A 57671-nucleotide genomic window follows, 5' to 3' on the forward strand; every position below is an offset into this window, starting at 1 on the left:
GCGTGCAAGATGGATGGACGGTCCGCAGGGGTGGAGCCCGCTTTGGCCACCGGGCGGGCGGAGATGCTCACCGGGGCGGAGGTCACGCGGCTGGTGATGGACGGTCCGCGCGTCGCTGCGGTGGAGGCCGTGGTGGATGGGCAAACCCGCCGCTTTACCGCACGACGCTACGTGTTGGCGGCGGGCGCACTCGGGTCGCCTCAGGTGCTGTTGCGCTCCGCCTGTGCGGGATGGGAGGTGGGCGTGGCGAACGGCTCGGGCCTTGTCGGGCGGAACCTGATGTTTCACGTGAACGAAATGTTCGCGCTCTGGCCGCGTGTCGAAGGCCCGGCGACCAAGGCCGTGTCCCTGCGGGACTTCTACCACCGCGACGGGCAGCGGCTGGGCACGGTGCAAGCCATGGGCATCCGCGCCTCCTACGGTGAAATCGTGTTTTATCTCAACCGGATGCTGGCGGCCAAAGGCTGGTCCCGGCTGTCCCCGTTCACGCGTTTGCCGGCCGCGCTGGCCGCCCGGATGTTGGGGTCTGCGCAGATCTTCGTCGGACTGATGGAGGATCTGCCCTACGCCGAAAACCGGGTGGAGGCCGATGGCCGCGTCGTCTACCGCCTGTCGGAGGAGTTGAAGACCCGGCGCCGCGCGTTTCGTCGCGCGATCCGTCGCGGCCTGGGCGGCCGCTTCCTGAGCGTCACGCCGGAGCTGAACTGGGGCCACCCCTGCGGCAGTCTGCGGTTTGGCGATGATCCGGCGCAATCGGTGCTGCGGCCTGACGGGCGCGCGCATGAGGTCGACAACCTGTGGGTTGCGGATGCGTCTTTCATGCCGACCTCCATGGGTGTTAACCCAAGCCTGACAATCGCTGCCTATGCGCTTTCGGTGGCGGCGGGACTGCTGGAGCATGACGGATGAAGATCACACCGAAGGACGGCATCGTTGTCGTGACCGGCGCAGGCTCTGGTCTGGGGCGCGCCATGGCCCGGCAATTCTGCGCGGCGGGCTTCACCGTGGTTGGCATGGGGCGGCAGGCGGAGACCCTGGCCAAAACCGGCGCGGGGCTGGATCGGTTTCATCCGGTTGTGCTGGATGTCTCTGACGGTGGCGCCGTCACGCGCGAATTTTCCCGGTTGCGCGACGGGGTTGGCCCAGTTGCCGTGCTGGTGAACAACGCCGCCGTCTACCCGAGGAAAGATTTTCTGAGCGAAACCGGCGACAGCTTCATGCAGACGGTGAACACGAACCTCGGCGGGACCGTGCATTGCACGCGTGCGGCGCTGGCGGGCATGGTTCAGACCGGGCGGGGCCGGATTCTCAACGTGGCGACCTTTGCCGACGTGGCGCCACTGCCGACCGCATCCGCCTACGCCGTATCCAAGGGCGCGGCGCGCATATTTACCCGCGCGGTGGTGGCCGATCTGGGGGACCGTTTTCCCGGCATCGTCATGTCTGACTGGATGCCGGGGATGCTGGCGACGAAAATGGGCATTGCCGACGGGCTAGACCCGGAGGTGACGGCGGCTTGGGGCGTGCAACTGGCGCTGTCATGCGATCGGTCCCTGACCGGCTCCGTGTTCGAGATGGACCATGAGGTTCTGGAACCGCGCGGCCTGAAATCCCGGCTGAAGGATGTGATCCTGTTGCGACGCAAGCGCGCCCGCAGGGTGTCCGAGATCTGACCCAGCGGGGGCGTCGGCGGCGCCTACAGTAGGTGCGGCTTCGGTGCGGGCTGGCCGCTACCGACCCAGCGGTAAACCTTTGCGATCTGTTCTGCCTTGCGTGACCATAGAAAGGCGTCCTGAACGCGCTGAAAAGCCGTCTCTGCCAGCGGCGCCAGCCGATCTGGCGCCTCGGTCAGCCGCGTCAACTCGCGGCGAAAGTCCGCGACGATCTGATCCCGCGATCCGATCGGCACCTTGATACCGGTGGTGTTGTCCACCAATTCTCCGGGGCCTGCGTAATCCACGATCAGGGGCGGCACGCCGAGGGCCATCGCCTCCAGCACAACACCACCGCCGAATTCACGGATCGACGGAAAGGCGAACAGATGGCTTTGGCACAGCACATCCTGCACCCGGTCATGCGCCTGCCAGCCGTGAAATGTCACAGCCGCGCCAATGCCAAGCCGCTCCGCCTGTGCGCGCAGCTCTGGCATCATCGGCCCGTCGCCCACCAGATCGAGCCTCATCCGGCCTTCGCGCAGCAGATCGGCTGCCGCATCCAGCAGCATGTCCGGTCCTTTGTAGGGCACGAGCCTTCCGATGAAACACACACGCAAGGGGCCATCGGCTGGCGTGGCACGGCGATTGAACCGCTTGGGATCAATGCCATTTTCTGGAAGCCACAGCGTCTTGTGCTGATGGCGTTCCGGGATTTCCGACGCCGTGTACCGGCTGCCCGCCAGAATGGCGCTGGCGTGATCCAATGTGGCGCTTGCCCCCGGCAACAGCTTGTAGACGCGGCGCAGCGGCGCGAGGAACTCCTTCTCCGCGCGGCGAATGTGATCGAACGCCTCGGGCCAGGGCACGCCACCATTCAACGGCCCCAGCACAAAAGGCACGCCCACCGCCGCACATTTCCGGGCGAGGGAGGATGGCGACGTCGGCGACAGCGGCGTCACACGATGCACGATGTCGTAGTCGCCGCGCGTGATTGCCGGGCCAAACCTTCGCCAGACAAGTCGTTCAAAATACGGATAGGACAGGGCATTCACCGCCTGTACGATGGTCCAGCCCTTGCCGTCTCCCATGCGCAGCTTTTCGGCCAGGGCCCACATCGGCTTGGCAAAGCGTTCTGAATCGATGGCGGTGAAGTCTTGGCCTTCGATCAGTCCGGCACGCAGGATGGCGTCGCGGTTGCGGACCTGCGTCACGAGGTGCACATCCGCGACCTCGCGCAGCGCAGAGGCCAGCGACCACCCCACCAAAGGCACGGACACCCATTCGGGATTGGCCGCTTCGGCAATGATCAGAACGCGTGGACGAGGGTGGGTCATCGGATCACGGGCTCCCATTTCAGCGGCTTGGAAACCGGCTTTTGCGTATCATCCACCGGTTGGGGAGGAGAGGTAAGGCGTGCCGTGCGCAGCTGCTCGGCATAGCCCAAAAGCGCCCCGCACAGCAGCCACGTCAAAGGTGTAAGCGTGGCATTGGGCACCATATCGGCAAGGTTCAAAGCCAGCAGCAGCGCCAGTGGACCGACCAGAGGCGACACTTGCGCCACGTCCAGCCTGCGCGCCAGCCTGACTTCCTGTGCGATCATCACCAGCGGCAGCAGAATCAGCCCGAACTCGGCGGCGAAACCGACCCAGCCGTAGACGCCGATGGTGATGATCCAGCGGCCATCGGTGACCGTCAGGATGAAACCGGTGATCGGGTCCAGAATGTGATTGCGGCCCCAACTGCCCCACCCGAACAGCGGCTTCAGGTAGGCGCGGTCCAGCAGCGTGTTCTCGTTCATGAAGCGGAACCGCAGAGATGCCGCCCGGTCCGGATCAATGGCAGCGGCGCGGGCGAGGAGCGTTTCCTCCGGCACCAGCGCAAAGCCCTTCAGGATGGGATAGATCAGCGCGATCACGCCGATAACGATGGCGAGGCGGATCTGCCAACGGACAGGCAGACAGATCACCGCCGGCGCGGCGACGGCAAACAGGATCACCGCACCCATGGATTTTGCCATGACCAGGATCATCGACAACCAAAGCGCTGCGAGCAAAAACTTTACCTTCTGCTCGCCGGGGGACAGCCGCCACAGACCCCAGGCGGCCGTCGCTGCCATGAAGGTGTAGAAGGCGACCCAAAGCCCGTGATATAGGAAAACGACCGGTCGGTAGCCGCCAAAGCGGACGCTCTGTCCGAAGTAATGCTGATAATAGCCGTAAATCCACATGTTCAGCTGCGGAGACATGCGGATTTCGATCAGCATGAGCGCCGAATACACCAGCCCCCCAATCATCAGCGCCTTGAGCAGCTCGCGTTGTGCCCCCCCCGAAGACAGGAACTGCCGCGCCATCAAGAAGGGCAGCAGCACCAGAAATTGCTGCACGGACAGCGCGATCATGTCCTTTACCCCCAGCGGCGGCAGGCCGACCTCCCCCCATATCACAGGCTCGCCGTTGGTGAGCACTGTCAGGATGGGCGACAGCACAAACGTCAGCACAAAGGCTTTGCCGATCATCGACTGCGGCAGCAGCGAGGCCGACAGCTTTCGCCGCCACAGGACGGTGGCAAAGGCGAACAGCGCGGGAATGTTGTGCTTGGTCAGAGGCGGCGCAGCGGGCAGGTCAAAGACGGCGGGCGGTTCCGGCAAGAACAGGTATCCCAGCAGGATCGACCAGATCAACGCGCGGTCGGCGGGCAGCTTCCCGAACAGTGCCATCACCACCAGCGGAAAGCAGGCGAGGGCAAGAAAGGCGAGAGGATTGGGCATCTGTGCGCGAACAGCCTTGGATCGGTTTGCCAAGGATTACCATCCGCATCGGGCGAAGTCGCGTCAGCTTTGCGTCCGATCTGTGGAAATGGAAACGTTACCTGTGGTGTTCCAGCCACTGTTTAGGCCATGGAGGCGGTATCGTCAGCGTCGTCACACTCTTGCCCAAAAGGCGGGGCAGGCGCTGGACTGTCTATTGGTTCGATATTCTGGAGCTTGTCATGCCTTCTCTGCGCATTGCCTATCTCTGCGATATGCCCCCGAGCGACCGGAACATCTATTCCGGCGGCAATGCCCGTATTTTCGATGCGCTCAAGGATCATGCAGACAGCGTGACGGTGTTGCCGCAGGACTGGGGCGCCGCCGAACCTCTTCGACAAGCGATTCTCAAGACGTCCACCGGGATGAACATGCGTCTGCGCTGGCGTGCGCATTATGCCCTGCGCGGGATCATCGCGCGGCGGGTGCAGCGGGCCTTGCAGGCAGGGACGTATGACGTGCTGTTCGGCACCTATGCGCTGCACGCCATGGCAGGGGTGACAGCGCCCAAAGGCATGGTGACCGCCTTTACCGCCGACGCGCTGCAATCGGTGTTTCGCGAGTCCGTTCTGGGCACGCATCACGAACAGCGCTTGATTGGACGGGTCACGAATGGCTGGGTGGAACGGCGCGAGCGTGAGGCGCTTCAAGGTCTGGACCTCGGGCTCTGGCCCTCCGAGTGGCTGCGTGACGCGGTGGAGGCACGCTACAACCTGCCCGCCGACGTCAGCCATGTGGTGGAATGGGGTGCCAACATACCGCCGCCGCCCGCGCCGGCGCCGCGCAGCCTGTCGTCCTCGGTGCGTCTGCTGGTCATCGGCCGCGATTGGTTCGCCAAGGGAGGCCCGACGGCTTTTGACACCATGCAGATCCTGCGCGCGCGCGGCATGGATGCACGGTTGACCGTGATCGGTTGCATCCCGCCAGAGCGCTATCGTTCAGACCATGTGACCGTGCACCCTCAGTTGAACAAAGCCGTGCCAGCCGAACTGGCGACCTTTCAAAACGCACTGTCAGAGGCGCATTTCCTCGTCATGCCGTCGTTTGAAAGTTACGGCTTCGCCTTTTGCGAGGCATCTGCCTACGGTCTGCCCGCGCTGTGCTTGCGGGTCGGCGGCGTGCCTGTGCGCGAGGGCGAGAACGGCCATGCCCTGCCGCCGGGCTCAGGGCCAGAGGATTTTGCCGACATCATCGCGACCTACCATGCCGCGCCGGAGAGGTACGCGGACCTCAGCCGCTCCGCGCGCAAGGTTTACGAACAGCGCCTGAACTGGGACGCCTGGGCACGCCGTTCCACAGCGCTGATGCGGCAGGCGGTGGCTGAAAAGCGCAGCTAACTCTCGCGCAAGGGATGTGGTAGCCAAGGGAGAGACGGTACAACGCGACTCGGTTGGTGGAAAAAATGGCAGATCTGACGGAACACGGCGTGACAACGCGCGACGACTTGGCGGCACGGCACGCGGTCTCGGGCACAACGGTCGAGGCGATGATGGTGTCGGTCGTCAACGGCGGCGGCACGCAGGCGCAATTCTCCATCCCCGAACTGGGCGGCATGGGGCAATGGTCTCGCGGCGGCATGACCATGGTGGGCGACATGTTCAACACCGGGCTCAAGGCGCGGGTGTCGAACCTCTGCGAGGATATCGCGCAGGCCGCCGGACAAGGCCCGCTGTTCAAACGGGGGGAGCCGCAGGGCAATTGGCAGGGTCAGTCGCAATCGCAGGGGTCTGGCAATGGATTTGGCTCCATGTCGATGCACAGCGGTGGCTGGTGGCCAGAAACGCTGGGCCAGCCCTCGGCCCAGGGCTCTCAGAACGATATGTCCTACGCGATCTTCCCGGACCGGCAGCGTCTGGCAGTCAATCTGGCGGGCAGGGTCACGGTGCATGACACCGGTGACCACCTGATCACAGGCATTTCGCAGCAGCAGGGACATGGGCGCAACTGGACCTTCACCAGCCAATACGGCGCGGTGGATCTGGCGGCGATGCCCGTGGTCTTTGGCGAGGACGCGACCAAAGAGACCACGCCGGATACAGTCAGGACATCGACGCCCACCACGCCCACCGTCGCGGATCAGTCCACTGAAACCTGGGCCCCAACCACGGCGGACGCCGACGCACCGGAAAACTTCTTTGACCCGATGCAGCCAGAGGCGGACATGCCCGACCTGGAAGCCGCGCCGCAGGCCTCGAAGGGATCTGCACCGTCCGCCTCCGGGGCGCAATTGCTGACCGATGCCGACCAGATCTTTGCCGCACTGCAAAAGCTGGGCGACCTGCACGACCTCAACATCCTGTCGGACGAGGAATTTGCCATCAAGAAAGCAGAGCTGCTGGCGCGGCTCTGATCAGCATCAGGGAACACTGGCATGTACGGTCTGACGTTCGACGCGCTGCGCCGCTCCTGGCCGGTCATGGCGGTGATCGTGGCGCTTTTGGTGGTCGGGGACCGCTTCATCGACGGCATCGCGCCGCAGATTGCGCTGCTGGTCGTCTACGGTGTGGCGGCCTTTTCCACCTACCGCTGTGTGCTGTTGCATGATCGTGTGACATGGGGTGGCGTTCAGTCATCCACGGGAGGGGGCGTTACGGACCTGCCGCTCTTTGCCTTCCTCTGGCGGTTTGTCCTGATCAGCGCCGCTGGTCTGGCGCTGGCGTTTTTCCCGATCTTTTGGTTGACGTATTTCGGCAGGTTCTACCTGAGCAGCAATCCAGAGGTGAATGTTATCGGCATGACGCTGCTTGGCACCGCCATTGGCCTGCCTTTCAGCCTCCTTTTGTTGATATTCGTCGGCACGCTGTTGCCCGCTGCGGCCATCGGTGGCGACACCCGTATCGGCAGTGCGCTGCGGCGCGGGCGAGTGCGCTTCTGGAAAACCATCGGCCGCTTCTTTGCAGGGCCGGGCGTTGTCTTCCTTCTGGTCACGCTTGTCATGGGCAAGTCGGCGATGAACCCGACGATTACGATGGCCGGGGACATCACCCTGCACCTGATCGGCGCGGCGCTGGGCGTCTTTTGCACCATGATGGTCGCCGCGATCCTCAGCATGGCCTACCGCGAGGCCGAGGCGACCGCCCCCTCTTGAAGACTGGTCATTTCCCGGCGTGACATCTGGCCCTATTCGGCGTCCCGCGGGCTGGATAGATCCTGTGAAACGCACGGTGGGACTCCCCTCCGCATCGGTTTTCGCGGAGATGCCAGCATGAAAATGACCACCGAAGACGCCTTCGTCAAAGTTCTTCAACGCCACGGGTTCGAACATGCCTTTGGGATCATCGGCTCGGCCTTCATGGCGATTTCCGATTTGTTTCCGCAGGCTGGCATCCAGTTTCGGGACTGCGCGCACGAAGGGTCCGGTGGCATGATGGCGGACGGCTACACCCGCGCGTCCGGCAAGATGTCGATGATGATCGCGCAGAATGGCCCCGGCATCCCCAATTTCGTCACCGCCGCGAAAACCGCCTACTGGAACCACAGCCCGCTGCAGCTGGTCACGTCGCAGGCCGCGCACAAGACCATCGGGCAGGGCGGCTTTTTCCTTGCGCGTTGCGCCCTGCTGGTTTCAGGTGAAACCGATGTCAGGAGCGAACACCCGAATGCCGCTGCACAACTGCCCAACCCGCGCAAAACCCCGACGCGCGATAGCGGCTGTTTTGCCGGTGCTCGGTCACAAGATACCGCGCATCCGGACCTTCGCCGGACTGCGACGCGCGATCCGCGTCCTTAGCCTCCTGCACTTGCCTTTTTTCCGGCGGGCGTCGATGCCAACGGGGTATTCGTTTGAACGCAGCCCGTTGACACACCGGCCGTTACTGCCGTCTGGGCGTTTCTCGTCGGTGTCGCCCAAAGAACCCTGCTTGGTCCCATAGATATGGGCTGGAGGCCCGGTATGCCTGACCCTCACCTGGATCTTAATCCTGCCGTGTCCGACGAGGTCCGCAAGACCACCTGCTACATGTGCGCCTGCCGCTGTGGCATCAACGTGCACATGAAAGGCGGCAAGGTCGCCTATATCGAGGGCAACCGCGACCATCCGATCAACAAGGGCGTGCTCTGTGCCAAAGGGTCCGCCGGGATCATGCAGCACAATTCCCCCGCCCGCCTGCGCGCACCGCTGCGCCGCGTCGGGCCGCGTGGCTCCGGCAAGTTCGAGGAGATCAGTTGGGACGAGGCCCTGCAGACGGCGGTCGACTGGCTGAAACCTCTGCGGGAAAAGGCCCCGGAAAAGCTCGCCTTCTTCACCGGCCGCGACCAATCGCAAAGCTTCACCGGCTGGTGGGCGCAGCAATTCGGTACGCCTAATTTCGCGGCGCATGGCGGCTTTTGCTCGGTCAACATGGCGGCGGCGGGCATCTACACCATGGGCGGCGCTTTTTGGGAGTTCGGCACCCCGGATTGGGACCACGCCAAGCTGTTCATCCTGTTCGGCGTCGCCGAGGATCACGACAGCAACCCGATTAAGATGGGCATTGGCCGGCTGAAGGCACGCGGTGCAAAGGTGATCGGCGTGAACCCCGTGCGCTCTGGCTACAACGCGGTGGCGGATGAATGGGTCGGGATCACCCCCGGCACCGACGGCCTGCTGATCCTGTCGCTGATCCATTGCCTGATGAAGGCCGGGCAGATCGACCTCGATTACCTGACCCGCTACACCGACGCGCCGCTGCTGCTGGATGGTGATCCAAAGTCAGACACCTACGGTCTGTTGTTGCGCGATGCCGAGGGGCGCGCGCAGGTGATCGACCGGGCCACCGGCAAACCCGCCGCAGCGGATAGCCCCGGCGTCGCACCCGATCCCGGCGCGCATTGGCGGCACGCAGGCGTCACCCATGTCACCGTGCTGCACCGCATGGCAGAGACCTACCTGATCCCCGACTACGCCCCGGAGGCCGTGTCAGAGCGCTGCGGCGTCTCGTCCGCGCAGATCCGGGCGTTGGCGGCTCAGATCTCCCGCGCTGCCTATGACGAACCTGTGGTGATTGACCAGCCGTGGACAGATTGGCGCGGCGAACGGCATGAACGCATGGTCGGGCGCGGCGTTGCCTTTCACGCCATGCGCGGGATCTCGGCTCATTCCAACGGGTTCCAGACCTGCCGCGCGCTGCACATGCTGCAAATCCTGATCGGCGCTGTGGAAACCCCCGGCGGGATGCGCTTCAAACCGCCCTATCCGAAACCCGCCACCGCGCATCCGCGCCCGCACGCAAAGGCCACGCCCGGCCAACCGTTGCCCGGCCCGCACCTCGGCTATCCCCAGGGGCCGGAGGATCTGGCGCTGTCCGATGACGGCACACCGCTGCGCATCGACAAGGCGTTCACATGGGAAAACCCGCTTTCGGCGCATGGTCTGATGCATATGGTGATCTCCAACGCCGCCGCAGCAGACCCCTACAAGATCGACACGCTGTTCCTGTACATGGCCAACATGGCGTGGAATTCTTCCATGAACACGCGCGGCGTGATGGAGATGCTGACCCGCACCGACGACAGCGGCGATTACGTGATCCCGCGCATCATCTATTCTGACGCCTACAGCTCCGAGATGGTGGCCTATGCCGACCTGATCCTGCCCGACACCACCTACTTGGAACGGCACGACTGTATTTCGCTGCTCGATCGCCCGGTGTCCGAAGCCGATGCCGCCGCCGATGCCATCCGCTGGCCCGTCGTCGCCCCGGATCGGAATGTGCGCGGCTTTCAGTCGGTGCTGCTGGACCTTGGTGCGCGCCTCGGCCTGCCGGGTATGACAGAGCCGGACGGCACGCCCACCTACAGCGACTACGCCGACTACATGACGCGCCACGAACGCCGCCCCGGTGTCGGACCGCTGGCAGGCTGGCGCGGCGCGCACGGCGATCAGCACGGGCGCGGCGACCCGAACCCCGACCAGATCGACCGCTACATCGCCAACGGCGGATTTTGCGCCCAGCACGTCCCGCCCGATGCGCGGTATTTCAAGCCGTGGAATGCCGCCTATCAGGACTGGGCCGTGCAGATCGGCCTCATGGACAAGGCCACGCCGTATCGTTTTACGCTTTATGCAGAGCCGCTCCGCCGGTTTCAGCGCGCCGCCGAAGGGCACGGCCCGCATCAGCCCCCCGACCACCTGCGCGATCAGATGAAAACCCGCCTCACGCCGCTGCCAACCTGGTATGACACCGCTGACCAGACCAACTGCGCCGACTATCCAGTCCACGCGCTGACCCAGCGGCCGATGGCAATGTACCACAGCTGGGGCGGGCAAAACGCGTGGCTGCGGCAAATCCACGGGCGCAACCCGATGTATCTGCCCACGGCCCTCATGCGCGCTCACGATCTGAAAGACGGCGACTGGGTGTGCGTCACCTCTCCCCATGGGGCGATCACGGTGCCGGTGGCGGAGATGGCGGCGCTCAACCCGCACACCATCTGGACGTGGAACGCCATCGGCAAACGCGGCGGCGCCTGGGCGCTCGACAAGAACGCACCAGAGGCGACGAAGGGCTTTCTGCTCAATCATGTCATTCACGAACTCCTCCCGCCAAGGGGCGACGGCCTGCGCTGGTCCAACTCCGACCCGGTCACCGGGCAGGCGGCGTGGTTCGACCTGCGCGTCCGGATCGAAAAGACCACGGCCCTTGCAGATCATATCCCGCCGCAGGCCAGCCCCGTGCCACCCGCGCCCAAAGTGCTGCGCTGGCAGGTAAAGGACTGACGACATGCGCCTTTTTCATAAACTCATCTCTCGCGGCGGCGCGTCCCAGCCCCCTTACTCAGGGTACCAGCCATGACCACGCTTCCCACCCACACCGAGACGCGGCTCGGTCTCGTCATCGACCTCGACACCTGCGTTGGCTGTCATGCCTGCGTGGTGTCCTGCAAAGGCTGGAACACGCAGAATTACGGCGCGCCGCTGTCGGATCAGAACCCCTATGGCGCGGACCCCTCCGGCACCTTTCTCAACCGTGTGCACAGCTACGAGGTCACGCCCGACGATGGCCCGGCACAGCTGGTGCATTTCCCCAAAAGCTGCCTGCATTGCGAGGACGCCCCCTGCGTCACCGTCTGCCCCACCGGGGCCAGCTACAAACGCAGCGAAGACGGCATCGTTCTGGTCAACGAATCCGACTGCATCGGTTGCGGCCTGTGCGCATGGGCCTGCCCCTACGGCGCGCGCGAGCTGGACGCCGCCGAAGGCGTGATGAAGAAATGCACCCTCTGCGTCGACCGCATCTACAACGAAAACCTGCCGGAGGAGGACCGCGTGCCCGCCTGCGTGCGCACCTGCCCTGCGGGCGCGCGGCACTTTGGCGACCTGTCCGACCCGAATTCCGCGATCTCGGCGTTGGTCGAGCAGCGCGGCGGCTTTGATCTGATGCCGGAACAGGGCACAAAGCCGGTGAACAAATACCTGCCGCCGCGTCCCAAGGACACCTGGGAGGCGGAAACCGATGTGCTCGCGCCTTTCCTCGCCCCGGTGGCCGAAGACGCGCGCGGCTTTCTCGGCTGGATCGACCGGACGCTCTCGAAACTCTGACCCCGCCACACCGCAGCGCGAATCCCGCCTGCGCTCAAAGGACCAAGGATGCACCCAGCCCCGTCACTTATCGCTTTCACCACGCTCTCCGGTCTGGGGTTCGGCATGCTGTTCTGGCTTGGCGTCGATGCGACGCCGCCAACGGGCTGGGTCGCTTTCGTGTTCTACGTCATCGCCTATGCCCTGAGCCTCGCGGGCCTTGGCGCCTCGGCCCTGCATCTTGGCCGACCCAGCCGCGCACTGAAGGCCTTCACCCAATGGCGCAGCAGCTGGCTGTCGCGCGAAGCCTGGGCCTCCCTCGTGGCGCTGACGGTGAACGCGCTCTATGCCGCGCCGCTGGTGTTCCTCGACCAACGGGTCGCCCCGTTGGGCTGGTCGGGCGCGGCACTTGCGCTGATCACCGTGGGCTCCACCGCGATGATCTACACGCAGTTAAAGACCGTCCCGCGCTGGCACCACTGGTCCACGCCCGTGCTGTTTGTGTCCTACGCGCTGAGCGGCGGCGCGCTGATGGCGGGCAAGGTCGATCTGGCGGTGTGGCTGATCCCCCTCACCGGCCTGGTCCAGGGGGGCTGCTGGCTGGCCGGGGACAGACGCGGCACCACAAGCACGCTCAGCACCGCCACCGGCCTGCACGCCCCGCGCGCCTTCGAGGCACCGCACACCGGCGACACGTACCTGACGCGGGAAATGGCCTTTGCCGTGGCGCGCAAACACGCTGAAAAATTACGCCTCATTGCGCTGCTGCTTGGGGCGATCGTGCCAACGGCGATCCTGCTGCTGCCGGTCAACCACCTCTTTGCCCTTGTTGCAGTGGTGTCGCATGTGGCAGGGGCTATGACAGCCCGTTGGTTGTTCTTTGCTGAGGCAAAACACGTCATGGGCCTGTATTACGGCAAGATCTGAGGAGCTGCGTTATGTCCTTCCTGCCGGGATTTGAAGAAGGCTGGCGCGATGCGCCACATTTCATGAGTGCTGTGACGCAAGACATCTGGGGGGACCGGCGTCTTGACCGCATCCGCCGCCTCTATGCCGAGGACGCGGTGCTGCGCACACCCGAAGGGCTGCTGCGGGGGCGTGATGCCATTCTGGCAGAGGCACAGGCGCGGCTCGCGGCCTTCCCTGATATGGACGTGCTCCCCGAGGATATGATCTGGGCACAGTCGGGCTACAAATCCTTCACCGCAGCAGAACGTCACTACGTCAGCGCCACCCATGACGGGCCGGGTCTCTATGGCGCGCCCACGGGCACGCCCTTGGGCTACCGGATGCTGACCGACAGCTGGTGCCGCGGGGATGAGGTGGCCGAGGTCTGGCGCGTGACCGACCGCGCCGCGATCCTCAAGGCGCTGGGCCATACGCCGGAGGGCTGGGCCCGCGCCAGCATCAAGGCCGAGGGCGGGCCAGAGGACTGCGTCCTGCCCCTGACGTCGGAAACCGACCTGCCGCCACGCCATAGCGCGACCGGCAACGAGGACAGCTGGGGGCAGGTTCTCAGCGATACGCTGCGCCGCATCATGGCCGGAGAGGTTGCGGTCATTGGCCGGCAATATGATCGCGCGGCAGAGCTGGCCTATCCCGGCGGTGAAACCGCGATCGGCCACACGGAGGCAGAGCGCTTCTGGACCGCGCTGCGCGCCTCGCTGCCCACGGCGCAGTTCACCGTGCAGCATGTGATCGGCGTCGAGGAAAAGCCCGAAAGCCCGCGCGCCAGCGTGCGTTGGGTGCTGGAGGGGCGCCACGATGGCTTTGGCCTGTTCGGCGCCCCCACCGGCGCGCCGCTGTTGGTGATGGGGATCACGCAGGTGGCCTTTGGTCCGCGCGGCATCTACCGCGACTGGACGTTGTTCGACCCGGCAGCGGTGTGGAAACAGATCCTGCTGGCCACCGGGTCGGTCTGATCGCTCAGCGGGCGCGGGGTCAGGCCCCCGCCCGCCCTCATTTGCGGAACTTGTCGCGCAGCCGGCTGGACCCGATGGCCACGCGGTCGCCCGCCTCGGTCAGGGCCGGATCGACGCGGCGCGCCCAGAATCGCTTCCACCGCGCCCAGATTGCCCAGAACAGCGCCGCCAGCAGCACCAGCACGATGATCGAGACCCACGGCACGATGAATTCGTTCGGGTCCTCGACCTCGCGCAGGCTCACCGCGTTGGGGAACACCGTCAGGAATTCGTTGCGCCAGCCGTAATGCCGGATCGCCACCCAGCGCGGATTGTCGGCCGTGGAGCGCATGTCAGAGGCTTCGGCCTGCAGGTTCGAGGTGTCGAACTTGAAGTACGGCGGCCAGCCCCAGCCGGTGTCCTCGTTGCGGTAGACCATGATATCGCCGTTTTCGCGGCGGGTCTGGATAAAGAACACGTCCCGCGTCGGCACGGTGCCATCCGTGCCCACATCCGCCTGCGCCCAGAACCAGCTGTTTTCGCCGGGGTCGACACGCTTTTCATAGGTGTCCGTGATCCGCGCGATATCGGTCTGGGGCAGCGTGTAATGCAGGAACGCGGCCACCAGCAGCCAGAAGATCGCGATGATGAACCATTTTACATATCTCATGGCAGCGGCGGAGCCTTTCAGTGGAAATTCGTCAGGTAGATGATGACGGTCACCGTGACGAAGGGCAACACGTAGAGAACGGCAATCAGGCTAAGGTGGCGGATGCGGTCATATCGGGCGGTTTCCTCGGCGAGAAAGGTCTTCAGTTTGCGGTCGGAATGGTCGGTTTTCCAGTCCATCAGGATCAACCGCCGACGTCGCATGCGAAAGCTGAACCACAAAGCGATATAGAGCACTGTGGCAAACAGGAAAGCGATGAAGAAAAACCGCACAAAGGCCAGCATGTCCGTCCCCCTGTCCCCTGCCTGATACGCCCGCGCCGGAAAATCAACGACAAAGCGCCGCAGGGCGCGCATATGGCGCGGCAATGGGGCGTTGCGAGAACGCGCAAGACGTTACCAGACGGCGGTTGTCCAACGACGCGGCGCGGTGCTCACCACCAGCGCCAGCACCGGCCCCCAGACCAGGGCCGCCTGCGCGCCCAGCATCATGAAATGTCGCCAGCCGCCGGACTGGATCAGCCACACGGCGCCCGGCGCCTCCAGCGTGTAGAGGATGGCGAACAGCAGGCTCGACAGCGCCCACAACAGCAGCGCCGAAATCACGGCCTGCAAGGCGAGGCCGGGCAGGGTCTCTGGCGTGAACCGCTCCACCATCCGGGCGACGGCAAAGGTCAGCGCGACAAGGATAAGCGTGGGGAGCAGCAAGCCTGTGATCATGGCAACGACTGTGCCGCCCCAAAGGTCAGGTTTCAATCACCTTGCGCGGTGGACCGTTCCGCTTCACGCTGTCGTCATTTCACAGGAGGAGAATTTCATGACCCGTACACTTATGATGAGCGCCGCTTTGGCGATGTCCCTGACAACCGCCGCCGCCGCAGACGAGGTGTCCGACCTGCTCACATCCGCGCAGGAGGCCTACGCCGCCGGTGACATTCAGTTCGCGCTAGACGATCTGGACATGGCCCGCGCCAAATTGCTGGAGCAGAAGACAGCCTCTCTGGGGGCCTATCTGCCGGAGGCCCCTGACGGCTGGACGCGCGAGGTCAACACCGAGATGGGGCAGGGGCTTGCGATGATGGGCGGCGGCGTCGGGGCGGAGGCGACCTACACAGGCGATGACAGCTCGGTCAAGATCACGCTGATGGCGGACAATCCGATGGTGGCCAGCATGTCCGCCATGATCGCCAACGCCGGTGCCATGGGCATGAAGACGGAGCGCATCGGCCGCCAGCGCTTTGCCACGCAGGACGGGCAGATGATGGCGCTGGTGGGCAATCGCATCCTCGTTCAGGCCGAGGGCGATACAGAGGCCGCGCGCAGCCTGTTGGACAAGGTGGATTTCGGCGCCATGGCGTCCTTTGGTCAGTGATCTAAAGGCAAACGTAGGCCGGGGCGATCCCCGACCTACACCGCGTCGCCTTAGCCGACGACGTTGCCCTCTGGTCCATAGGGGTAGCCGGTGATGTTCTCGTTGCCATTCTCGGTGATGACCAGAATATCGTGCTCGCGATAGCCGCCTGCGCCGGGCTGCCCTTCGGGGATCGTCAGCATCGGCTCCATCGAGATCACCATGCCCGGTTCCAGCACCGTGTCGATATCCTCTCGCAATTCCAGACCCGCTTCGCGCCCGTAGTAATGCGACAGCACGCCAAAGCTGTGGCCATAGCCAAAGGTGCGATATTGCAGCAGGTCCCGCTCGGCAAAGAAGGCGTTGATCTGCTCGGTCACACCGGAACAGCTTGCGCCTGTTTTCAGCAGGGAAATCCCCAGCTCATGCGCGGCGACATTGGCCTCCCAGATCTTCAGGCTGGCGTCATCCATCTCGCCCATGAACAAAGTGCGCTCCAATGCCGTGTAATAGCCTGAAATCATCGGGAAGCAGTTCAGCGACAGGATGTCGCCGCGCTCCAGCTTGCGCGATGTCACCGGGTTGTGGGCGCCGTCGGTGTTGATGCCGGACTGGAACCAGACCCATGTGTCACGGTATTCGGCGTCCGGATAGCGCTTGGCAATCTCCAGCTCCATCGCGTCACGGCCCGCCATGGCCACGTCGATTTCACGCACGCCTTCGCGGATCGCGTCGCGGATGGCATAGCCGCCCACATCCGCCACAGCGGCCCCGGCGCGGATCAGGTCGATCTCGGCGGGGGATTTCATCATCCGCTGACGCATGGTGCCGGGGGCGATGTCCTTCGCCTCGGAGGGCTCGAGGAAGCTGTCCATCAGCGCCTTTTGCACCAGCGTGAGGTGGTCGCCTTCATAGCCGATCACGCGGCCCGCGCCGGTCACCGACAGGATCGCGCGCCAGTAATTGTTCCGTTCCCAATCGGTGTAGGTGATGCTGTCGCCATGGCTGCGCCGCCACGGCTGGGCCGCGTCGATGCCGGCGCTGATGGTGACGCTTTGGGTCGGCGTCACAACCAGCCCATAGGGCCGCCCGAACGCGCAATACAAAAAGCCGGAATAGTAGGCGATGTTGTGCATGGAGGTGAAAACGCAGGCCTCCACCCCGTGCTCTGCCATGATGGTGCGCAGCCCGGTCAGCCGCGCCTCATACTCGTCGGCGGCAAACGGAAGGGTGCGGTCGCCTTGGTGGAAACGGTAGAATTGGGGACGATCTGTCATGAGGTCTCTCCTGTCGGCGGCGCGGGGGTGCCTCCCCCTGCCGCACTGGCAAACGAAGGTCCGGGCGTACAGGACTGGATTGAGACAGGGCCGGTGACGCCATCACCGACGCCACAGTGTTGCGTGATTCCGCCCCCCGCTGGCAAGCCTTTTCTGTTCGCAGAAGGCGAGGCTACGCCTCCACGGGCCAGCCCCCGGCGCAAAGGGCCTGCGCAATGCGCGCGTCCGCATCGGGGCGGCTGTCGTCGATGGCGTGATCGCGCAGCCGCCACCACAGGTAGGCCGCGAAATCCGGCGTCATGTCCTGCACCTGCCGCAAGGCCTCCGCCGCGCCAAGGTCATGCACCCGCGCGGCGATATGGGCCACGTCGCTTTTTGCGAACATCACGGCAGGTTTGCCCAGCATGTAGCCTTTGACCGCCACGGCGGAGTTCTGCGTCGCCACATAGTCGCAACCTGGCAGCAGCGCCTCTGACCCGCCAAGGCTGACCGTCAGGCGCGGAAACCGCCGGGTCAGCGCGTCCAGTGCGGTCATTTCAGCCTCGGAATACACTTCGCGGGGATGCAATGTCGCGCGGATCGGTCTTGGATCATGTTCCAGAACGGTGTCGATCATCTGCATGGGCGACATGGTCTGAAAGCTGCGCTGCTCCAGCAGGCGCCCTTGCAGCGGCATCAGCACATACCCCCCAAGCTCTGTCACCACGTCGGGAAAGTGCCTGTGCCGCAGGTTGCCCATGAGCCGTGCGGCTTTGCGCGGATTGACCTGCGCCGGGTCGAAGGACGCCTGCGCCACCGGCCAGTCCCAGCGTTCCGCGCAGCGTTCGATGTTCCAGAAGGGCGCGAGGTAGGTCCGGCGAAACGTCAGCCCCCGCGCGGTCGGCGGGGCGATCATGCGCACAAGGCTATATCCGGGGCGCGTGACGGCCTCGGCCAGTTCATCGAGCGTATCGGGCCGCAGCTCCACCTGCCAGCCTCTGGCGCGCAGCACCTCGATCAGGATGCAAAGGAACCGGGCCTTGCCCGTCTGCACCCGCGCAATCAGGTCGGGGTACAGGTACAGCCACGCGAGCCTGTCAGGCACCGGTCTCGAACCAGAGTTTGTACAGCAATTGCACCCTGTCCAGCCGCGCCTTCTTCAGCTTGGCCAGAAAAACACGGTAGGCCAGCATGGGGTCGCGGTGATCCACCCAGTTGAAGCCTTGCGGATCATCTCCCAGGATTTCCCAGCCCACATCGCCGGGCGGCTCCTTGAGGGTGCGGACCGCAGCCTCCATCAGGCAGATCCCCTCGCCGCGTCTCAACGCATAGCGCGCCAGTTCATCCGCCTGTGCCGCCATGAGCCAGGGCGCGCCGTCGCCGGTGTGCGCGGCGGCAAAGGCTGCGGGCAGGTCGAGGGAAAGCGCTTCGTCCTCCGCCAGAAGGTCGAAGCGCTCGGAGCTTATACGCTGAGGCACACGTATTTCATCTCCAGGTAATCCTCGATCCCGTGGTGCGACCCTTCGCGGCCAAGGCCCGATTGCTTCACGCCGCCAAAGGGCGCCAGCTCGGTCGAGATGATGCCGGTGTTCACGCCGACGATGCCATATTCCAGCGCCTCGGCGACCTTGTACACGCGGCTCAGATCCTTGGCGTAGAAGTAGCTCGCCAGACCAAAGATCGTGTCGTTGGCCATCTCGATCACGTCATCCACGTCGTCGAACTTGAACAGCGGGGCCAGCGGGCCAAAGGTCTCCTCGGTGGCGAACTTCATGTCCTGCGTCGCGCCGGTCACGATGGTCGGGCCAAAGAACGCGCCGTTCAACTCGTGATCCTCGGAGCCAAGGATCACGGTGCCGCCCTTCGCCTTGGCGTCGGCAATGTGTTCCTGCACCTTGTCGAGGGCCCCCTTGTTGATGAGCGGTCCCAGATCGGTGCCGTCCTCAAGGCCATCGCCCACCTTCATCTTGGACACCGCCTCGCGCAGCTTTTCGGCAAAGGCATCGTAAACGCCGCTTTGTACGTAAAGGCGGTTGGCGCAGACGCAGGTCTGACCGTTGTTGCGGAACTTGCACTGGATCGCGCCTTCGACGGCGGCGTCGATGTCGGCGTCGTCAAACACGATGAACGGCGCGTTGCCGCCCAGCTCCATCGAGCATTTCATCACCTGATCGGCCGCCTGTTTCAGCAGGATGCGCCCCACTTCGGTAGAGCCGGTAAAGGTCAGCTTGCGCACCTTGGGGTTCTCGCAGAACTCCTTGCCGACCTCGGACGACGAAGACGAGGTCACGATGTTGAACACGCCTGCTGGAATGCCTGCGCGCTCTGCCAGAACGGCCAGCGCCGTGGCGCTGAGCGGTGTTTCCGCCGCGGGACGGCCGACAAATGCACAGCCCGCCGCCAGCGCAGGGCCAGCCTTGCGGGTGATCATCGCGGTGGGGAAGTTCCATGGCGTGATGGACGCCGCCACGCCGATGGGCTGCTTCATCACCATGATGCGCTTGTCGCGCTGGTGGCCGGGGATGGTCTCGCCGTAGACGCGCTTGGCCTCTTCTCCGAAAAACTCGATGAAGCCCGCGCCATAGGCGATCTCGCCGCGCGACTCGGCCAGTGGCTTGCCCTGCTCGGCGGTCATGATGATGGCGAGGTCTTCCTGGTTTTCCATCATCAGGTCGAACCACTTGCGCATCACCTGCGCGCGCTCCTTGCCGGTCCACTTGGCCCAGTCCTTCTGCGCGGTATAGGCGGCGTCGACAGCGCGCGCCACGTCATCCCGGTCGAGGTCGGTCATCTGCGCGATCACGTCGCCCCGCGCCGGGTTGGTCACGTCGAATGTCTTGTCGCTCTCGACGAATGCGCCGTTCACATAGGCGCGCGGCTCCACGAGCGACGGGTCGCTCAGCAGGCTCTTGAGATCGGTGGCTTGGTCCAGCATGGTGTTACTCCGCGATTATGCCTTAGCCTGACCATCTAGGGCGGTAAAAGTACAGGACCAAGTCATGACAGACGACCTCTCCGACGCCTATGAAAACGGGGCCTATATCGCGAACGCGGCAGCCTATCCTGAGGAATGGGCACGCGCAGCCAGGCTGTACCGCGCCCAACTGACCGAGCAAGGGCTGGCGCGGCTGGACCTGCCCTATGGCGATGGCGCGCGCGCGCAGCTTGACCTGTTCCTGCCATCGGGTACGCCCAAGGGCCTGGTCGTCTTTGTCCATGGCGGCTACTGGAAGGCGTTTGATCGCAAGACATGGTCCGACCTCGCCGAAGGTGCGCGGGCGCGGGGGTGGGCCGTGGCGATGCCATCATATGATCTGTGTCCCGATGTGCGGATCGCCGAGATCACCCGGCAGGTGGCCCGCGCCATGGAGGCCGCCAGCGCCGAGGTCGCAGGACCGATCCGTCTGGTGGGCCATTCGGCAGGCGGGCATCTGGTGGCGCGCGTCGCGGTGCCGGGAGTGCTGCCCGATGAGGTGGCCGCGCGGGTGGTGGGGGTCTTGCCGATCTCGCCGCTCTCCGACCTGCGCCCCTTGATGCAGACCGCCATGAACGAGGTGCTGCGCATCGACCCGGCGGAGGCCACGTCCGAAAGCCCCGTACTGTTGCCGCGCCCATCGGCCAAGGTCACTGTCTGGGTCGGCGCAGAGGAACGCCCCGCCTTTCTCGATCAGGCGAAATGGATGTCGACAGCATGGAATTGTCAGCTGACAATTTCACCTGAGCATCACCATTTCAACGTGATTGAACCCCTCTCGGAGCCTTGCAGCGCCGTGGTGGAGACGTTGCTGGGGCTGGCCTAGGTCGGGCTGGGGATACTGCAGAACCTTCATCCAATTGACATGCGGCTGTTACATCCCTCGCGCAGAGCGTCGCGGATAGATGATAACAGGGGGACACCCAGTGATCCGCACGCTTTACATGACCAGCGCCCTCGCGCTGGTGGCCGGCTCCGTCGCAGCCCAAGACCCAGCCGAGATGAACTTCAACCGCATCGCGGCCTTTCCCACGTGGAAGAACATGGCCGAGGGCGAAGACACGCAGCGCGAAACCTCGTCCGAGATCATCGCCGCCACTGCCGATGGGATGACACTGGTCTACACCGACAGCCCGCTGGGCGTTCTGGGCCGTATCGACATTACAGAGCCCGCCAACCCGCAGCCGCTGGGCAACATCGACCTTGGCGGCGAGCCGACCTCGGTTGCCGTGGCCGGTGACTTTGCCATCGTCGGGGTGAACACCTCGGAAAGCTACACCGATCCGTCGGGCTACCTGGGTGCCGTGAACATCGAGACCGGCGAGATGGTCGGCCAGTGTGATCTTGGCGGCCAGCCTGACAGCGTGGCCGTGGCCAAGGACGGCACCTTCGCCGCCGTGGCAATCGAGAACGAGCGCGACGAGGATCTGGGTGACGGTCGCACAGGCCAGTTGCCCGCAGGGTTCCTCGTGACCGTTGGCCTGTCCGACGGCGGGCTGGACTGCGACACGCTGAACACCATCGAGATGACCGGTCTGGCAGAGATCTCCCCCGAAGATCCCGAGCCGGAATTCGTCGACATCAACAGCCTGGGCGAGATCGTCGTCACGCTGCAGGAGAACAACCACATGGTTGTCGTCTCTGCCGAGGGCGAGGTGCTGAACCACTTCCCCGCCGGGGCCGTGGACCTGACGGAGATCGACACCATCGACGAGCGCGGCTCGCTCGACTTTGACAAGACGCAGGAGGGCCGCAAGCGCGAACCCGACGCGGTGAAGTGGCTGGACGACGATCACTTTGCCATCGCGAACGAAGGCGACATGGACGGCGGCTCGCGCTCCTGGTCGGTGTTCAACAAGGATGGCAGCCTCGTCTACGAGGCGGGCAACACGTTTGAACATGCATTGATCCAGATCGGCCACTACCCGGACAAACGCTCTGACGCGAAGGGCGTGGAGCCGGAGTCGGTCGAGGTCGGCACCTTCAACGGCACGCCCATGGCGTTCATCGGGTCGGAGCGCGGTTCGGTGGTGGGTGTCTATGACGTCACCGATCTGGCGAACCCCGTTCTGACACAGCTGCTGCCGTCGGGCATCGCGCCCGAAGGCTTCGTGGCCCTGCCGGATCGCAACCTGCTGGTCTCCGCCAACGAAGGCGACCTGATCGAAGACGGCGGCGTGCGCAGCCACGTCATGATCTACGAATACCAGCAGGCGCCTGCGGCCTATCCGCAGCTGACCTCCGAGGGCGCGGACGAGCTGATCGGCTGGGGCGCGATCTCTGGCATGGTGGCGGATGCGGACGGCGTGGTCTGGGCGGTGAACGACAGCTTCTACGGCTACCAGCCCTCGATCTTCAAGATCGACACGACGCAGACACCGGCCCGCATCACCGACGTGATCCGTGTCACCCGCGCCAATGGCGACGCAGCGCAGAAGCTCGACCTCGAAGGCATCACGCTGGACGGCGAGGGTGGCTTTTGGCTGGCCTCTGAGGGGCGCACCGACCGGGTGATCCCGCATGCGCTGTACCACGTGAACGCCGACGGCGTGATCGAGGATGAAGTGGGCCTGCCGGCTGAACTGATGGCAGTCGAAAAACGCTTTGGGTTTGAAGGCGTTACCCTGATGGATGGCACGCTTTGGATGGCTGTGCAGCGTGAGTGGGCGGACGACCCCAAGGACCATGTGAAGCTGGTCTCCTACAACATCGAGAGCGAGGAGTGGGGCGCGGTTCTGTACCCCAAGGCAACGCCGGACACCGGCTGGGTCGGCTTGTCCGAGATCACCGCGCATGGCGATCATGTCTATGTGATCGAGCGTGACAACCAGATCGGCGAAGCGGCAGTGACCAAGAAGATCTACCGCATCCCCGCCGCCGAAATGGTCCCCGCCGCGCTGGGCAGCGACCTGCCGGTGGTGACCAAGGAAGAGGTCGCAGACCTGATCCCCGCGTTGCAGGCCCAAGGCGGCTACGTGGTCGACAAGGTCGAAGGTCTGGCGATCTTCGAGGACGGATCCATCTGGGCGTCGACCGACAACGACGGTGTGGACGACAGCTCTGGCGAGACGTTTTTCTGGAAGGTCGAGACCGAGACGCAGGCTTACTGATCCGGGTCATCATCTGAACCATGGGGCGCCTCGCAGGGAACTGCGGGGCGCTTCGTCGTTTGGCGGAGATGAGCGGGCAGGCGTTGTTTTCGTCAAGAACAGGCCTGACAGGGGCTATCTTGTGGTGTGAGGGGTTGATTCACCGAATCTTAGTGTGAGATTGTCGACATAAGAGCAGTTTTCTGAAATTCGACAGGCGAACCCATGCCCCGAGATACCGCCGCACCCCTGGCGTTGCTGAAGGATATCTTTGGCTACGATGCCTTTCGTCCCGGACAGGGCGAGATCGTCGATGCCGTGACGGATGGTCAGAACGTGCTGGCCATCATGCCAACGGGTGGCGGGAAATCGCTTTGTTTTCAGCTTCCTGCGCTGCTGCGGCACGGTGTGACGGTTGTCATCTCGCCACTGATTGCGTTGATGCGCGATCAGGTGCGCGGGCTGCGGGAGGCGGGCGTGGCGGCCGGGGCGCTGACCTCTGGCAACACGCCGGAGGAAACCGACGCGGTCTGGGACATGCTGCACGCGGGGGAACTGAAACTGCTCTACCTCGCGCCGGAGCGTCTGGCCAACGCCGGCACGCAGCGCATGTTGTCGCAGGCCGGTGTGTCCATGATCGCCGTGGACGAGGCGCATTGCGTCAGCCAATGGGGCCATGATTTCCGCCCCGATTACCTGCGGATCGGTGAACTGCGCCGCGCGCTGGACGTGCCGCTGGCTGCGTTCACCGCGACGGCGGACGAGGAAACGCAGGTCGAAATGGTCACGCGCCTGTTCGATGGCGTGCAGCCGACGACCTTCCTGCGCGGCTTTGACCGGCCCAACATCCATCTGGCGTTCCAGCCAAAGGACGGCCCGCGTGCGCAGATCCTCGGCTTTGCCGCGGCACGGCGGGGACAATCGGGTATCGTGTATTGCGGCACCCGGAACAAGACCGAGGGCATCGCGCGCGCGCTGCGCGACGACGGCCACGCCGCCTGCCACTATCACGGCGGGATGGAGGCCGGGGATCGTCGCGACGTCGAGGAACGCTTTGCCACCGAGGACGGGCTGATCGTTTGCGCCACGGTGGCCTTTGGCATGGGGGTGGACAAGCCGGACATTCGCTGGGTCGCCCATGCGGACCTGCCCAAATCCATCGAAGGCTATTATCAGGAGATCGGTCGCGCCGGGCGCGATGGTGCCCCGGCAGAGACCATGACCCTGTATGGGGCAGAGGACGTGCGCCTGCGGCGCTCGCAGATCGACGAGGGGCTGGCCCCGCCGGAGCGGCGGCAGGCGGATCACGGGCGTCTGAACGCGCTGCTTGGACTGGCCGAAGCACTTGGGTGCAGACGTCAGGCCTTGCTGGCGTATTTCGGGGAAGAGGCCGCGCCGTGCGGCAATTGTGACCTGTGCGACCGCCCGCCAGAGCTGTTCGATGGCACCGAAGCAGTCCGCAAGGCGCTGTCCGCTGCGCTGCGCACGGGCGAAAGCTTTGGCGCGGGGCATCTGATCGACATCCTCCTGGGCAAGGACACCGACAAGGTCCAGCAGCGCAATCATGACCAACTGCCGACCTTTGGCGTGGGCAAGGATCTGTCGCGCGGGCAATGGCAGGCGGTCTTTCGCCAGATGATGGGGCGCGACCTGATGCGCCCGGATGCGGAACGCCACGGCGCTTTGGTGATGACAGACCGCGCCCTGCCGATCCTGCGCGGCGAGGAATCGATTCAGCTGCGCCGTGACGCGGTGGTGAAGGCCGCGGAGCGTCGTCCGGCGGTGAAGGCATTGGTGAGCGAGGAGCATGGCCCCATGTTCTCGGCCCTGAAGGCGAAGCGCACGGCGCTGGCGCAAGAGGCCCGCGTGCCGCCCTACATGATCTTCAACGACAAGACATTGATCGAGATGGCGGAAACCCGCCCCGCCGATCTGGACCAGATGGCACGCATCGGCGGCGTCGGTGCCAAGAAGCTGGAAAGCTACGGGCGCGCGTTCCTGGAGGTCATCAATGGCGCGGCCCAAGAGGTGCACCCGGTGCGGCGCAAGCTGGCGGCGCGCGGGACAGGGACGCTTTATGATGCCTTGCTCGAAGCGCAGGCAGAGCTGCTGCGCGGCGCGGATGGCACGGAAAAGCCGATGTCGTGCAGTGCGTCCTCGCTGGCAAAGCTGGCCGAGATCAAACCCGACAGCCTCGAGAAGATCGAGCGATTGATCGGGGACCGCAGGGTGGAACGTTTTGGGAACGCATTTCTGGACGTTCTGCGCGACGCGGGCTAGATCAGGCCTCGGAACAAATGGGGTGATGCGATGCTCGTGGTGATTTCTCCGGCGAAGAAGCTGGATTGGGATGAAAAGCCCGTCGACATGACGGAACCGATGTTCGAGACGCATGCGCAGAGTCTTGCGGAAACGGCGCGGGAACTCAGTGTCGGCGATCTCAAGAAGCTGATGCATCTGTCCGATGATCTTGCCAAGCTGAACCACGATCGGTTCAAGGCGTTCAGCAACACGCCGGGACCAGAGGATCTGCGCCCCGCCGCGCTTGCCTTTGCCGGGGACACCTACCAGGGGCTTGAGGCCGGGTCGCTGGACGACGACGAGATGCGGTTTGCCCAGGACCACCTGCGGATTTTGTCCGGTCTTTACGGGGCGTTGAAGCCGCGCGACGGCATTCAGGCCTACCGGCTGGAGATGGGCTCTCGTCTGAAGACGGCGCAGGGCAAGAACCTGTACGAATACTGGGGCGACCGCATCGCGGAGGCCTTGAAGGCAGAGGCCGACGCGCTGGGCACGGACACGCTGGTGAACTGCGCATCACAGGAATATTTCGGTGCGGTCCCGCCAAAGGCGCTGGGCCTGCGGATCATCACGCCGCAATTCATGGAGGACAAGCCCGGCGGGCCGAAGATCGTGTCCTTTTATGCCAAGCGCGCCCGTGGCAGCATGGCGCGCTACATCATTCAGAGGCGACTGACCGATCCCGAGGGGATCACCGATTTCGACCTTGGCGGCTACAGCTATCAGCCGGATCTGTCGGAGCCGGACAAACCGGTTTTCCTGCGCGCACTGGACACCTGATCAGGCGTCATCTTGCCCCTTGTTCAGGAGGTGCCCGGCAAATTGCTGGATCTTGGCAGTGAGTTCTGCCTTGCGCAGGGGTTTGGTCAGATAGTCGGACAACCCGGCCTCCATTATGCTCTCGCGGTCGCCGGCCATCGCATGGGCCGTGACCGCGATGATCGGCACGTGAGGCCCGTCGGCCTCCAGCCTGCGAATTTCGCGCGTGGCCTGTTTGCCGTCCATGCGCGGCATGGAAATGTCCATGAGGATCAAATCCGGTCGACGTTCGCGGAAGGCCTCCACCGCCTCTACCCCGTTGTTGGCAAAGCGCAATTCCAACGGCAGGTTCTTTGCCATCTTGGACAGGACAAGCTGGTTGGTCTTGTTGTCCTCGGCCACCAGAACGTCCAGTTTGACAGAGCTCGCGGCGGAAGGCGCGGGCGACTGCGGGGCATCGGGCGGCGCACTGCCGGACCTTGGCAACACCTGATGCACCTGCTCCAGCGCGTTGAACAGAACCCGGCGGGGAACCGGCTTTTGCAGGACCGCGAGCAGGGGGGTGTCGGACGGTCGTCTCACCTGGCCGGGGTTGTCGGCAAAGAGGATGACGGGCACGTCAAAGTTCGCCTGACGCAGCTGCTGTGCCAGTTCGAGACCCGTCATGTCGGGCAGCTCATGCTCCACCACCAGCAGATCGGTGCCGGTCTGAACGTGGTCGATCGCCTCTGACCCGGTGGCGCAGTATGAGATTTCCAGACCCAAAAGCGACAACTGCTTGGTCAGGATGGCGCGATGTGGGCTGTGGTCGTCAACCACCAGCACGCGCTGCAGCCGTCGGGGCAATTGCGCGGTGTCAAAGGTTTGCGCGTCCTCGGCATCCAGCAAGATGCGCAGGCCGAAACAGCTTCCTTTGCCAACCTCGGAATCGACCCAGACCTCTCCCTCCATCAGCTCCACCAGCCGACGTGTGATGGCGAGGCCAAGCCCGGTGCCTTCGAAATTGCGGTTGCGGTCGTCTTCGACCTGATTGAATTCGCCGAAAACGTGATTGACCTTGTCGGGCGGGATGCCGATTCCGGTGTCTTCGATGGTGATGTGAACGGAAGATCGGCCGTCAATGTCCGGCGCGCCCACAACACGGATCAGCACATGGCCCTGCACCGTGAATTTGACCGCGTTGCCCAGCAAGTTCGTCAGGATCTGGCGAATGCGTCCGGGGTCGCCGATGAACCGCGTCGGCAGGAACATGTCGTAGTCCACCAGCAAGGCGATATCCTTGTCGCGCGCAGTGGGTTGCAAAAGCATCACCACTTCGAGGATGGCCGCCTCCAGATCAAAGGGTTCCGGGTGCAGCGCCAGCTTTTCCGCCTCGATCTTGGAATAATCGAGGATGTCGTTGATGATGACCAGCAATGCCTCACCCGAGGAGCGGATCGTATCGGCATATAGCTTCTGCTCTGCCGACAGCTCTGTGTCCAACATGAGGTCGGCCATGCCCACCACGCCATTCATCGGCGTGCGGATTTCGTGGGACATATTGGCGAGAAAGGCGGATTTGGCGCGGTTTGCGGCCTCCGCCCGGATTGTCGCCTCCTTCAGGCGCTGCTGGTCCCTCTTGATCTGGGTGATGTCCACCCGCAGCCCGACACGCCCGCCGTCTGTTGTTTCGCGCTCGTAGATCCGCAGCCAGCGCCCGTCCTCGAGTTGTTGCTCATGCTCGATTTCATTGGCGCGGTGCTTGATCAGGCGCTCTTCGAGCCACTCTTCCTCGCGCCCGACCGCATCTGCGTATTGCCCCTGCTTCAGGCCGTATCGCAGGATCTCCTCGAAGGTTGCGCCGCGTTTCATCGCGGGGGCAGATGGCTTGTAATAGTCCTTGTAGGGGCGGTTGCACATAAGCAGCCTGTCTTCGGCATCGTAGATCACGAAGCCGTCTGGCAGTTCCTCTACCGCGGACCACATGCGCATCAGGTCGGTGATGTCCACGGACAGGGACACGACGCCGCCGTCGGGCAAATGCCTGTCGCGGACCTTGATGAATCGTCCGTTCCACATCCGCAGGGTCTCATTGGGGATCGGGTCCTGTTCCCACCGGCCCAACATGCGCAATTGCCAGCCTTGCGCGTCCTCCCCCTGCAAGTCGACGATGCCCTCATCGACCATTGCTGCGAGGACGTTGGCATAGGAGGCCCCCGGTGCGACGCATTCCAACCCCTCGAAGGCCGACAGATAGGCGGGGTTCGCCAGTTCAAGCCGTCCGTTCCGATTGAACATGGCAAAGCCGTCGCGGATCGTTTCCAGCGCAGACCAAAGCTGTTCGGTCACCACCTCGATCTTTTCGGTGGCCTGTCCGAGCTCCTGCACAACGCGCTGGTGCTGGGTGCGGACCTGCGCGACCTCGGTCCGGGTTTCGCGGATCTCGTGCGACAGCTTGAGCGCATGGTCGCCGAGGCGCCTGTTCGCCTCGAACAGTTCCTTTTGCTTGAGCTCCAGCAGACGTTCGGCCGCCAGACGCGCGCGCCGTTCCTCGGCCAGACGATCTGCGAGATCCATGCAGGTGCCTCCTGGTTCCGGGGCACTTTTGACCATCTGTGGTGAAAATCCGCTTAAGGTTTGAAGAGAGGCGCCTGTTTGAGGTGGGTCCGAGGTCAGGTTTCCCACACCCGGCGAATCCTTGCCCAGGGGCGCGGCGCATGCGACGGTGAGGGCATTGAGATGAAGGGGAATTTGATGCGTCGTTTTGCCGTGGCCCTGCTGATGGGCGTGCTGACTGTGACCGGAGCCGTGGCCCAGGAGCTTGTACCCGATCGTCGATTGGTGGTGACCCGTGATGTGGATTTCGCGGGTTCCGACCTTCAGCCACTGTTCGACACGTCACTCGATGCATGTGAGCGGTCTTGCCTGGCTCAGACGGAATGCCGTGCATTTACATTTAATTCTCGCAATAACAGCTGTTTTCCAAAGTCGGGCGTGACGGACCGCACGTCTTATGACGGGGCAATTTCGGCGCAAGTGTTTGAGGCTTCCCGCGCAGATCTGGATCTTGCGCAGAGGCGGTTTGGCGACCTGACGTTTCTGACCGAGCGCGACGTGGAAAACGCGCGGGCCGAAGCGGAGGCGATGGGCCGGCGCCATGCCAATGGTCAATGGACCGTTGACGCGCTGGAAACCGCCGCGACGGAGGCCTACCAGGCGGGCAACCTGCGCGACGCGATCCACTGGACGGGGGGCGCGCTGGCGCAAAGCGACAGTGCCCCGCTTTGGCTGCAATATGGCGCGTGGTCCGCCGAATATGCGACCGAGCTGGAGGGCGATGACCGCCGCCGTTACGCCGACCGCGCGGTGTTTGCGCCGATCAACGCCTACCTCCGCGCCCAGGCCGTGCCGGAGCAGGCGCAGGCGATGGTGCAGCTGGCCGAAGCTTTTGACCGAACTGAGCGGGGACGCGACATGATCCCGGCCTTGCGGCTGGCGGAGCGGCTTGCGCCCTCGTCGCAGATCTCCGCGAAACTGGACGACGCCATCGGGAAATACGGCTTTCGCATCGTCGATACGGAGGTCGAGGCCGACAGCGCCGATCCACGCATCTGTGCGGAGTTCAACGAACCGCTGGTGCGCGTCGGACAGGACTACGCTCCATACGTGCGCCTCGCGGATCCACGGCTGGCCGTGACGCAGGACGACACGCGGCTGTGCATCTCTGGTGTGACGCACGGTTCGCGCCACACGATCACATTCCGCGCGGGCCTGCCGTCCGCCGACGGCGAAGAACTGGTCAAGGACGTGGAGATCACGGCCTATGTGCGCGACCGCTCTCCTGCCGTCAGCTTTCCGGGGCGCGCCTACGTGTTGCCGCGCGCGGCGGATGCGGGGCTGCCCATTCAGACGGTCAACACGTCCGAGGTCCTGCTGACCCTGCGCCGCGTCTCTGACCGCAATATGATCCGTGCCATTCAAAACGATTATTTCGGACGGCCTTTGGGCCAATATGAAGAAGACTATTTCGCCAGCGAACTGGCCGAAGAGATCTGGACCGGCACGGGCGAGGTTCAAAACGAGCTGAACACCGACATGGTGACGCGCCTGCCCATGGGAGAGGCCGTGGGCGATCTGCCCGCCGGGGTCTACGCGCTGACCGCGCAAACGCCTGACGATCTGGAGGGCGAGGCGCGCGCGACGCAGTGGTTCGTGCTTTCGGACATTGGGCTGACCACGATGGAAGGCACCGACGGGCTGACCGTTTTCGCCCGTGATCTGGGCACGGCAGAGCCGCTCGCCGGGCTGGAGGTTACGCTGCTGGCCCGCGCCAACCGACCGCTGGACGTCACGACCACGGATGCAGAGGGCATCGCGCGCTTTGCCCCCGGTCTGCTGCGCGGCACCGATGGTTCTGCGGCCGCGCTGCTGATGGCGCAGATGGGGGAGGAAGACCTTGCGTTTCTGTCGCTCACCGATCCGGCGTTTGATCTGTCCGACCGGGGCGTCACCGGGCGTGCGCCCGCTGGGCCGATCGATACGTTCCTTGCCACCGACCGTGGGGCCTATCGGGCCGGAGAGGTCATTCACCTGACCGCTTTGCTGCGGGATCCGCAGGCCGAGGCGTTGCCCGATGTGCCGCTGACCGCCGTGCTGACGCGCCCCGATGGTGTGGAATATTCGCGCCATATCTCTGACGGTGCGGGTGCGGGCGGCCACGTGTTTGACCTGCCGCTGGCCCCATCGGTGCCGCGTGGCACGTGGCAGGTTGCGGTTTTTGCCGATCCCAAGGGGGAGGCGCTGACCTCCACCCGCGTGCTGGTCGAGGATTTTGTGCCGGAGCGCATCGACTTTACGCTCGATCTGCCCGACGGCGCGATCAATCCGCTCGCGCCGCCGGACCTGACGGTTGCGGCGCGCTATCTTTTTGGCGCGCCGGGGGCGGACCTGTCCATCGAGGGGGAGCTGCGGCTGTCCACGCGGAGCACGCTCGACGCCTTTCCCGGCTATCGCTTCGGTCGCCATGACGACGAGGCCGACTATCGCACCGAGAGCTTTGCCGCCGACCTGACCACCGACGCCGCAGGCCAGGCCACGCTCGACCTGCCATTGCCGGATATCGACCCGCAGGGCCGTCCCATGCAGGCGCGCATCACGCTGCGCATGGCGGAGATGTCGGGCCGTCCGGTGGAGCGCAGCATCACCCGTGACGTGGCCCCGCCGACCGCGATGATCGGCATCAAGCCCGCCGCCGAGACCTTTGCCGAGGGTGAAACCGCGCGCTTTGACCTGCTGGCCGTGGGCCCCGATCTGGCCGCCACGGATATGGATGTGACATGGACGGTGAACCGCGTGCGCACCCGCTATCAATGGTATCAAAACTATGGCTCCTGGTATTGGGAGCCGGTTACGACCCGCAGCTCTGTCGCGCGGGGCGAGGTGTCTTTGGGCGCTGAGCCTGTCACCGTCGAGGCGCCGCTGGATTGGGGCAACTACGAGATCGTGGTGGAACGCAAGGGCGGCGCATACCTGTCCGCCTCGACCACCGTGTCCGCAGGTTGGTACGCCCCGGCCACTGCCGAAGAGACGCCCGACATGCTGGAGCTGTCGCTTGACAAGGACGCCTACCGCGAGGGCGAAACCGCAAGCCTGCGCATGGTCCCGCGCTACGCCGGCAAGGCCTTGGTGACGGTGCTGGCCGACCGCGTCGTGTCCATGCAGGCGATAGATGTCGTCGAGGGCGAAAACGTGATCTCGCTTCCGGTTACGGAAGAGTGGGGGGCAGGTGTTTACGTGACAGCGCAGGTGATCCGACCCATGGACGTTGCGGCGGGTCAGAACCCGGCCCGCGCGCTGGGCCTGACACATGCGGCGGTCGATCCCGGCAATGGCAAGCTGAACGTCAGCTTTGACGCGCCGGAGGACAGCGCGCCGCGCAGCGCCCTTGAGGCGACCGTCACCATCGACAATGTGGCAGATGGCGAGACCGCCTATGTCACCGTCGCGGCCGTGGATCTGGGCATCCTGAACCTGACCGGATTCGAGACGCCGGACCCGGCTGGCTACTACTTTGGCCAGCGCCGTCTGGGGGTGGAGATCCGCGATATTTATGGGCGTGTCATCAACGGGTTGGACGGTGCCATGGGGGCGGTACGCTCTGGTGGTGATGCTGCGGCTGGTATGGACACCCAAGGGCCGCCGCCAACGGAACAGCTGGTTGCCTTCTTCTCCGGCCCTGTGACGGTGCGGGACGGGCAGGCGCAGGTGAGCTTTGATATCCCTGACTTCAACGGAACGGTGCGGTTGATGGCCGTGGCGTGGTCCGACAGCGGTGTCGGCAGCGCAAAGACCGATGTGATCGTGCGCGATCCGGTGGTGATCTCTGCCGCGATGCCGCGCTTTCTGGCGCCCGGTGACGAGACGCGTCTGGCGCTGGAGTTCACCCACGCGAAAGGTGCGGCTGGCGACATGCCGTTGGAGGTGAGCGTGGACGGTGGCCTTCAGCTTGGCCCCGTGGCGCAGAGCGTGACATTGGACGAGGGCGGCAAAGCCACTGTGAGCCTGTCGCTTGGTGCTGTGACGGTGGGCGATCACGGCATAGAGGTCGCGCTGACAACGCCGGACGGCACGCGCCTGACCAAGAGCCTGACGTTGGGCGTGCGCGCCAATGATCCGGCGGTGGGACAGACCCGGCGGCTGTCTCTTGCACCGGGGCAGAGCCTGACACTGGACGACGAGATTTTTGCCGGGCTGCGCCCTGAAACGGCTTCGGCCCTTGTCTCTGCCGGGGCCTTGGCGCGGTTCGATGCGCCGGGGCTGTTGGCCTCCCTCGATCAGTACCCCTATGGCTGCACCGAGCAGGTCACGTCCAAGGCGTTGCCGCTGCTCTACATGTCTTCCATCGCGGAGCCGCTGGGGCTGGGCAACAAGGACCGCATCGACGAGCGCCTGCAACAGTCCATCACGCGCATTCTGACGCGGCAGGCGGCGAACGGCGGCTTTGGGCTGTGGGGGGCGTATTCCGGTGATGACTGGCTGGATGCCTATGTCACGGACTTCCTCTCCCGGGCGCGGGCGCAAGGCTATGACGTGCCCGAGCGCGCGTTTCAAAGCGCGCTGGACAACCTGCGCAACCAGGTGGCCTATGCCGCTGATTTCGACGATGGTGGCGAAGATATTGCTTATGCGCTGATGGTGCTCGCCCGCGAGGGTCAGGCTGCCATGGGCGATTTGCGCTACTACGCCGATGAACGGGCGGAGGCCTTTGCGACGCCGCTGGCACAAGCCCAGATCGGGGCCGCGCTGGCCAGCTACGGCGACCAACCGCGCGCCGACGCCATGTTCTTTCGCGCGGCATCGCGGCTGGCGCAAACGCCGCGCGACACGGACAGGTTGTATCGGGCCGATTATGGCACGCAGTTGCGTGACGCTGCGGGGGTCTTGTCGTTGGCGGTCGAGGCGCGCTCTGAACGGGTGGACCGGGAGGCACTGGTGGCGCGCGTGACCTCGGCTGACCGGCCGCTGAGCACGCAGGAACAGGCGTGGTCCCTGATGGCGGCAAAGGCGCTGGTCACCGATCCGACCGTGTCCGGGCTGTCGTTGGATGGCGCGGCGCTGAGCGGTCCCTTTGTGCGGCGTATCCCTGCGCGGGATCTGGAGCCGATGGTGCTGCGCAACACATCCGATACAGCGACGGACATCACGCTCACCACCTTGGGTGTGCCTGAGGGCGCAACAGAGGCGAGCGGCTACGGCTATGCGCTGGAGCGGAGCTACTACAGCCTCGACGGTGCGCCAGTGACCCAGATCAGCACCGGCGACCGTATGGTGGCCGTTCTGACAGTGAAACCGGCGGACGAGACCCGCGCGCGTTTGATGATTGACGATCCGCTGCCCGCGGGGCTGGAGATCGACAATCCGTCGCTGATCCGGTCCGGCGACCTCTCCGGCCTTGATTGGCTGAAGACATCGGAGACCGAGTTCACGGAGTTCCGCACCGACCGTTTCCTTGCAGCCGTGAACCAGACCGACGCAACGCCGATCCGCTTGGCGTATGTGGTGCGCGCGGTGTCGCCGGGAACGTTCCATCATCCTGCCGCATTGGTCGAGGATATGTACCGTCCCGACTACCGGGCCACCACGGCCTCCGGCGCTGTGACGGTCCAAGAATAAGGAACAACAGGATGCCAGAGACCATCGCAACCGCCCGTTGGCGCGCTCTCGACCGCGAGGGGGAGGACAAATGTCGCCTCGCCCGCGTGGAGAACGGATTTATGCTGGTGGGTCATGCCCGTTTTCGTGACGGTGCAGGCTGGGCCGCGCTGGATTACGTGGTGCGGCTGGGAGAGGACTGGCGCACTCTGTCCGCAGACATCACCGGCGAGTGCGCGGGGGAGCCTGTGGCGTGGCAGTTTACCCGGACGGGTGGCGACTGGACGTTCAACGACGCGCCTGTGCCCGACCTGCAGGACGCTGACGACATCGACCTGGCCTTTACCCCGGCCACCAACCTGATGCCGCTGCGCCGCTTGCCGCAGGTGGGACGGCTGGACACGACCTCTGCCTGGGTGCGCCTGCCGGGGCCAACGATGTCTGTCTTGTCTCAAAGCTACACGCGGGAACGCGGCAACTACGTGCATTACGCCGCCGCTGAATCCGACTTTGAGACGCACCTGTCGGTGGATGAGCATGGGTTCGTCCGGGATTATCCGGGCCTTTGGGAAAGGCTGGATGAGTAGCGTCCGGCTTCTTCTTGCGCTGGCGGTGACGCTTTGGACCGTGGCGTTTGGCAATGATCGGCTGTCCCAGTGGGTCGCCACCACGGAACTGCCCGTTCTGGTGCACGCCACATCGTCGGAGGTGCGGGATCGCCATGGGGAATTGCTGCGCGCCTACACCATTGAGGATGGCCTGTGGCGCATGGCGGTGACGCGCGATCAGGTGGATCCGCTGTTCTACGAGATGCTCATCGCCTACGAGGACAAGCGGTTTTATCGGCACGGGGGTGTAGATCTGCTGGCCACACTCCGCGCTGTCGCTCAAGGGCTGCGTGAAGGGCGGATCGTGTCAGGCGCGTCGACCCTGACGATGCAGGTCGCCCGTCTGCTTGAGGACGGCACCACCGGGCAATGGCAGGGCAAGCTGCGGCAGGTGCGGGTGGCGCTGGCGCTGGAACGACGGATGTCCAAGGATGAGATCCTCGCGCTGTATTCCCTGCTCGCGCCCTATGGCGGCAACGTCGAAGGGGTGCGCGCGGCCTCGCTGATCTGGCTGGGCAAGGAGCCGCGTCGCCTGACCCCGGCCGAGGCTGCGCTGCTGGTCGCCTTGCCGCAAGCCCCCGAAAGCCGTCGCCCGGATCGCCATCCGGAGGCCGCGCGCGACGCGCGCAACCGTGTGATGTTGCGCATGGCGGATGCCGGAGTGATCCCCCTGACGGCAGCGCATTCGGATGCGCTGGACCCTTCGCCAAAGGGACGACATCCGATGCCGCAACTGGCCCCGCATATGGCGGACCGCGCCGTGGCGCGACGCGACGGGCGGCATGACCTGACCCTGGACGCCGGTCTGCAACGCAGTCTTGAGGCGCTGGCCCGCAGTCATGCCGCGCGGCTGGACCCGCGTCTGTCGCTGGCCATTGTGCTGGCAGACCACCAGACGGGCGAGATCCTCGCCTCTGTCGGCTCGCCCGATTATGCCAGTGCGCAAAATGACGGTTTCGTGGACATGACGCAGGCGCAGCGGTCGCCCGGTTCGACGCTGAAGCCCTTGGTCTACGGCTTGGCCTTTGATCGCGGGTTGGCGCATCCCGAAACGCTGATCCTCGACACGCCGGTCCAGTTTGGCAGCTACGCGCCGCAGAACTTCGATGGCCAATATCGTGGGGAATTGTCGGTGCGCCGCGCGTTGCAGCTGTCCTTGAACATTCCAGTGGTGCGGCTGACGGAGGCTTTGGGCCCGGCGCATCTGCTGGCCGCGTTGAAAGGGGCCGGGTTGAAGCCCGCGCTGCAAGGCGGCGCACCGGGGCTGGCCTTGTCGCTGGGCGGTGTGGGTCTGACGTTGGAGGAAATGACGCAGCTTTATGCCGGGTTGGCGCATGGGGGCATTGCGCGCCCGCTGCGATGGCGGGTCGAGGACAGCGGCGAGGGCGCCCAAGGCCAAGTGTTGTCTGCGGCGTCAGCCTGGCAGGTGCAGCGCATTCTGTCGGATATTCCGCCGCCGCCCACCGCCGGAACAGCGGGGCAGGTCGCGTGGAAAAGCGGGACGTCATATGGCCATCGCGACGCCTGGGCGCTGGGTTGGGACGGGCGGCACGTGGCCGGGGTCTGGATCGGACGGCCCGATGGCACGCCGGTGCCCGGGGCCTTTGGCGCAGGTCTTGCGGCGCCGGTTCTGTTCGAGGCGCTGCATCGCGCCAGCCCGCGGCCCGCGCCGCTTGGCCCCCCGCCGCCGGAGACGCTGATCACCACAAATGCGAAGCTTCCCGCGAACTTGCAGCGTTTTGGTCCCCGTGCGGATGCGGTTGCGTTGCAAGTGACCTTCCCCCCCAACGGCGCGACACTGCAGGCGAACGAGATGGGGGTGCCGGTCAAGCTGCGCGGTGGCACGCCGCCCTTCACGATCCTGGCCAACGGGGCTGTGCTGGCGACGGGGCTGCGCCGCCCGCAAATCCTTGCCCCGCTGTCCGGGCCGGGGTTCACCACGATTTCCGTCATCGACTCGCTTGGGCAATCGGGACGCACGACCATCGAGTTGCGCTGACGGCGCGTAGGCCGGGGGGAACCCGACCTACCAGAGGCTCAGAGCCGTTCGATGGCCAAGGCGATGCCCTGCCCGCCGCCGATGCACATGGTGATCAGCGCACGCTTGCCGCCGATGCGCTCCAGCTCGTACAGGGCCTTGACCGTGACGATGGACCCGGTGGCCCCGACAGGGTGCCCAAGCGCGATGGCGCCGCCGTTCGGGTTGACCTTGGCAGGGTCGAGGCCGAGCGCCTTGTTTACCGCCAGTGCCTGCGCGGCGAAGGCTTCGTTGCTTTCGATCACGTCGAAGTCACTCACGGACAGGCCGGTGCGCTTGCACAGTGCTTCGACGGCGGGGATGGGGCCGATGCCCATGACCTCGGGCCGCACGCCGGCGACGGCATAGCCCAGAACCCGTGCCTTGGGCGTCAGGCCTGCGCGCTGGGCTGCGTCGGCCCGTGCCAGAACCAGAGCGGCGGCGCCGTCATTGATGCCGGAGGCATTGCCCGCCGTCACGCTGCCGTCCTTTTTGAACGCGGGGCGCAGACCGGCAAGGGCTTCAAGCGTCGTGGCTTTGGGGTGTTCGTCGGTCTTGAACGCCACCGTGTCACGCCGCTGCTTCACCTCCACGGGGACGATCTGGCTGTCGAAATACCCGGCCTCGATGGCGGCGGCGGCGCGTTTTTGGCTTTCCAGAGCAAAGGCGTCCTGCGCTTCGCGGCTGATGTCATGCTCGGCGGAGACATTTTCAGCGGTGACGCCCATGTGGCCGGTGCCGAAGGGGCAGTTCAGCGCCCCCAGCATCATGTCCAGCGTGCGGATGTCCCCCATCTTCTGGCCCCAGCGCTGGTCGGGGTTGATGTAAGGGGCGCGCGACATGGCCTCCGCCCCGCCGACCAGGGCAAATTCCGCATCGCCCAGTGCCAGAGATTGCACGCCCGAGACGATGGCCTGCGCGCCGGAGCCGCAAAGGCGGTTCACGTTCATCGCGGGAACCGTGTCGGGAATGCCCGCCTGCATGGCCGCGACACGCGAAAGGTACATGTCGCGGGGTTCCGTGTTGATGACGTGGCCAAAGACCACCGTGCCGATTTGCGCGCCATCCACATTTGCGCGCTCCAGCGCGGCCTTGGAGGCGACGGTGGCGGTGTCGATGGGCGCCACACCTGCAAGGCTGCCGCCAAAGGTGCCGATGGCGGTGCGTGCGCCGCTCAGGATGACGATCTCGTCGGTTCGGTTTTTCATGTCTCTCACTCCCACTGTTTGATCGGGACTATGCGTGGCCCCTAACAGATTGTCAGCCGCAACGTCCCGTCAGATGCGGGGCTGTTCCGCAGCGTGGAATGCTGCGGGCGCGAACGTGGGTGAAGACAGGCATGGGATGTGACTGTCTGGCTGCGAGGCTCAGTGGCGGCAGTAAGAGACATTGGCCCCGATGATGGACGGAAATGGTGTCGCGGCTTTTTGAACGAAACGCACCTGACGAGCGCCTTCCGAAGTGCCTGTTTTCACCTGCTGAGGGCGGGCTGCTGTCCCCTATGGACGAATAGAGAGGCATTTGGGGCCGGGTAGAGTCTGATCGAGGCGTAGCGAGCACATGCACTCAGGGGGGCGAAAGGGGCCTTAACTCTCCGCTGTATTCGCAGCATTGTCGGCATCTTGTGATGTGCCAAGCATGCGCACTTCGCGTTGTGGAAACGGAATCGAGATGTCATTCGCCTGAAACGCATCCCAGAGCGCCAGAAAGACATTTCCGCGAATGTTGGTCAGCCCGCCGGTGGGGTCGGTGATCCAGAAGCGCAGCACGAAATCGACAGAGGAATCCCCAAAGCCCACGATATGACAGACCGGCGGCTTGCTTGTCAGAACCCGGTCCACGCTTTTGGCGGCCTCTATGGCAATTTGGCGAACCTTGTGCGGATCGTTTTGGTAGGATGTGCCAAAGTTGATATCGAGCCGCACAAAGTCATTCGAATGCGACCAGTTCACCACCTGCCCGGTGATGAGGTCTTCGTTCGGGATCAGGTATTCCTTGCCATCGCGTGTGACAACGCTGACGTATCGCGCGCCCAGGGACTCGATCCAGCCGAAGGTGCCGCCAAGGCTGATGACGTCGCCGGGCTTGATCGATTTGTCGAGCAGGATGATGATGCCGGAGACAAGATTCGATACGACCTTTTGCAGGCCGAAACCCAGGCCGACGCCGATGGCACCGGAGAGCACCGCCAGACCCGTCAGATCCACGCCGACGGATTTCAGCCCGATGAAGAAGGCCGATCCGAAAAGCGCCACCTGCAACATCTTGACCATCAGCACCTGCATTGAGGGGCTGATATCCTTGTTGCGCTGGATCGACGCGGCAGAGGCCCCGGTCACCAGCCGCGCCAGCGCCAGAAGTGCCGCCATGACGACGATTGCCTTGATCAGAAGCCATAGCGACAGGCGCATCTCGCCCAGGGAAAAGCCGATGGATTCGAGTGCCGTCTGCGCCTCGTCCTTCCAGCCAAGGATCGACAGGGTGGCCCAGGTCCAGGCGCCATAGCGCACCAGAACACCCATCGCCGGGTTCATGATCAGGCGCGTGGCAAAGGCGATGAACAGCCATGCGGTCGACAGATTGGCCAGAACCTTGAGCAGGACGGTTCGCGAGCCCCATGTCAGTTCCGACATGATCAGGTACGCGCACCAGATCATGATCACGAAGAGGATCATCCGCATCCGGCGCTGGATGATCAGGCCGATCCGCAAGCGCAGCTTTGGCCAGTTTTCGCGGGTCCTGAGCCATTCAGTGTAGCGCGGGCGCACCACTACTGTTATCGCCCAGGCCAGCAGGAACACCCCCAGCGCAATGACCAGTTGATAGCGGGTCCACCTGCGTGTCAGCTCTCCCCAGAGGCTGGCGCCTTCGGCCAGCAGGAAATCGAGGACCGGTTGCAGCACCGTCGGATCAAGCGGGATCGTGTTGTCAGGGTCCATGCGGGTCTTTCATCGGGTTTCCTCGACTGTAGCGGGTGGCCTGACACGTGCAACTGTCACGGTATGATATGTGCGCGCTCTTGCGAGACTCACTTTCTGCGGTTATCTCCCTGCGTATGGAACAGACGCTCGATCTTGGCGACCGCGCCCGCCTGCGTGAACGCTTCTTCGGTGCCACCCTTACGGTGCGCGCCTGCCTATCGGCGTGACCCCGCGTGGGTGAGGCCCACGCCTGGCGCGTTTTTGACCGCGCCGATCCCCCAATTCCAGCTGCACAACATCGGGAGAGGACCAATGTCCCCCAAGACGCTTTATGACAAGATCTTTGATGCGCATGTCGTATCCGAGGACGCTGACGGCACTTGTCTGCTTTATATCGACCGCCACCTGGTTCACGAAGTGACCTCGCCGCAGGCCTTTGAAGGGCTGCGCATGGCGAACCGCACCGTGCGCGCACCGGACAAGACCATCGCCGTGCCGGATCACAACGTGCCCACCACGCTGGGCCGCGACAACCCCGACCAGATGCCGGAGGACAGCCGCATTCAGGTGGCCGCGCTGGACACCAACGCCAAGGAATTCGGCATCCACTACTACCCGGTGAGCGACGTCCGTCAGGGCATCGTGCACATCGTTGGTCCGGAACAAGGCTGGACCCTGCCGGGCATGACCGTGGTTTGTGGTGACAGCCACACCGCGACGCACGGCGCCTTTGGCGCGCTGGCGCACGGCATTGGCACCTCCGAGGTGGAGCACGTGCTGGCCACGCAGACGCTGATCCAGAAGAAGTCCAAGAACATGAAGGTCGAGATCACCGGCAAGCTCAATCCCGGTGTGACCGCCAAGGACATCACGATGGCCGTGATCGGCGAGACCGGCACCGGTGGCGGCACCGGATACGTCATCGAATACTGTGGCGAGGCGATCCGCGAACTGTCAATGGAAGGCCGCATGACGGTCTGCAACATGGCCATCGAAGGCGGCGCACGCGCGGGCCTGATCGCGCCTGACGAGAAAACCTTTGAATACGTCAAAGGCCGCCCGCACGCGCCGAAGGGTGCGCAATTCGAGGCGGCTCTGGACTGGTGGAAAACGCTCTACACCGACGAAGGCGCGCAATTCGACAAGGTCGTGACGCTGAAAGGCGAAGAGATCGAGCCGGTTGTGACCTGGGGCACCTCGCCTGAGGACGTGCTGCCGATTTCCTCTGTCGTGCCTGCACCGGAAAGCTTCAAGGGTGGCAAGGTCGAAGCGGCCAAGCGCGCCATTGAATACATGGGCTTGACCGCCGGTCAGAAGCTGACCGACATCGAGATCGACACCGTGTTCATCGGGTCCTGCACCAACGGCCGGATCGAAGATCTGCGTGCCGCCGCAAAGGTTGTCGAAGGCAAGAAGATCAAGGTCGGTCGCGCGATGGTCGTGCCTGGCTCCGGTCTTGTGCGCGCTCAGGCGGAAGAGGAAGGTCTCGACAAGATCTTCATCGACGCTGGCTTTGAATGGCGCATGGCGGGCTGTTCCATGTGTCTTGCCATGAACCCCGATCAGCTGTCCGAGAACGAGCGTTGCGCATCGACCTCGAACCGCAACTTCGAGGGCCGTCAGGGCTACAAGGGTCGCACGCACCTCGTCTCGCCGGGCATGGCCGCGGCGGCTGCACTGACCGGTCGTCTGACCGATGTGCGTGAATTGATGACCGAAACCGCTGTCTAAGGACTGACCATGGAAAAGTTCCAAAAACTCACCGGGATCGCGGCCCCCATGCCGTTGGTCAACATCGACACCGACATGATTATCCCGAAGATCTTCCTCAAGACGATCAAGCGGTCCGGTCTGGGCGTGAACCTCTTTGACGAGATGCGCTACGACCGGCAAGGCAACGAGATCCCCGGTTTCGTGCTGAACCAGCCGCAATATCGCGATGCGGAGATCCTGATTGCGGGCGACAACTTTGGCTGCGGTTCGTCGCGCGAACACGCACCTTGGGCGTTGAAGGACTTCGGCATCAAGTCGATCATCTCGACCAGCTTTGCCGACATCTTTTACAGCAACTGCTTCAAGAACGGCATCCTGCCGATCGTGCTGCCGCAAGAGGCCGTGGACGTGTTGATGAAGGATGCGGAGAAGGGTTCCAACGCGCGCATGATCGTCGATCTGGAAAACCAGACCGTGTCGACGTCCGAAGGGGAAACCTTCTCCTTCGAGCTGGATTCGTTCAAGAAGCATTGCCTGCTCGAAGGGCTCGACGATATCGGCTTGTCGCTGGAAAAGGCGCCGGCGATCGACACTTACGAGACCAAGATGGCGCAAGAGCGTCCCTGGGTCTGACGCCCGATCACATGATCCGAAAGGCCCGCCATCGCGCGGGCCTTTTGTTATGTCCGCCAAGGAACTGTACGGATTTCGAAACGTTGATTTAAGTCCTCGTTACTTGGAGAAGCTCAAATGACCTCCCGCACATTTTTCGTGATCTCAGGTATTGTTTTGATCGTCGGCGGCATACTGGCCTTGCTGCTGCCCTTCGCGGCCTCGGTTACGGTTGCCCTGATTGTCGGATGGTCGTTCTTGTTTGCCGGGGCGGTCCACATCGTCGGCGCGTTTCGGGACCGGGACAGTCGCTTGTGGAGCGGCATATTCGGTCTGCTCGAAGTGGCGTTGGGCCTGAGCTTCATCCTTAACCCGTTGACCGGACTGGTGTCCTTGACTGTGCTGCTGGGCGTGCTGTTCTTTGTGTCCGGCGCGATGCAGCTGTACCTCGCGTTTGCCCGTCGGACCGCTGACAGCACATGGATGCTGGCGCTCTCCGGAGCTGTTTCCGTCGCTTTGGCTTTGCTGATCGCCTTCAATTTGCTGAGCGCCTCTGCGACCGTGCCGGGTGTGCTGCTGGGGATTGAACTGATCTCCACCGGTGTGGCGTTCCTGATGCTGCGGCCGCGCAGGCTGGCCCAGTTGCGTGAAGATTTGGATAAAGATCACAGCCACGCCTGACCTTTGACATGACCACATGTGGCGGGCGCGTTCGTCAGGCAGCGGGCCTGCACCGCGTCAGGCTTCTGGGCCTGCTCCATATGTGACTGTTTTGACGACCCTTTGGATCAGATACGGCGGGCTGCTTGTTCGATTTGCGTCAGATTTTCCTTGCGACACAACATCTTGTGAGCCACCACATCAACGTCACGGGGATGCTGCGTCATTGATGCATTCCGGCACCAGTCACACCGCTTTGGCGCTGGAAAATCGTGTGACTCCCGACCTTGTTGTTGTCGTGCCTCGTGAAAAAGGGCAGAATTTGGGCGAGAATGAGGCAGCCCGCCATAAATTGGCGGGGAACGGGATGGAACAAGGTCGCGGCATTGCATCGTGACTGTCCGGAACGGAAGGGCAGATTAGTGATCTCACGTATGGTGGCGGCTGCGGCGCGCGCTTTCCTTGTTGCATTCCTCATCGCGATTCCCGCGATGTTGCTTCCAGACGTGAACAACGATTCCGCCCAGATCGTCGCGCTGCTGGCGCTGGTTGCTGCGGTTCTGACATTTTCTGAATACGTTTCTGAATTTCCCTCATTGATTGAATTTCGTGACGCGCCGCCGTTCAACCGGATGCGGTTCGGAGCTTTGCTGGCCTCGGTCCTGGTGCTGACGCTGATCGCACGTGGTTCGATCCACCCCACCGGCCTCACAGACCTGCTGAATGAGGTGGGATACAACATTGGCGAGGCGATGGATTTTCCGTTTTCACCCGTGCGGTTGATGGTTCTTGTCTCGCCCGGCGATGCGTCTGGCCCGGCGCGCGATCTGATACGCACGATGGCGGGTTTGGCCTATCTCATTTCGTTGGTAACCATGTTGGTATTTGTCGCCGTTGTGCGTCTGTTGGACTGGCCGATCCGCAATGGGGCTTTCAACTTTTGGGTGAATCTGCCGCTGTTCGACCCGACGACCGGGGGCGACGTGCTGTACCGGCTGAAACGCGATAGCCATTTTAACGTGGCCTTAGGGTTTCTACTGCCATTCTTGATTCCGGCAGTTCTCAAAATGACATCGACCTGGGACGCTGCACCGAACCTTATCGACCACCAACCGCTGATTTGGACGATGATCGCATGGTCCTTTTTGCCCACAAGCTTGATCATGCGCGGCGTCGCTCTGATGCGAATCGCGGATCTGATCGAAGAGAAGCGCCGACGCGCTTACGCGCAGGCCGAGGTGCAGCTGGCCTGATCCTGCTGTTGAGTTATGTGCTGGTGGCCTTTGCCGCGCGCGCCGATGTTCGGATTGCCACATGGCACGGTGATTTCAGCGACAAGGGGCCGGGGCTGCTCTTGCAAGATATCTTGGCGGATGAGCGTGACGTCTCACCCATACTGGAAGCTGCACCTGACATCCTTCTTCTGACCAACTTTGATTTCGACGCCGGCCATGCGGCTTTGGGCGCGTTGCAGGATCGGCTGGCTGCGGATGGTCTGGACCTGCCGTATCTCTATGCGACACGGCCGAATTCAGGTTGGCCGACGGGTCTTGATCTTGACGGAGACGGTCGTTTTGGCAGGCCGCGAGATGCGCATGGCTACGGTCAATTTTCGGGTCAGGGCGGCATGGCGCTTTTATCCCGCTATCCGCCAACGTTGGAGCGGGATTTCAGCGATCTTCTTTGGATGGAAGCGCCGGACAGTGCGATGTCTCCGACGGATGCAGCCCGAGAGGTTCAGAGGCTATCGAGCGTGGCGCATTGGGCGATCTGCGTAGCAACGCCCGAGGGTGACGTATTGCTTTTGACACTCGCCGCGACACCACCGGTATTCGATGGCCCAGAGGATCGGAATGGTCGCCGGAACTTGGATGAGGTGACTCTCTGGGGGCATTACCTTGATGGGCGACTTGGCGCGCCGCCTGATGTTCCGGCGGTGGTCTTGGGAAACTTCAATGTCGATCCGGACCGGGGCGATGGGCTGCATGATGGAGTGAGGGCCATGCTTGCGCATCCTCGGTTGCAAGATCCGCAGGCGGGCACTGACACTGTGACATGGGACCAGACCGGCCCGATGCGTGTCAGCTACGTGCTGCCGGATCGGGTGCTGGAGGTGATGGGAGCGGGCCTTATACCACGTGAAGCGCCAAGGGTGCATGGGGCCCATCGGCTGGTTTGGGTGGATGTGGCTGTGCCTGCGAAGGGGCAATTGCTCAAGCCACAGCCGTCTGCCACGGTACGGCGGCAGAATGGTCGAAACCACGTAAACACAACCGACCTAAGTCAATGTGGTTCACGCCAAATGGCAGGGGGTATCTAACTGGTGGGTTGGAACGGCTGAATTGCCTGGGGCATGTGCAGGCGTGCCGGACTTCGACCAGGCCAGCCGCCTGATTGACAGAAGCAACCGCTGTCCGTCAGGGCATTTCTACAGGATATGGCCTGAGATGGCCAAGGATCTACGCCTTCTGCCAGAGTTAGCAGCGCAACCACTAAAGCATTTTTCACAACCTCAAAGGTCGGTGGGGGATGCAGGGCTATCTGACACATATCGATTGGTGGTTCGGAAATCTTGGACATGACGCTGGCTGGTTCCGTGACGCGTTTGACGGATTGCTGAAGAGCGCGATCCTGAAGGGCGGTATTGCTGTCGTCACGGTTTGAAGGAGGTACGTTTCCGCTGTGGATTTAGGGACCCGCTTAGGTATTTTGTCGGGCGAAAAGGAGTTTCGGCAGATCGGCCAGATTGCAGGTCGGCGTTAAATGCGCGCGGCCTTTTGGGTCACGATGAATGGCTTTGGCCATGTCGCCCACGATTCTGGCCCATCCGAAGGGGGTCTTCGATCTTCTTTTGGCGCCGCTGGGACAGGGCATAAAGCGGCTGCTGCGCGGCAGTTTTTTGTGAAGCAATATTCCGACAGGGGGTGGCGAATTGGCGGACCTGCGGTGCGCCATGCGACGTCACTACCATCTGCCTGAGGTCGGCGCTGTCGCGACCCGTGTCCGCCCCAAGCCTCAGTCGCCGAGTCGAACTGCCGGGATGCCGTTTCGCCGACACTGAGCATCTATCAGATCGGCACCCTTAATATCGGTCTGCTTGGGTCAGACGTATCGCGCTCAGATTCGTTGGCCAGCCGGTACGGAGACATCGTTGGATGCGAGCTCGGGAAGCGCACCCCGATTTGGAGCTGGTGCTACCAAATGCACCAAGCCCCGTCGGTTGGTCTGACCGGCCGCGTAAGAGGTGATTTGGTGAACGCCCTGCCTGCGGCGCGTCCGGTACGCGCCACGGGCAGGGATACATCCGATTCTGGATCAGTACGCTTCTGCATGAGGGCCGTCGGTGGCCTCCACTTTCAAAGTGCCGTCATGTTCGGCCAATGGGCCGGTGTAGCTGCCGCGGGCGGGGTAACCCTTTTCGGCGCGGAACTTTACGGCGGCCAGCACGTCCTCGAAAGATGGGCGGGCAAAGGGGAAGGACTGCACCCAGCTTGCATAGATGGTCCCGTCGGGCAGCAGGTAGAAGATGCCTGGCTCGCTGAACAGCTCCGGCTCGTCCGAGCCGTCACGCGCCTTGCTGATGTGCAGACCCCAGTTGCGCGCCTCGGTCATGGAGAGGTCATGCGCGATGGTCAGGTTCTTGACGCCGGTTTCTTCGACGGTGGCATCGGCGCGGGACTTGGTGTCACCGCTGACAGCCACGACATTGACCTTCTGCGCGGCAGCCTCGTCAAGCAGGCCTTCGATCTCCTTGAGCTGTGCTTTGCAGATCGGGCAATGCGCCCCGCGGTAAAAAACCACGACGGTGCCGTTTTCGCCCATGTCGCGGGCCACGTCGAAGTCGTCACCGCCAAGGGTCGGCAAGGTCAGATCGGGAAAGGGTTGGGTCGGGGTCAGCATAAGAGCCTCCTGTCGTCAGATTGCATTGACCCTACAACCCGTGCGGTCTACGCCCGTTCCATCACGAAAACCGGAGTTTAGCCCATGTCCAACCCCTCGCTTCTTATCCTGCCCGGTGACGGGATCGGTCCCGAAGTCATGGCCGAAGTGCGCAAGATCATTGACTGGTACGGTGCAAAGCGCGATCTCGCCTTTGACGTGTCCGAGGATCTGGTGGGGGGCGCGGCCTACGACAAGCACGGCACACCGCTGCACGATGACACCATGGCGAAGGCGCAAACCGTCGACGCCGTCCTGCTGGGGGCCGTGGGCGGTCCGAAGTACGACAACCTTGATTTCAGCGTGAAGCCAGAGCGTGGTCTGTTGCGTCTGCGCAAGGAAATGGACCTGTTTGCCAACCTGCGTCCGGCGCAGTGCTTTGACGCGCTGGCGGACTTCTCCTCGCTGAAGAAGGACGTGGTGGCCGGTCTTGATATCATGATCGTGCGGGAACTGACGTCCGGCATCTACTTCGGTGAGCCGCGCGGCATCATCGAAGAGGGCAATGAGCGCGTGGGTATCAACACGCAGCGCTACACGGAGTCCGAGATCGACCGCGTGGCGCGCTCTGCCTTTGAGTTGGCGATGAAGCGCGGCAAGAAGCTGTGTTCCATGGAGAAGGCCAACGTCATGGAATCCGGCATCCTGTGGCGCGAAGTCGTCACCGAGGTTGGCAAGGAATATCCCGAGGTCGAGCTGTCTCATATGTATGCAGACGCCGGCGCGATGCAGCTCTGCCGCTGGCCCAAGCAGTTCGATGTGATCGTGACCGACAACCTGTTCGGCGACCTTCTGTCCGACGCCGCAGCGATGCTGACGGGGTCGCTGGGAATGCTGCCGTCTGCCTCGTTGGGGCAACCGATGGAGAACGGTCGTCCCAAGGCACTGTATGAGCCGGTCCATGGCTCTGCGCCGGATATTGCCGGTCAGGGCAAGGCGAACCCGATTGCCTGTATCCTGTCGTTCGCCATGGCGCTGCGCTACTCCTTCGACATGGGCGAAGAAGCGGACCGCCTCGAAAAGGCAGTGGAGCAGGTGCTGGCCGACGGCAAACGCACCGCCGATCTGCTGGGCGAAGAGGGCGTAACCCCGGTTTCCACGTCCGAGATGGGTGATGCCGTTGTGGCGGCACTTGACGCCTCCCTGTAAGGCATTGATGTCATAAGAAAGTTAACGGGCGGTGCAGTATTGCGCTGCCCGTTTTGTCATCCGTGAATGTGTGATGGCTTTGATCCAAATGCAAAGAAGGTCACATAATAAGCGATATCAAAGTGATGCGGCAAAACATGGCGGGCGCACCCTTGCAAGTTTGCGGAGACCATGCATAGCGTCAGGCCATACGCAAAGCAGGTTCCCCACATGTCACCAAACGCAAAAGGCGCGTTTTTCGCGCTGACCGCCTTCGGTATTTTTGCCACGCATGACGTGGTCGTCAAATATTTGGGCGGGGGCTATTCTCCGTTCCAAGTGATCTTTTTTTCTTCCTTGATGTCGTTTCCGCTGGTCAGCTTCATGCTGATGCGCGACCCGATGCCCGGCACCCTGCGTCCCGTGCATCCGTGGTGGACGGCCATTCGGACCACTGCCGCAGTGCTGAACGGGATGTGCGCCTTTTATGCATTCTCCGTGCTGCCACTGGCGCAGACCTATGCGATCCTGTTTGCCACGCCGCTGTTGATCACGTTGCTGTCGATTCCGTTGCTGGGGGAGCAGGTGGGCTGGCGCCGTGGCCTGGCTGTGGGCGTCGGTCTGTTGGGGGTGATGGTGGTGCTGCGGCCCGGTTCCACGGAACTGTCGAGCGGTCATCTCGCGGCGATGGGGTCCGCGGTGTTTGGCGCGACCGCATCGATCATTGTGCGCAAGGTGGGTCATGCAGAACGGTCCGTCACGCTGTTGCTTTATCCTATGGCTGCGAATTTCGTGGTGGTCGGAATCCTGATGATCGCCGTCTATAAGCCGATGCCGATTGTTGATATTGGCGCGACCTCCATGATTTCGCTGCTGGGCTTTGTCGCGGGACTGTTCCTGATCGCGGCCTATAAATCGGGGGAGGCCGCCATCGTCGCCCCCATGCAGTACTCCCAGATCCTTTGGGCCAGTGCCTACGGATTTTTCCTGTTCGAAGAGACCATCGACACCTACACGATCATCGGGGCCGGCATCATCATCGCATCCGGCATCTACATCGTTGCCCGCGAAAGCACGAAGGGCGACAGCCAGACACCGGTTCTGCGAACACGATCGCGCGGTTATGGGTCGTCTTTCCGGATTTCGCCCTTCCTGCGCCCGTCGGATCGTCGGAAAATGGCGGCAGACAGCGCGCAGGCCGCTGTCAAAGCAGGCTAGCATTTTGATTGGCAGGGGGCGAAAACGTCTCTTGCCAAATTCGCGCGGTGGTTATATCCCGCGCATCACGGTCGGAGCGTAGCTCAGCCTGGTAGAGCACTGTCTTCGGGAGGCAGGGGCCGGAGGTTCGAATCCTCTCGCTCCGACCAATTTACCAGAGCGTATTGTTGGAGTGCACTTGAGGTCCCAGTGGGGCCGATAATTGTGCGACCTTTTGCTATTGTCCCACTTCAATATTGGTCAATGCCAAGGTCATTGAGTCTCAGAAGACCGGAATGTGCCTAGCTGCCCCATCGACCGACCTCGGGGCGGAACGTGCTTTTTCGCTGGGAAAGTCACGAAAGGCTGTTTTGCGGTCAGCTGGTCCTGACGTGTCATTGTCCAATGTCGGCCCGTTCGCCCAGTGACCCCCAAGACATATATCCTGGATTGCACGGATGTCTGCATCTTGTCTGCGTCTGCAGACTGTCCAGCAGCAAAAACGCCGACCGCTTTTCAGCGACCGGCGTCTTCGACAAGTCCGCGGCACGAGGTAATTCGCCGCTTCCCTGTATTTTAGGTCTCAGGCCCGATTGTTGGCCATCGCGTCATCCACAATCTTGCGAACTTCGTCTTTTTCCTTGCCCAGCTTTTGCTGAAGCTTGCCTTCAAGCTGTTCACGGTTGCCCTTGGCTTGCTCCAGATCGTCATCTGTGAGGTCGCCGTACGCTTCACGCAGCCTGCCTTTGAGTTCAGTCCAGTTGCCTTCGATACGATCGTTGTCCATGACTTACTCCATTGCTTGATTAAGTTGCGTTAGACAGCCGGGAAGAGTGATCAGTTATTATCATCTTCCGGCGGGGTAACTTCGATTTCCGGAACAGTGACAGTGACCTCTTCTTCGGTCACATCGACGTCACCAACTTCTGCGTCGAATTCGGGCAGATTACCGCCTTCGACAGAGACCTCGGGCATCGAGCCTTCTTCGGTCTGGTCAATGTCGATCATGTAAATGCCGAAGCCGATTACGACGACTGCAATAATGGCTGCGATGACTGCACCAATACGCATGAAAGTATTCCTTATCTGATTTCAGTGTCTTAACTTCTGCATCTCAACGTGGTTACGCGGCGTCGGTTCCGGTAATGCCAAAATAATTTGCATGAGGCCAGATTAGAGGGCGGCCAATCAATCAGCGCCGGGCGATGATCCAGACAGCGTGTACAATGCCGGGGATATAGCCACAGAGCGTCAGCAGGATGTTGAGCCAGAAGTGTTTTCCAAGTCCAACTTGCAGGAATACGCCCAAGGGCGGCAGCAGGATGGCGAATATAATGCGGATCAGGTCCATGAGGTCCTCGTGTTCGTTGTTCGAGGAGCTAACGGATGGGACGGCTCAGGGTTCCCCGGAAAGATCGCCTAGCGTGTCTGCTTTTACCGCGCCACGCTGGCCAAGAGGCCGATCTTTGCCAACCGTTGTGTCCAGACGGGTCTGCGCTTCCATCTCGGCATCGAGCGTCGCGCCCAGCAATACGATGTAGGCGGACAGCCACAGCCATGTGAGCAGAACTATCACGCCGCCAAGGGCTCCGAATGTCTCGTTGTAGCTGCCAAAGGACTGGACGTAGCGGCTGAACCCAACGCTGCCGGCAACCCAGAGCGCACAGGCCAGGGCCGCGCCGGGGGTCAGCCAGCGCCACCGCGCTTTGCGACGGGACGGGCCGAAACGGTACAGCATGGCGATGCCAAAGACGCCGAGAATGAACAGTAAAGGCCAACGCAGGATCAGCACGAAGGTCGTGAATTGCGCGTTCTTCGAGACCACCGCAGCGATCGTCGGCATGGCTGCAACAATCCCGACAGCCGTGAGGATGCCGATGATCAGGCATAGGGTCATGACCACGTTTATGGCCTTCAGCTTGACGATATTGCGCGTCTCCCGCTCGCCATTGATGACGTTGAGGCCGATGATCAGGTTGGCCATGGCCTTTGATGCGGAATAAAGCGCCAGCGCTATGGCGAAAACGGCGGCCCACCCGAGCGTGTCATTCGAGGTGGTCACAACGCTGGTCAGCTGGCCCATGAGGATTTCCGCCGCAGCAGAAGGCAGGACGTTTGAAATCGGATCGGAGACGTCGATAAGGAAGGACGGGTCCGTCACCATTCCGGCCAGCGCCACGCCGGCGGTGATCGCGGGAAAGAGGGACAGCAGGCCGTAGAACGCGATCCCCGCAGCCAGCAAGCCAAGATTGTCAACGATCATGGTATTGTAGATGCGCATGACAACGTCGATCAGTCCCTTGCGGGGGATCTGGAAGGGGCTGTTTGCAGTGCGGCCTCGGCTCATTGCTGGCTCCGGGTTTTTGGCCTGCCCCAGATGCACGGAGTCAGACGAGGTTTTCAGTCACACCCGGCATTGGTTGCGCCAGTTCAGACCCTTTGTCCTGATCGAAGGGCACCAGGAAACCGCTTCGATGTTCCGGCAGCCGCACCCCGTTGCGTTTTATTTCCGCGTCCCACCACGCCTGCAAGGTGCGGGGATGGCGGGCTTCGTCCGGCAGCGGGTTGAACCACCAATGGTCGAAGAGCTTCCTTCTCAGCAAAGCGACACGCTCCGGCTGGGTTGTTTCGACCGCCACTTCAGTGTCCCACCGCATGGACCGACCGTTCATGTTGGCTGACCCGACGATACCTATATTGTCGTCGCTTACCAACACCTTGTTGTGAACGTATATGATGGGCGACCCGGAAAGCACAGCCTTGGATTCGCGCGCTGCAAACACCGGACGGACCGGCGCGGCAAAGGTCACGCGATCCCCAAAGGCCTCTCGCAGAGTGGCCATGGCATCACGTTCCAAGCCGAGGCCGAATTTGGCATCCACTGCTTCGTTGCCTTCGAAGGCCACATCTTCGGGGAGGGCCGGGGTCACGAAGAAGGCTGTCAGATCGGGTTTTTTCGCAGCCTCTTCGGCCAGCGCATCGGCCAGATAACCAGACCGCAGGAATTGCGTCTCTGCATAGATGAGATGCTGCGCGCTGCGGAAGGCGCTCACATAAGCGTCTTCGATCTCGTGCAACATGGAATTTGGTGACAGAAAGGGCAGCTGGAATTTGCGTGGGCAGGACAGGGTGCGCTTGATCAGCGGCAGCGCCTTTGGCTGCGTCCTTGCCCCGCAGAGCGTTTCGAAGGTCAGAAGATGCTCGCGCGCATCCTTTGCCTCCGGACCGCGTATGATCAGCTGGACATCCGACCAGGTCAGATTTGACGGAAGCTCGTGCTTGGGGGTGTCAAAGCGGCGCTCGTTCAGGTCGAGGCCGCCGACATACAGCACCTCCCCGTCGATCACCGCCAGTTTCTGGTGGTGCGTGACGGTGTGAAGCTCGGGCAGGCTGCCGCTGTCCAGACCGACGGCTTCACGGCTCAAGCGGGCGTGGCGCATCCGTTGCAGACGGCGGGAGCGCTTGATGATCGCGGCTGGCAACAACGCCAGCCAAGGCAATATTCCAGGCTTGGCCGGGTGCATGGTTGCGCGCACCTCCAGCTGGCCGGGGGAGACATCGACCATTTCGGACAGCGCGACGCCTTGGCGCACCGTACGCCAGGCAAGTTCATGCAGTGGGGTGCCGATGACGGGATCGAAGTCGCTGACCACCAATACGACTTTGACGCCGCGTTTCAAAGCATGGGCCAGCAGGTCGAACCAGTCTTCCCCTATTGCGCGGCCTTCGGGGCTGCGCAGCTTCGTGGTCATGTCAAAAATACGAAAACCGCCCAGGATCTCCGTCTTGGCGTCAAGCACAGCGCGTTCAAACTCGGGCCATGCTTCGTCCGCCGTGATGAGGACATCGAAATCAAGCGGCATTATTAACCTTTTTCTGAGGCGTGAACCCTCGGCGCGGGAAAGTGATTTCAAGCGCGTAGCAGTCAACCTCTCTGGAATGGGTCACTTGTCCGTCCAGTTGGCGAACAAAGGCGGTCATGAGGCGGTTTCCAAGTCCATCGGTGTTCTCAGCCTCATCGTCGGATCGGCCGTCGTCGCTCCCAACGCTGTTTTCCACCCGTAGGTTCACCATGTCTCCATCTGCCTCGCCGACAGTGATCGAGATGCGCGGCGCGGCGTCGGACGAGGTGCCGACATACTTGTAGGCGTTGGACAGGGCTTCGGTCACAAGCATGGACAACGGAACCGCCTGATCGGGGAACAGGGGGACGCTGGCAATCTCGCATTTCAGGACGACGGAGCCGTCGCGGGACATGGTCGAAACGTCGTCCACTACCGCCTGAATCAGATCCTGGGAATCGACAGTGGTCAGGTCGGTGGTGGTATAGAGCGTCCGGTGCAGCATCGCGAGGCCGCGCACCCGGCGCTGAAGCCCGGCAAGCATGTGGCGCGCTTCGGCGGAACGTGCAGACCGCGCCTGCATGTTCATGATCGATGCGATGAGCTGCAGGTTGTTCTTGACCCGATGGTGAACTTCTTTCAGCAACACTTCCTTGTCGTGCAGGTCCTGTTCCTGACGGGCTTCGGCGTCTGTCAGGATCAGAACCATGCGATTGAAGGCGCGCTGTGCTTCTTCCAGCTCTTCGGGGGGGTTTTGCAGCTTCAGTGGCTCGGCATGGCGCTCGCCCAAGGCAAATTGGCGCATGGCAGACCGTAACTGTTTGACGTGCCGTACGACCAGTTGTTGCAAACCGAGAAAGGCGACCGCTATTCCGGTCAGCCACATCAGCGCCGGGAAGATCACGGCCATTCTGGCGCGTGGACCTTCGCCACTGCTGCTGGCGACGGATACAGGCCAGCTTCCTACGAGAACCAGCACGTCGTCGATCATAGGCGCGACAGCAAAGAAACGCTCCTCTCCGTTGCCGGCAGAGGCACTGAACGTTTTGCCGACACGCGTGACCAGTTCATCAAGCGGGACATTCTGTGGCAGGAACGTCGCGGCGGCGCGCACACCTTCGGATGCGGAAATCACTTTGCCTTCGATGTTTACCGAGGCGAGCTTCAACTCGTTGGATGGCATCGGGTTATCCATCAACGACTCTGCCAGGGAATTGGGGATCGAAATGGACAGAATGCCGAGTGTCTCGCCGTCGAGGACCACGGGATGAGATGCGATGATGACGGGTTGCCCGGTCATCGGGCCCGATGGCAGCATCTCTACCCGGGGGCCATTTTGAGCCATCGCTTCTGCCATCATGCCAGCATCAGAGAAAACCCGCCTTTCGCCGGCGGAACTACAGTTCATCGCACCATCGGCCTGAACGTAGCTGGCATAAATGTAAGTTTGTTGATTGTTGACGAAATTGGCCAGAATTTCGTCACACGGCTCGCCCGTTGTGTTGATGACGGCCGATGCCAAACCCCGTGCGGAGCCGAGCGCTTGCTGAATTAGCTCACGCTCGCCGCTGGCGGCTGCCATTGTCTCCGACAGCAATGCGGCGCGCGACAGAGCCTGAGCCTCGTCCACCACGACTTGCGTCTGGTAGATCGAGATCAGGCCCAGCGGCAGCATTGCCAGGGACATGAGGAACGCGATCCGCGCCCCTAGGCTTTTGGACAGGACCTTCAACACGCTCAAAGCTCATTTATTGTTTCATCACATAGCGTGCTTTTGCGCCGCAACGATGCCTGAGGTCACCCGGTCCGTAAGTTCCAGATGCTCATTCTCGTCGAGACCCATCAGCTCCGCCAACCGCGCCCGCGCCCGGTTAACCCGGCTTTTCACGGTTCCCACAGCGACACCACAAGTTTCTGCGGCTTCTTCGTAGGAGAACCCCTCTGCACCCACCAGAACCAGCGCCTCGCGCTGTTCATCGGAGAGCGTCGCAAATGCTGTATTGAAGTCCCGCATCTGAAGGCGCCCGTCGTGGTCCGGCTTCTGGGCCAAGCTGGCCGAGAACGTCCCGTCGGGATCGCCCACTTCGCGGCGGGCCTTGCGGTGGTGGGAGTAATAGGTGTTCCGCAGGATGGTAAACAGCCAAGCCCGCAAATTGGTTCCAGTTTCAAATGAATCGATTTTCGTCCAAGCTTTGACGAGAGAATCCTGAACCATGTCATCGGCCAAAGCCGAGTTGCCGGTCAGCGACATGGCGAACGCACGCATTGCACCCAAGTGATCGACCAACTGGTCGCGTGGATCACGATTCTGCATTGCTGTCACCGCCTTCGGGGCCGCCGGACTCCTCGGCTGCACGAAGTTGAGCCAGAAGGTCCGTGAACCGGTCTGGCACATCTTGTTTCGTAACGTCCCCGTAGGCGCGTTTCAGATTGTCATCGATTTCCTGCTGCACCTTTGAAGTCTTCCGATCTGAGTTCATCTGCTGCACACTTTTGCCATCGTTTCGGAACTCAACACGAATGCGTGAGTTTTGTTCCTGCAAGCCGAAAAAAAATAGGCTGCCGCACTGCGTCCCCTGCAGTTTCGCGCGCCCACACTTCTGCCTGCACTTTTTTTCATTGTCTCGGGAACATAACCGGGTGCAAGGCGTTTGGTTCCCAAGCAAATGAAAAATATATTGATGGAAAGCAGACGATGAGCACATCTCAGTCTTCGGATCTTACCAGCGTGATCGGCAGCAACCTGCCGTTTTTGCGTCGTTACGCACGTGCGTTAACCGGGTCACAAGAGAAGGGCGACAACTATGCCGCCGCAACTCTTGAGGCGATCCTGAGCGATTTCGACAGTTTTGACCGTTCCATCCCCGCGAAAGTGGCTTTGTTCCGGGTGTTTCAGATGATCTGGAACAGCACGGGAGGTGCACTGGCCGACGATGCAGCCGGTTTGGCGGCAAAGGCGCAAAAGCACCTCGGCCGTCTGACACGCGACACCCGCGAGGCTTTGTTGCTGCACACAATCGAAGAGATGTCGTTCGAGGAAGTGGGTACGGTTCTGGACGTGTCCGAGGATGAAGCGCGCTCGCTCGTAGACATCGCCTATGTCGAGATGGCCAAGTCGATCAACGGCAAGGTCATGATCATCGAGGATGAGGCAATCATCGCCATGGACCTTGAGAGCATTGTTGGCGAGATGGGCCATCAGGTCACAGGCATTGCCAAGACGGAAACAGAGGCGCTGGCGCTTTATGAGCAGCAGGCTCCGGATCTGATCCTTTCGGACATTCAGCTCGCAGACCTGTCCAGCGGCGTTGACGCGGTGAACAAGATCCTTGGCGACAATTCGGACATTCCGGTGATCTTCATCACCGCTTTCCCGGAGCGTCTGCTGACGGGTGAAAGCCCTGAACCGGCGTTCCTGATTGCCAAGCCGTACACCGAAGAACAGGTGCGCTCGGCAGTGAGCCAAGCGATGTTCTTCTCCTCGACAGAGACGCTTCAGGCGTAAGGCTTTGACTCCAAAAAAAGACCGGGCCACTCAGGAGTGCGCCCGGTCTTTTTGACATCAGGCGAACGATTAACGCGCCAGACGCTCCATCGGCAGGCTGATGTGATGGGAAAAGGTGTCCGGCGTCACGTCTGTTACGATGGTGCCCGACAATTGAGCTTCGACAGAGATGCTCAGCAGTTGCGAGCCAAAGCCGCTGCCCTTTGTCTGGGTCACGTCTTCCCAGCACTGGCCCGTCTCCGTCCAGTCGATCTCCAGCCGTTCATTCTTGACCTGCCATTGCACGCAAAGATGCCCGCCCTCGACGGACAACGCACCGTACTTCGCTGCATTCGTTGCAAGTTCATGCACCGTGAGGGCCAGGTAAACGGCCGCTTTTGGTCCGATCCACACGTCCGGTCCGGAGAGATCCAGTCGCGCTGCGCCAGAGTAGGGCGCCAGAAGTTTTTCCAGCAGACCGTCGATTTGAGCGCCTTCGGCGTCGGGCTTGGTGTCGCTGGCCTCTACCACGGGGACAATCATGGAGTGCGCCGCATTCAGGGCGCTCAGGCGTTTTGCGATGCTTTCAGCCAGCTCGTCTACACTTGTTGCGGTGCGCCGATCCATGCGCACCATGCCATTGATCAGCGAGAACAGGTTGCGCACGCGGTGGTTCATTTCCTGCAATACCACGTCGCGTTCGCTGACGGTCTGTCGCAGCGCAAGATCGGTTTCCAGCATGGCAACAAGGTCGTTCAGGGCGTCCAGATCGTCCTGCGTCCAGTCGCGGGGCTTGCCGTCGATAACACAAAAAGAGCCAAGCACCTCGCCGCCCGGAGCATGAATCGGCACGCCGAGGTAGGCGATCACATTCAAATCGTGCACTGCGCCATTGTCCGACAGCACAGGATCGAGGCGTGAGTCAGCGATCATCAGAGGCTTTCCGGAGCTGACGACATATTGGCAAAAGGAGTGCGTCAGCGGTGTTCCCTGATCTTCGGATGCTTTGCCTTCAAGGCCAATGTGCGCCTTGAAGTGCTGGCGCTCGGTATCGACGTAAGAGACAAGGCTGACGGGCGCCCCGAGAATCCGGCTGGCCATACGGACGCAGCGATCGTGGGGTTTGTCAGGATGACCGGCCATCAGCCCGCTGGCCTTCAG

48 protein-coding genes, 1 tRNA gene and 2 pseudogenes (2 of these 51 running past the window's edge) are annotated in these 57671 nt (G+C 62.8%); 28 read left to right on the plus strand and 23 right to left on the minus strand.

What is annotated here, in order from left to right; all coding sequences use genetic code 11:
* Window positions 1–909 carry the 3' portion of a GMC oxidoreductase gene (locus GGQ68_RS00770; protein WP_183962488.1) on the plus strand. The gene continues 606 nt to the left of window position 1, outside the view, so only the last 909 of its 1515 coding nucleotides appear in the window; its start codon lies beyond the left edge, outside the window; its stop codon occupies window positions 907–909.
* Window positions 906–1673, plus strand: a complete 768-nt coding sequence (locus GGQ68_RS00775; RefSeq protein ID WP_183962489.1) for an SDR family oxidoreductase — start codon at window positions 906–908, stop codon at window positions 1671–1673. Before GGQ68_RS00770 ends, GGQ68_RS00775 begins: the two co-directional genes overlap by 4 nt.
* 23 nt (window positions 1674–1696) lie before the next feature.
* Here the strand turns inward: GGQ68_RS00775 and GGQ68_RS00780 are convergent, their stop codons facing one another.
* Both GGQ68_RS00780 and GGQ68_RS00785 read right to left on the minus strand, forming a co-directional pair.
* Window positions 1697–2989 carry a glycosyltransferase family 4 protein gene (locus GGQ68_RS00780; RefSeq protein ID WP_183962490.1) on the minus strand — a complete coding sequence of 431 codons (1293 nt, stop codon included), beginning with the start codon at window positions 2987–2989 and terminating at the stop codon, window positions 1697–1699.
* Window positions 2986–4455: a hypothetical protein gene (locus GGQ68_RS00785; protein ID WP_246429202.1), complete on the minus strand. Its 1470-nt coding sequence runs from the start codon at window positions 4453–4455 to the stop codon at window positions 2986–2988. The genes GGQ68_RS00780 and GGQ68_RS00785 overlap by 4 nt, the downstream gene beginning before the upstream one ends.
* 188 nt (window positions 4456–4643) lie before the next feature.
* Here GGQ68_RS00785 and GGQ68_RS00790 point away from each other — a divergent pair, with 188 nt between their 5' ends.
* The 8 genes and pseudogenes from GGQ68_RS00790 (at window position 4644) to GGQ68_RS00825 (ending at window position 13881) form a co-directional block, all read left to right on the plus strand.
* Window positions 4644–5798, plus strand: a complete 1155-nt coding sequence (locus tag GGQ68_RS00790) for a glycosyltransferase family 4 protein (protein WP_246429203.1) — start codon at window positions 4644–4646, stop codon at window positions 5796–5798.
* Window positions 5799–5863: 65 nt separating this feature from the next.
* On the plus strand, window positions 5864–6811 hold the full coding sequence (locus GGQ68_RS00795; RefSeq protein ID WP_183962491.1) for an SHOCT domain-containing protein: 948 nt from the start codon (window positions 5864–5866) through the stop codon (window positions 6809–6811).
* A gap of 21 nt (window positions 6812–6832) precedes the next feature.
* The gene (locus GGQ68_RS00800) at window positions 6833–7549 is read left to right on the plus strand and encodes a hypothetical protein (RefSeq protein ID WP_183962492.1); all 717 of its coding nucleotides are present in this window, start codon (window positions 6833–6835) and stop codon (window positions 7547–7549) included.
* A gap of 117 nt (window positions 7550–7666) precedes the next feature.
* Window positions 7667–7999: pseudogene (locus tag GGQ68_RS00805) on the plus strand (thiamine pyrophosphate-binding protein); the annotation flags it as partial.
* 354 nt (window positions 8000–8353) lie between these two features.
* Window positions 8354–11158 (plus strand): molybdopterin oxidoreductase family protein, encoded by a 2805-nt coding sequence (locus GGQ68_RS00810; protein WP_183962494.1) that lies wholly within the window; start codon window positions 8354–8356, stop codon window positions 11156–11158.
* 72 nt (window positions 11159–11230) lie between these two features.
* The gene (locus tag GGQ68_RS00815; RefSeq protein WP_183962495.1) at window positions 11231–11980 is read left to right on the plus strand and encodes a 4Fe-4S dicluster domain-containing protein; all 750 of its coding nucleotides are present in this window, start codon (window positions 11231–11233) and stop codon (window positions 11978–11980) included.
* A 48-nt stretch (window positions 11981–12028) separates the two neighbouring features.
* Window positions 12029–12886: a dimethyl sulfoxide reductase anchor subunit family protein gene (locus GGQ68_RS00820; protein ID WP_183962496.1), complete on the plus strand. Its 858-nt coding sequence runs from the start codon at window positions 12029–12031 to the stop codon at window positions 12884–12886.
* Window positions 12887–12897: 11 nt separating this feature from the next.
* Complete coding sequence (locus tag GGQ68_RS00825) at window positions 12898–13881, plus strand: nuclear transport factor 2 family protein (RefSeq protein WP_183962497.1); 984 nt, start codon at window positions 12898–12900, stop codon at window positions 13879–13881.
* A gap of 37 nt (window positions 13882–13918) precedes the next feature.
* Here GGQ68_RS00825 and GGQ68_RS00830 read toward each other — a convergent pair whose 3' ends face one another.
* The 3 genes from GGQ68_RS00830 to GGQ68_RS00840 all read right to left on the minus strand — a co-directional run bounded on the left by GGQ68_RS00830 (window position 13919) and on the right by GGQ68_RS00840 (window position 15285).
* On the minus strand, window positions 13919–14530 hold the full coding sequence (locus tag GGQ68_RS00830; RefSeq protein ID WP_183962498.1) for a DUF1523 family protein: 612 nt from the start codon (window positions 14528–14530) through the stop codon (window positions 13919–13921).
* Window positions 14531–14547: 17 nt separating this feature from the next.
* On the minus strand, window positions 14548–14814 hold the full coding sequence (locus tag GGQ68_RS00835) for a hypothetical protein (RefSeq protein WP_183962499.1): 267 nt from the start codon (window positions 14812–14814) through the stop codon (window positions 14548–14550).
* A 111-nt stretch (window positions 14815–14925) separates the two neighbouring features.
* Entirely contained in the window at window positions 14926–15285 is a 360-nt protein-coding gene (locus GGQ68_RS00840) for a hypothetical protein (protein ID WP_183962500.1), read from the minus strand.
* A gap of 61 nt (window positions 15286–15346) precedes the next feature.
* On the opposite strand from GGQ68_RS00840, the gene GGQ68_RS00845 reads away from it, so the two are divergent.
* Window positions 15347–15901, plus strand: a complete 555-nt coding sequence (locus tag GGQ68_RS00845) for a hypothetical protein (RefSeq protein ID WP_183962501.1) — start codon at window positions 15347–15349, stop codon at window positions 15899–15901.
* Window positions 15902–15951: 50 nt separating this feature from the next.
* Here the strand turns inward: GGQ68_RS00845 and GGQ68_RS00850 are convergent, their stop codons facing one another.
* From GGQ68_RS00850 to GGQ68_RS00865, 4 genes are all read right to left on the minus strand, one after another.
* Window positions 15952–17157, minus strand: coding sequence for a M24 family metallopeptidase (locus GGQ68_RS00850; protein ID WP_183962502.1), 1206 nt, complete (start codon window positions 17155–17157; stop codon window positions 15952–15954).
* Window positions 17158–17329: 172 nt separating this feature from the next.
* On the minus strand, window positions 17330–18241 hold the full coding sequence (locus GGQ68_RS00855; protein WP_183962503.1) for a hypothetical protein: 912 nt from the start codon (window positions 18239–18241) through the stop codon (window positions 17330–17332).
* The gene (locus GGQ68_RS00860) at window positions 18234–18614 is read right to left on the minus strand and encodes a hypothetical protein (RefSeq protein ID WP_183962504.1); all 381 of its coding nucleotides are present in this window, start codon (window positions 18612–18614) and stop codon (window positions 18234–18236) included. Before GGQ68_RS00860 ends, GGQ68_RS00855 begins: the two co-directional genes overlap by 8 nt.
* Window positions 18599–20071 (minus strand): NAD-dependent succinate-semialdehyde dehydrogenase, encoded by a 1473-nt coding sequence (locus GGQ68_RS00865; protein WP_183962505.1) that lies wholly within the window; start codon window positions 20069–20071, stop codon window positions 18599–18601. Before GGQ68_RS00865 ends, GGQ68_RS00860 begins: the two co-directional genes overlap by 16 nt.
* 64 nt (window positions 20072–20135) lie before the next feature.
* On the opposite strand from GGQ68_RS00865, the gene GGQ68_RS00870 reads away from it, so the two are divergent.
* From GGQ68_RS00870 to yaaA, 4 genes are all read left to right on the plus strand, one after another.
* Window positions 20136–20936 (plus strand): alpha/beta hydrolase, encoded by an 801-nt coding sequence (locus tag GGQ68_RS00870; RefSeq protein ID WP_183962506.1) that lies wholly within the window; start codon window positions 20136–20138, stop codon window positions 20934–20936.
* 118 nt (window positions 20937–21054) lie between these two features.
* Window positions 21055–23220 (plus strand): esterase-like activity of phytase family protein, encoded by a 2166-nt coding sequence (locus tag GGQ68_RS00875; RefSeq protein ID WP_425502944.1) that lies wholly within the window; start codon window positions 21055–21057, stop codon window positions 23218–23220.
* 204 nt (window positions 23221–23424) lie between these two features.
* Complete coding sequence (recQ, locus tag GGQ68_RS00880) at window positions 23425–25479, plus strand: DNA helicase RecQ (protein ID WP_183962508.1); 2055 nt, start codon at window positions 23425–23427, stop codon at window positions 25477–25479.
* Between the two features lie 30 nt (window positions 25480–25509).
* A complete protein-coding gene (gene yaaA / locus GGQ68_RS00885) occupies window positions 25510–26280 on the plus strand; it encodes a peroxide stress protein YaaA (RefSeq protein ID WP_183962509.1) in 771 nt (256 codons plus the stop codon).
* On the opposite strand, the gene GGQ68_RS00890 is transcribed toward yaaA, so the two are convergent.
* Window positions 26281–28815 (minus strand): response regulator, encoded by a 2535-nt coding sequence (locus GGQ68_RS00890; RefSeq protein ID WP_183962510.1) that lies wholly within the window; start codon window positions 28813–28815, stop codon window positions 26281–26283. It abuts the gene before it with no gap.
* A gap of 177 nt (window positions 28816–28992) precedes the next feature.
* On the opposite strand from GGQ68_RS00890, the gene GGQ68_RS00895 reads away from it, so the two are divergent.
* From GGQ68_RS00895 to pbpC, 3 genes are read left to right on the plus strand one after another with little or no spacing between them, the layout of a single operon-like run.
* A complete protein-coding gene (locus GGQ68_RS00895; protein ID WP_183962511.1) occupies window positions 28993–34410 on the plus strand; it encodes an alpha-2-macroglobulin family protein in 5418 nt (1805 codons plus the stop codon).
* An 11-nt stretch (window positions 34411–34421) separates the two neighbouring features.
* On the plus strand, window positions 34422–34976 hold the full coding sequence (locus tag GGQ68_RS00900) for a putative glycolipid-binding domain-containing protein (RefSeq protein WP_183962512.1): 555 nt from the start codon (window positions 34422–34424) through the stop codon (window positions 34974–34976).
* Window positions 34969–36996, plus strand: a complete 2028-nt coding sequence (gene pbpC, locus GGQ68_RS00905) for a penicillin-binding protein 1C (RefSeq protein ID WP_183962513.1) — start codon at window positions 34969–34971, stop codon at window positions 36994–36996. The genes GGQ68_RS00900 and pbpC overlap by 8 nt, the downstream gene beginning before the upstream one ends.
* Window positions 36997–37034: 38 nt before the next feature.
* Here pbpC and GGQ68_RS00910 read toward each other — a convergent pair whose 3' ends face one another.
* Window positions 37035–38222, minus strand: coding sequence for an acetyl-CoA C-acyltransferase family protein (locus GGQ68_RS00910; RefSeq protein WP_183962514.1), 1188 nt, complete (start codon window positions 38220–38222; stop codon window positions 37035–37037).
* Between the two features lie 378 nt (window positions 38223–38600).
* Window positions 38601–39953 carry a mechanosensitive ion channel family protein gene (locus GGQ68_RS00915; RefSeq protein ID WP_183962515.1) on the minus strand — a complete coding sequence of 451 codons (1353 nt, stop codon included), beginning with the start codon at window positions 39951–39953 and terminating at the stop codon, window positions 38601–38603.
* 294 nt (window positions 39954–40247) lie between these two features.
* On the opposite strand from GGQ68_RS00915, the gene leuC reads away from it, so the two are divergent.
* The 6 genes from leuC (at window position 40248) to GGQ68_RS24540 (ending at window position 45584) form a co-directional block, all read left to right on the plus strand.
* Window positions 40248–41666: a 3-isopropylmalate dehydratase large subunit gene (gene leuC / locus GGQ68_RS00920; RefSeq protein ID WP_183962516.1), complete on the plus strand. Its 1419-nt coding sequence runs from the start codon at window positions 40248–40250 to the stop codon at window positions 41664–41666.
* A gap of 9 nt (window positions 41667–41675) precedes the next feature.
* Window positions 41676–42281: a 3-isopropylmalate dehydratase small subunit gene (gene leuD, locus GGQ68_RS00925; protein ID WP_183962517.1), complete on the plus strand. Its 606-nt coding sequence runs from the start codon at window positions 41676–41678 to the stop codon at window positions 42279–42281.
* A 117-nt stretch (window positions 42282–42398) separates the two neighbouring features.
* Window positions 42399–42941 carry an HdeD family acid-resistance protein gene (locus GGQ68_RS00930; protein ID WP_183962518.1) on the plus strand — a complete coding sequence of 181 codons (543 nt, stop codon included), beginning with the start codon at window positions 42399–42401 and terminating at the stop codon, window positions 42939–42941.
* 401 nt (window positions 42942–43342) lie between these two features.
* Window positions 43343–44173 carry a hypothetical protein gene (locus GGQ68_RS00935; protein ID WP_343055794.1) on the plus strand — a complete coding sequence of 277 codons (831 nt, stop codon included), beginning with the start codon at window positions 43343–43345 and terminating at the stop codon, window positions 44171–44173.
* 17 nt (window positions 44174–44190) lie between these two features.
* Window positions 44191–45240, plus strand: coding sequence for an endonuclease/exonuclease/phosphatase family protein (locus tag GGQ68_RS00940; RefSeq protein WP_343055832.1), 1050 nt, complete (start codon window positions 44191–44193; stop codon window positions 45238–45240).
* 209 nt (window positions 45241–45449) lie between these two features.
* The gene (locus GGQ68_RS24540; RefSeq protein WP_281374571.1) at window positions 45450–45584 is read left to right on the plus strand and encodes a hypothetical protein; all 135 of its coding nucleotides are present in this window, start codon (window positions 45450–45452) and stop codon (window positions 45582–45584) included.
* A gap of 36 nt (window positions 45585–45620) precedes the next feature.
* Here GGQ68_RS24540 and GGQ68_RS24195 read toward each other — a convergent pair.
* A pseudogene (locus GGQ68_RS24195) lies at window positions 45621–45966 on the minus strand (IS5/IS1182 family transposase); the annotation flags it as partial.
* A gap of 269 nt (window positions 45967–46235) precedes the next feature.
* Window positions 46236–46820 carry a peroxiredoxin-like family protein gene (locus tag GGQ68_RS00945; RefSeq protein ID WP_183962520.1) on the minus strand — a complete coding sequence of 195 codons (585 nt, stop codon included), beginning with the start codon at window positions 46818–46820 and terminating at the stop codon, window positions 46236–46238.
* Between the two features lie 84 nt (window positions 46821–46904).
* On the opposite strand from GGQ68_RS00945, the gene leuB reads away from it, so the two are divergent.
* The 3 genes from leuB (at window position 46905) to GGQ68_RS00960 (ending at window position 49354) form a co-directional block, all read left to right on the plus strand.
* Complete coding sequence (gene leuB / locus GGQ68_RS00950; protein WP_183962521.1) at window positions 46905–48008, plus strand: 3-isopropylmalate dehydrogenase; 1104 nt, start codon at window positions 46905–46907, stop codon at window positions 48006–48008.
* 210 nt (window positions 48009–48218) lie between these two features.
* Window positions 48219–49205, plus strand: a complete 987-nt coding sequence (locus tag GGQ68_RS00955; RefSeq protein ID WP_183962522.1) for a DMT family transporter — start codon at window positions 48219–48221, stop codon at window positions 49203–49205.
* A 72-nt stretch (window positions 49206–49277) separates the two neighbouring features.
* Window positions 49278–49354: transfer RNA gene (locus tag GGQ68_RS00960), tRNA-Pro, on the plus strand.
* A gap of 413 nt (window positions 49355–49767) precedes the next feature.
* On the opposite strand, the gene GGQ68_RS00965 is transcribed toward GGQ68_RS00960, so the two are convergent.
* From GGQ68_RS00965 to GGQ68_RS24675, 8 genes are all read right to left on the minus strand, one after another.
* Entirely contained in the window at window positions 49768–49971 is a 204-nt protein-coding gene (locus GGQ68_RS00965) for a CsbD family protein (RefSeq protein WP_183962523.1), read from the minus strand.
* A 50-nt stretch (window positions 49972–50021) separates the two neighbouring features.
* Complete coding sequence (locus GGQ68_RS00970; protein ID WP_183962524.1) at window positions 50022–50255, minus strand: hypothetical protein; 234 nt, start codon at window positions 50253–50255, stop codon at window positions 50022–50024.
* Window positions 50256–50376: 121 nt separating this feature from the next.
* Window positions 50377–50535: a YqaE/Pmp3 family membrane protein gene (locus GGQ68_RS00975; RefSeq protein WP_183962525.1), complete on the minus strand. Its 159-nt coding sequence runs from the start codon at window positions 50533–50535 to the stop codon at window positions 50377–50379.
* Window positions 50536–50580: 45 nt separating this feature from the next.
* Entirely contained in the window at window positions 50581–51531 is a 951-nt protein-coding gene (locus tag GGQ68_RS00980; protein ID WP_183962526.1) for a YihY/virulence factor BrkB family protein, read from the minus strand.
* A gap of 40 nt (window positions 51532–51571) precedes the next feature.
* The gene (locus GGQ68_RS00985; RefSeq protein WP_183962527.1) at window positions 51572–53047 is read right to left on the minus strand and encodes a phospholipase D family protein; all 1476 of its coding nucleotides are present in this window, start codon (window positions 53045–53047) and stop codon (window positions 51572–51574) included.
* Complete coding sequence (locus tag GGQ68_RS00990; RefSeq protein ID WP_183962528.1) at window positions 53037–54761, minus strand: histidine kinase dimerization/phosphoacceptor domain -containing protein; 1725 nt, start codon at window positions 54759–54761, stop codon at window positions 53037–53039. The genes GGQ68_RS00985 and GGQ68_RS00990 overlap by 11 nt, the downstream gene beginning before the upstream one ends.
* 24 nt (window positions 54762–54785) lie before the next feature.
* Window positions 54786–55340 carry an RNA polymerase sigma factor gene (locus tag GGQ68_RS00995; protein ID WP_183962529.1) on the minus strand — a complete coding sequence of 185 codons (555 nt, stop codon included), beginning with the start codon at window positions 55338–55340 and terminating at the stop codon, window positions 54786–54788.
* Window positions 55327–55731 (minus strand): NepR family anti-sigma factor, encoded by a 405-nt coding sequence (locus GGQ68_RS24675; protein WP_343055796.1) that lies wholly within the window; start codon window positions 55729–55731, stop codon window positions 55327–55329. Before GGQ68_RS24675 ends, GGQ68_RS00995 begins: the two co-directional genes overlap by 14 nt.
* Here GGQ68_RS24675 and GGQ68_RS01005 point away from each other — a divergent pair.
* On the plus strand, window positions 55722–56531 hold the full coding sequence (locus tag GGQ68_RS01005; protein WP_183962530.1) for a response regulator: 810 nt from the start codon (window positions 55722–55724) through the stop codon (window positions 56529–56531). The two genes, GGQ68_RS24675 and GGQ68_RS01005, sit on opposite strands and share 10 nt — an antisense overlap.
* A 69-nt stretch (window positions 56532–56600) precedes the next feature.
* Here GGQ68_RS01005 and GGQ68_RS01010 read toward each other — a convergent pair whose 3' ends face one another.
* On the minus strand, window positions 56601–57671 hold the 3' portion of the coding sequence (locus GGQ68_RS01010; RefSeq protein WP_183962531.1) for a GAF domain-containing protein. The gene runs 93 nt beyond the window's last position; the window shows 1071 of its 1164 coding nt (coding positions 94–1164); its start codon lies beyond the right edge, outside the window; it ends in the stop codon at window positions 56601–56603.

It is taken from the genome of Sagittula marina, from assembly GCF_014196795.1.
Classification (GTDB): Bacteria; Pseudomonadota; Alphaproteobacteria; order Rhodobacterales; family Rhodobacteraceae; genus Sagittula; species Sagittula marina.

Bases quoted from the DNA above. Each gene is read 5' to 3' on its own strand.
- GGQ68_RS00775 (WP_183962489.1), top strand. From the start codon at position 906: ATGAAGATCACACCGAAGGACGGCATCGTTGTCGTGACCGGCGCAGGC.
- GGQ68_RS00780 (WP_183962490.1), bottom strand. From the start codon at position 2,989: ATGACCCACCCTCGTCCACGCGTTCTGATCATTGCCGAAGCGGCCAAT.
- GGQ68_RS00790 (WP_246429203.1), top strand. From the start codon at position 4,644: ATGCCTTCTCTGCGCATTGCCTATCTCTGCGATATGCCCCCGAGCGAC.
- GGQ68_RS00795 (WP_183962491.1), top strand. From the start codon at position 5,864: ATGGCAGATCTGACGGAACACGGCGTGACAACGCGCGACGACTTGGCG.
- GGQ68_RS00800 (WP_183962492.1), top strand. From the start codon at position 6,833: ATGTACGGTCTGACGTTCGACGCGCTGCGCCGCTCCTGGCCGGTCATG.
- GGQ68_RS00810 (WP_183962494.1), top strand. From the start codon at position 8,354: ATGCCTGACCCTCACCTGGATCTTAATCCTGCCGTGTCCGACGAGGTC.
- GGQ68_RS00815 (WP_183962495.1), top strand. From the start codon at position 11,231: ATGACCACGCTTCCCACCCACACCGAGACGCGGCTCGGTCTCGTCATC.
- GGQ68_RS00820 (WP_183962496.1), top strand. From the start codon at position 12,029: ATGCACCCAGCCCCGTCACTTATCGCTTTCACCACGCTCTCCGGTCTG.
- GGQ68_RS00825 (WP_183962497.1), top strand. From the start codon at position 12,898: ATGTCCTTCCTGCCGGGATTTGAAGAAGGCTGGCGCGATGCGCCACAT.
- GGQ68_RS00830 (WP_183962498.1), bottom strand. From the start codon at position 14,530: ATGAGATATGTAAAATGGTTCATCATCGCGATCTTCTGGCTGCTGGTG.
- GGQ68_RS00835 (WP_183962499.1), bottom strand. From the start codon at position 14,814: ATGCTGGCCTTTGTGCGGTTTTTCTTCATCGCTTTCCTGTTTGCCACA.
- GGQ68_RS00845 (WP_183962501.1), top strand. From the start codon at position 15,347: ATGACCCGTACACTTATGATGAGCGCCGCTTTGGCGATGTCCCTGACA.
- GGQ68_RS00850 (WP_183962502.1), bottom strand. From the start codon at position 17,157: ATGACAGATCGTCCCCAATTCTACCGTTTCCACCAAGGCGACCGCACC.
- GGQ68_RS00865 (WP_183962505.1), bottom strand. From the start codon at position 20,071: ATGCTGGACCAAGCCACCGATCTCAAGAGCCTGCTGAGCGACCCGTCG.
- GGQ68_RS00870 (WP_183962506.1), top strand. From the start codon at position 20,136: ATGACAGACGACCTCTCCGACGCCTATGAAAACGGGGCCTATATCGCG.
- GGQ68_RS00875 (WP_425502944.1), top strand. From the start codon at position 21,055: ATGACCAGCGCCCTCGCGCTGGTGGCCGGCTCCGTCGCAGCCCAAGAC.
- recQ (WP_183962508.1), top strand. From the start codon at position 23,425: ATGCCCCGAGATACCGCCGCACCCCTGGCGTTGCTGAAGGATATCTTT.
- yaaA (WP_183962509.1), top strand. From the start codon at position 25,510: ATGCTCGTGGTGATTTCTCCGGCGAAGAAGCTGGATTGGGATGAAAAG.
- GGQ68_RS00890 (WP_183962510.1), bottom strand. From the start codon at position 28,815: ATGGATCTCGCAGATCGTCTGGCCGAGGAACGGCGCGCGCGTCTGGCG.
- GGQ68_RS00895 (WP_183962511.1), top strand. From the start codon at position 28,993: ATGCGTCGTTTTGCCGTGGCCCTGCTGATGGGCGTGCTGACTGTGACC.
- GGQ68_RS00900 (WP_183962512.1), top strand. From the start codon at position 34,422: ATGCCAGAGACCATCGCAACCGCCCGTTGGCGCGCTCTCGACCGCGAG.
- pbpC (WP_183962513.1), top strand. From the start codon at position 34,969: ATGAGTAGCGTCCGGCTTCTTCTTGCGCTGGCGGTGACGCTTTGGACC.
- GGQ68_RS00910 (WP_183962514.1), bottom strand. From the start codon at position 38,222: ATGAAAAACCGAACCGACGAGATCGTCATCCTGAGCGGCGCACGCACC.
- GGQ68_RS00915 (WP_183962515.1), bottom strand. From the start codon at position 39,953: ATGGACCCTGACAACACGATCCCGCTTGATCCGACGGTGCTGCAACCG.
- leuC (WP_183962516.1), top strand. From the start codon at position 40,248: ATGTCCCCCAAGACGCTTTATGACAAGATCTTTGATGCGCATGTCGTA.
- leuD (WP_183962517.1), top strand. From the start codon at position 41,676: ATGGAAAAGTTCCAAAAACTCACCGGGATCGCGGCCCCCATGCCGTTG.
- GGQ68_RS00930 (WP_183962518.1), top strand. From the start codon at position 42,399: ATGACCTCCCGCACATTTTTCGTGATCTCAGGTATTGTTTTGATCGTC.
- GGQ68_RS24540 (WP_281374571.1), top strand. From the start codon at position 45,450: ATGCAGGGCTATCTGACACATATCGATTGGTGGTTCGGAAATCTTGGA.
- GGQ68_RS00945 (WP_183962520.1), bottom strand. From the start codon at position 46,820: ATGCTGACCCCGACCCAACCCTTTCCCGATCTGACCTTGCCGACCCTT.
- leuB (WP_183962521.1), top strand. From the start codon at position 46,905: ATGTCCAACCCCTCGCTTCTTATCCTGCCCGGTGACGGGATCGGTCCC.
- GGQ68_RS00955 (WP_183962522.1), top strand. From the start codon at position 48,219: ATGTCACCAAACGCAAAAGGCGCGTTTTTCGCGCTGACCGCCTTCGGT.
- GGQ68_RS00965 (WP_183962523.1), bottom strand. From the start codon at position 49,971: ATGGACAACGATCGTATCGAAGGCAACTGGACTGAACTCAAAGGCAGG.
- GGQ68_RS00970 (WP_183962524.1), bottom strand. From the start codon at position 50,255: ATGCGTATTGGTGCAGTCATCGCAGCCATTATTGCAGTCGTCGTAATC.
- GGQ68_RS00975 (WP_183962525.1), bottom strand. From the start codon at position 50,535: ATGGACCTGATCCGCATTATATTCGCCATCCTGCTGCCGCCCTTGGGC.
- GGQ68_RS00980 (WP_183962526.1), bottom strand. From the start codon at position 51,531: ATGAGCCGAGGCCGCACTGCAAACAGCCCCTTCCAGATCCCCCGCAAG.
- GGQ68_RS00985 (WP_183962527.1), bottom strand. From the start codon at position 53,047: ATGCCGCTTGATTTCGATGTCCTCATCACGGCGGACGAAGCATGGCCC.
- GGQ68_RS00995 (WP_183962529.1), bottom strand. From the start codon at position 55,340: ATGCAGAATCGTGATCCACGCGACCAGTTGGTCGATCACTTGGGTGCA.
- GGQ68_RS01005 (WP_183962530.1), top strand. From the start codon at position 55,722: ATGAGCACATCTCAGTCTTCGGATCTTACCAGCGTGATCGGCAGCAAC.
- GGQ68_RS24675 (WP_343055796.1), bottom strand. From the start codon at position 55,731: ATGTGCTCATCGTCTGCTTTCCATCAATATATTTTTCATTTGCTTGGG.